Here is a 56,695-nt window from a genome sequence, read left to right as displayed (position 1 = left end):
CTCCCGGCATGTAGTCCGGTTCGGAACGGGTGGGGACCACGCCGGGCTCACGCACCGAGCCGTCGGCGCGGACCCACCCGGCGAGGTGGCGCGCCAGGCCGTCCGCCCAGGCCCCGTCGTCGACGCCCGGCTCGACCGTCGCGAGCAGGCCCGCCGAGGCCATGCCGCTCGGCAGGTGCTCCGGCACGTGCAGCTGACCGTCGGCGGGGTCGAGGAGGCGGCGCGCCACGGCGAGGCCGCGACGGGCGTCGTCCTGCCAGTCCGGCCGGTCGAGCGCGGTGCCGGCCTCGAGGAGGACCCGCAGCCCGTGCACGCACCGCGCCGCCGTCCCGGACCGCTGCTCGCGACCGGTGCGGGGGTCGTAGGCGTACGACGGCCACCCGTCGGCGTCCGCACGACGGCGGACGTGGGTCGCGAGCAGACCGACGTCGTCGGTGGTGATCCGGCCGCCGGGGCGGTCGACGTAGCCGAGGGCGAGCCGGCGCGCGTCGTCGCCGGCGCGGTGCACCCAGGTCGCCGCCTGGTGGGCCGTCCAGGTCGGCGCCGTGGTCCCGGTCATCCGGGTGAGGGTCGTGGCGACGTCCCGGGCGGCCAGCTCGTGGTGGGCGACCGCGTACTCGGTGAGCAGCCCGTGCCGGTCGCCCTCCCGGGCCTCCACGGCGTCGCGCCCGCGGCGCATCGCCCGGGGCGCGTCGCCCGGGGCGAGGGTCTCAGGGTGGTGCAGGAGGCTCACGCAGACGGTGGTGTCCGTCCGGTCCGTGGCCGCCTCGGCCGCCTCGGTGGCCGCGACCAGGGCCGCGTCGAGCGACCCGGCCTCGGCGGTCCGGGCCAGGGCGTGCCCGACGACGCGGTGGGGCGCGTCGGCGGAGTACAGGCTCAGCGCGACCGCCTCGACGGGGACGGGGACGAGGTCGTCGTCGACCGTGGTGTGGTCGTCGGTGGACCGACCGCCGGCCAGGGCGTCGCGGACCCGGGCGGTCAGGCGGGCACCGAGCGCGAGGTCGGCGGGCCAGGTCTCGGTCGGCTCGACGCCGTAGGGCGGCCACGTCTCCCCCGGCTCGGCGTACTTGGCGACGGTGTGCCGGAAGACGTCGTGGGGCTCGAGCTCGTCGACCTGCGCGTTGGTCGACCTCGCGTGCAGGTACTGCTCGAAGGTGCTGGTGAAGTACTGGGTGTTGGGCAGCGCCCCGCCGAGCTTGGCGGTCCACGCGCGGCTGCGGACGACCACCCCGTAGCGGTCGAAGTCGAGCTCGGCGGGGGTGGTCGGCTCGAGCGGGCCGAGGAAGCTGACGGCGATCTTGACGTCGTCGAGCAGCGTCGACGTCAGGGTGGCGCCGAGCCGCGTCGCGGTGGCGGTGGCGGCCAGGACGAGGTCGCGCGCCGGGTCGGCGTCGTCGGCGTCGAAGTGCCAGAACCCGCTGCGGGCGAGGCGGCGGTCGTCGGCGCGGCGGCGGACGCTGACGAACACCCCGCCACGGCCGTCGACGGGGACGGCGAGCCGGGTGGGCGGCAGCGGGGTGGTGCCGGTGGCCGCCAGCTGCTCGAGCACGAACCGCGCGGCCGCGGCGGGGTGCAGGGCCTCGGGGGTGGGGACGTCGGACCAGGTGACGTCGACGCCGCGGAAGCTGGGGAAGGGCGGCGGTCCGGGGGCCGCGAGGTCGGTCCAGACGTCGAAGACGGTGCGGACGCGGTAGCCCCGTCCCTCGAGGCGCTCCCGGCCGCCGCGGCCCGGGAACTCGACCAGCGCCACGAGCCCCTCCACCTCGAAGCCCTCGCGCTCGAGGATCGTCGCGGCGGTGAGGAAGGCCCGGCCGGAGCTCAGCGAGTCGTCGACGACCACGACGCGCCGGCCGGCGGCGTCCGGCCCGCGGTCGCCGTCGACGCGCCACCCCGGGCCGTGCCCCTTGGGCCGGGAGCGCACGGCCAGGCCGGCGTAGCGGTCGTCGAGCACGACGCACGCCGACACGAGCGGAGCCGCGGTGAGCCCGAACGCGGCCAGGTGGCCGGCGCGGAAGTCGGCGAGCTGGTCGAGCAGCGCCCGCCCGATCAGTCGCGCGCCGGACCCGGTGGCGCTGAGCGCCCAGGTGTAGAGCATCCAGGCGCGGGCGCTGCCGTCGGCGCCGCGCAGGGCGACCCCGTCCTCCCGGCGGAGGAAGCCCTCGCGGCACAACCGCGCGCGGAGCAGCTCGCGATCGGCCGGGGTGAACGACGGCGTCCCGAGCTCAGCCGAGGTGGCCATGCCCGCCGTCGTGGTGTGCCTCCGAGTGGTGGTCCTGACCGCCGTGGTCGCCGTGGTGCTGCTGCTCGTGGGAGGACTCCGAGCCGTGCTCGTGGGAGCTGCCGGAGTGCGGGTCGTGGTGGCCCTCGCCGGAGCCGCCGTGGTGTCCCTCGCCGGAGCCGTGGCTCTGGAACAGGGGCGGGTCGTCGTGCTGGGAGCCCCGGTGGTGCTGCTCGTCGCCGCCGCGCCCGTGGTGCTCGGGGCGGCCGAAGTGGGTTCCGGCGCCCTGGCCCTGCGATCCGCCGAAGTGGCCGGGGTCGTGCCCGGGGTCCTGGCGGACGGGCCCGGCGATCTCGAAGACCCCGCCCGGGTCGTGGCGCGGCGGTCCGTCGACCTCCGCGACGCCGCCGGGGTCGCCGTGCACCGGGCCGGCGAACTCCACCACCCCACCCGGATGCGGGTCCGGGCCCGCGAACTCCACCACACCACCCGGATGCGGATCCGGCCCCGCGAACTCCACCACCCCACCCGGATGCGGGTCCGGCCCCGCGAACTCCACCACGCCACCCGGATGCGGATCCGGGCCGGCGAACTCGACCACCCCACCCGGCTGCGGGTCCGGGCCCGCGAACTCCACCACGCCACCCGGATGCGGATCCGGGCCGGCGAACTCCACGACCTCGGGGTGGCCGTGGACCGGACCGGCGTCCTCCCAGACGGTCGGCGTGCCCCCGACCGGCCCCGCGATCTCGACGACCCCGCCCGGCTCGTGGTGGATGTTGATGACCTCGCCGCCGGGGTCCTCGTCGACCGGCCCGGCGATCTCGACGACCTCACCCGGTCCGGGGTGGATCGGGCCGGCGTCCTCCCACACGGTCACCGTCCGGTCGATGTGGCCGACGAGGCCGCGCAGGTCGGGCGAGTACCCGGGGTCTTCGATGATGTTCGGCGGCACCTCGCGAATCTCGGGCGGGCCCACGAGCGTCGGGTCGTACGCCGCCCCGTGCTCGCCGGGGCCCACGTCCCCGCGGCGCCCCTCCGGCCCCGTCGACTCGCTCATCGCCTGCTCCCCTCACGCCGCGGGCCCGCGGCTCGGCCCCCGGCGAGCGACTCTCCGGCAGGCGCTCCGTCCCCACATGAGTAGGCACGTACTCGGAATCCCGGACAGGACCCCGGCGTCCTACTCAGCCCGCCCCGCCGTCGGGAACGTGAACTCCGTATTTGCACATACCTCTAGGTCGAGCTATAACTATCCGCGTCAGTCAGTTGGAGGTAGCAGTGCGGTAGTGGAAGGAGTGACCGATCGTGCTGCTGAACTACGACCCCTTCGACGCGTTCCGCTCGCTCGACCGCCTGACCGGTTCGCACGGCCAGCCGGGCACCGGGATGCCGATGGACCTCTACCGGGCCGGGGACCACGTGGTCTCCACCTTCGACGTGCCCGGCGTCGACCCCGGATCGATCGACATCTCCGTCGAGGGCAACACGGTCACCGTCAGCGCCGTGCGCAGCGCCCCGGGCGACGCCGGCGAGTGGCTGATCGCCGAGCGACCCCGCGGTCGGTACGGCCGCCGGTTGACGCTGGGCCGCGACCTGGACCTCGACCAGTTGCACGCCTCGTACGTGGACGGCGTGCTGTCGTTGACGATCCCGGTCGCCGAGCGCGCGAAGCCGCGCCGCGTGCAGGTCGAGCACGCCGGGACCCCGCGCACCATCGACACGGCCCTCGGCGCCGACGAGCACCGGGAGGAGCACGCGGAGTCGAACGGCTGAGGCCACCACGACGCCCCATCGGAGCCGGGATCGAGGAGGTGGTGTCCCCGTCCGTCCGAGGACCACGATGACCGGGACCGTGCCCGCGAGGGCCGGCTCGTGAGGAGACCGAACCGGAGGAGCCGGGCGGGGCGGGTCGTGAGGACCCGCCCCGTTCGGCGTGTCCGCGGTGCCGGCCCATCGCGCGCGAGGAGCGCGACCCCGCACGTCGCGAGCGCGACGAGGCCCGGGGGTTCGCGACCGCGACCCGACCGGGTAGCCGCGACGTTCCCGACCGATCACCGTGCCGACGACCTCCGAGGAGGACGACTACCGATGATCACCGTGACCGAGGAAGCCACCCGCGCCCTGCGCCTGGTGTGCGCCGCGACCGGCCGCGAGCCCAGCGTCCGGGTGCGCACCGTCGGCGCCGGGCAACCGCTGCCCGTCGAGGTCGAGGCCGACTCCGACCACCGGCCCGGCGACGTCGCGATCGCCGCCGAGGGGGTCGTTGTCCTCGTCGACCGCGCCCTCGCGGCCGCCGTCGGCGACCGCAGCCTCGACGCCGTCAGTCCCGACGACGGGTCCGCTCCCCGGTTCGTGCTCGCGAGCCGGGCGGACTGAGTCAGGCCTGGGCGCCTAACCGCTCGGCGATGTCCCGGAGGTGGTGGGTGCCCTCGTGGGCGGCCTGTCGGGCCAGCCACCGGGTGCTGCGCTGCTCGCCGGGGTAGCGGTGCACGACCCGATCCCACCCGGCGTCGTCGAGCCTCCCCAGCTCGGCGAGGAACCCGGTGACGTGGTCGCCGAGCTGGTCGACCGCCGGCGCGAGCGCCGCGCGGCCGTAGCCGAAGCGGCGGGCGCGCAGGTCGTTGAACATCGGCTCCAGCGGCGGATCGTCCTCGGTGCGGGCGCGGTGGAGCCGAATGGTGAAGACGGCGTAGACGTCGCGGAGGTGGCAGAGGTACTCGGCGGCGGACCAGGAGCCGCCCGCACCCGGGACGCGCCAGGCCGCGTCGCCGTGGGCCTCCACCAGCGCGCGGGCGCGCGGCGGGACGCCGGTGACGAGGCGGCGGACGTCGTCGGGGGTGGTCGCCGCGAAGTCCATCGGGCACGTCGGGCAGACGTGGTCCTCGGTGGTCAGCGGCGGGACACCGGGTGGGTGGCTCAGCGGAACGAGCCGTCCCCGGTGTCGACCCCGCCCTTGGGCACGGACACCACCTGGCTCGCGACGACGACCGGCGCGACGTAGCCCGGGGAGGCGTAGCGCCAGCAGTTGGCGGCCGCGTCCCAGTACCGGCCGAAGTAGCGGTGTCCGCCGTCCCGGGAGCCGTACCCGGGCGGCAGGGTCGGCGGGAAGGAGATCGTGTAGGTCCCGTTGGACCCGTCCTGGGTGCTGCTGGTCGACGTCGAGCTCGTGGAGCTGGTCGACGAGGTCGAGCTGGTCGAGGAGGACGAGGACGTGGAGCTGGTCGACCCGGACAGCTGCGGGACCAGGTCCGATGCCCCACCGGTGGTCGACGTCGACGAGGAGCTGCTCGAGCCCGAGGCACCGGACAGGGAGTCGAGGGCGTTCCCGACCACGGGCAGCGGCGCCGGTGACGGTGCGTCCTCCGCGGTCGCCACTCCGGTCGCCACCAGCCCGGCGAGCAGCACCCCGGCCACCACGACCCCCACCCGCTTCACGGCCCTGCGCCGTCCTCGTCCCATGTCGCCCCCTCGTCGTCATGCCGTGCGTCGTATGGACGCGCCGCGGTTCGCCCGGTTGCCCGTGAGAACGAGCCCCCGGCCCTCGCGGTACTGCCGACCCCCAGCACCGACTTCCGAGCACCGCGCAGTAGCGGCCACGTGATCGGGCCTCGAGGGCAACCGCTGCCGAACGACCGGGTCACGACGACTCGGTCGTCGCGAAGCGGTCCGCTCCCGGCGAGTCGGGAGCCGGGTGCGCCCGACCGGAACCGGACGAAATCGGCGGGCCGTTGTCGGACCCCGTCAGTACCCTCGCGTCCGTCCCACCGCACGAGTGCCGGGAGCACGCATGGACGTGGCGATCGAGGTCGCCGGACTGGTCAAGCGCTACGGCGATCTCACCGCCCTCGACGGGGTCGACCTGCAGGTTCCCCGCGGCACGGTGCTCGGGCTCCTCGGCCCGAACGGCGCCGGCAAGACGACCATCGTGCGCATCCTGACCACCCTCCTGCAGCCCGACGCGGGCCGCGCGACCATCGACGGTGTCGACGTACTCGCGAACCCCCGCGAGGTGCGCAAGCGCCTCGGTCTCTCCGGCCAGTACGCCGCGGTCGACGAGTACCTCACCGGCTTCGAGAACCTCGACATGATCGGCCGGCTGTACCACCTGGGCCGGCGGCGGAGCCGGGAGCGGGCCCGCGAGCTCCTCGCCCAGTTCAGCCTCACCGACGCGGGAGACCGGCCGACCCGCACCTACTCCGGGGGCATGCGTCGCCGTCTCGACCTCGCCGGCGCCCTCGTCGCCGCGCCGCCGGTGCTCTTCCTCGACGAGCCGACCACGGGCCTCGACCCCCGCAGCCGCACCGAGATGTGGGGCGTCATCCAGCGGCTCGTGGCCGACGGCACCACGCTGCTGCTCACCACGCAGTACCTCGAGGAGGCCGACGTGCTCGCCGACGACATCGTCGTCATCGACCACGGCCGCGCCATCGCGCGCGGGACGTCCGACCAGCTCAAGGCCCAGATCGGCGGCGAGCGCCTCGAGCTGACCGTGAGCGACGCGGGCCGGCTCGGCGGCGCCGTCGACCTCGTGACCCCGCTCGGCGTCGCGCCGCCGGTCGCCGACGAGCACCGCCGGTCCCTGACGATGCCGGTCACGGGCGGGGTGAAGGCGCTGCGCCAGGCACTCGACCTGCTGGAGGCCGCGGGACTGGAGGTCGACGACGCCGGCGTGCGCCGCCCGACCCTCGACGACGTCTTCCTCACCCTCACCGGCAGCACCACCCGCGACGACGAGGCCGAGCAGACCGAGGAGGTCGGCGCGGCGTGACCACCGTCGACGTGGTGAGCGACGCGGCCGTCGTCGCCAAGCGCAACCTCATCAAGATCAAGCGGGTGCCCGACCTGCTGGTCTTCACGACCCTCTCGCCGATCATGTTCGTGCTGCTGTTCGCCTACGTGTTCGGTGGCGCGATCGACCCGAGCGGCGGCGGCGCGGCCTACCGCGAGTTCCTCATCGCCGGGATCTTCGCCCAGACCGTGGTCTTCGGGGCGACGAACACCGGCGCCGGGCTGGCCGACGACGTCAAGAAGGGCATCGTCGACCGCTTCCGCTCGCTGCCGATGGCGCCGTCGGCGGTGCTCACCGGGCGGACGCTGTCCGACGTCGTCAACAACGTGATCGTCCTGGTCGTCATGTCGATCACCGGGTTGATCGTCGGGTGGCGCATCCACACCGGGCCGCTCGAGGCACTGTGGGGCTTCGTCCTGCTGCTGATCTTCGCCTACGCGATCTCGTGGATCATGGCGTGGCTCGGCCTGCTGATCCCGAGCCCCGAGGTGATCAACAATGCCTCGTTCATCGTCATCTTCCCGCTGACCTTCGTGGCGAACACCTTCGTCCCGCTCGACACGCTGCCCGGCCCGCTCCGGGTGTTCGCCGAGTGGAACCCGGTCTCCTCGGTCACCCAGGCCGCCCGCGAGCTGTTCGGCAACCCGTCGCCCAACCCGTCGGCCGCGGTGTCGACCGCCTGGTCCCTCGAGCACGCCCAGCTCTACACGCTGATCTGGTCGGTGGCCGTGGTGGCGGTGTTCGCCCCGCTCGCGGCGGCCCAGTACCGCCGCGCCGCCAGCCGCTGAGCGTCGATCCGCCGCGACCCCGGGTCGGTGATCACGATGTCGGCGGCGCGTCCTGGCGAGCGTTGGGCGTGTCGCCACCCGAATCGTGATCATGCCGCCGGGCCGTGCTCGCGATCCCGTCCGGGCCCCCCGGCACGAGCCGTTGCCGAGCGACCGAGTCGCGACGACTCGGTCGTCCGGTCAGACCTTCGCGGCGTAGACGATCGTCTGGCCCGGGATTGCCGATGAGGTCGCGGCGGGGCGGATCTTCTCCATGGTCGCGAAGACGTAGCGGTTTCGGGCGCTGGGCGGCCGAATCCGCTACGAATTCGCGATCTTGGTCGGTACCTCCACACCCGCCGCGCCCGCGTGACCACCATCGGTTCATATCCCGCGTAAGACTTTGGGCCGCTCAGGTGGCACTGCTTGGAACTACTCGTCGGTCACCCTCACCCTCGGTCACCACAGTCGATGAGGGAGGCCGAGGATGCCCGACCAGGCGAAGGTGATCAGGCAGCTCGTGGAGCCGTGGGCGACCGGGCGCGTCGAGGACGTCGACGAGATCCTCCCGGCGGACGTCGTCTACCACCTCGCCGGGTTCCCGGATCTGGACCGGGACGGGCTCAAGCAGTTCATGGCCGGCTTCCACCAGTCGTTCCCAGACTTCTCGGTGACGGTGGAGGAGGACCTCGTCGACGGAGACAGCAGCGCGCACCGGTGGAGCTGCACCGGGACCTTCTCCGGCGGCGGCGGCGCCATCCCCGGGGAGCCGACGAACCGGCAGACCCGCGCGACCGGCACCCACGTCGTCCACTGGCGCGACGGCCACCCCGTCGAGGTCTGGCACTTCGGCGACTGGCTGGGCTGGCTGCAGGGCGCGGGCGTCCTCCCGGCCCTCGGCTGAGCGCGGATCCGGGTCGCACACCCGACCCCCGATCTCCTTGTCGGGCCCCACCCGGTCGTGTCACGCTGGATGCACGGCCGGTTGACGCGTTCAGCCGTGATCAGGTTCCGCCTCCGGCGACTCCCCCGCGCTGACTGCCCCGCGCGCCTCCGCCCACACCTGGTGCGGACGAGCGCGCCCTGCCCCGGTCTCACCCGGGAACGGCCTCCCGAAGGGCTCCGCACGTGCTCTCTCCAGCCTCACGTCCCGCCCCGTCCAGCTGCTCCTGCGCCGGCTGCGCCACCGGCGACCACGGGTCCGCGGCCCCCTGGCCCGGTCCCGCCGAGCTCGCCGACGGATCGCTGGCCGTCGCGACGACGGCTCCGGGTCCCGCCACTGTGGTGGTCCGCGCGATCGGGGAGATCGACCTCCTCACAGCGCCGGCGTGGCGGCGCGCGCTCCACGCCGCCGCCGACGACCTCGAGTCGACCCCGGTCACGCCCGGACGCGTCCCGGAACTGGTCTGCGACCTGTCCCCGGTGAGCTTCCTCGGCGCCTCGGGCCTCGACGTCCTCGTCGAGATCGCCGAAGAGGTCCAACATCGCAGCGTCGGGCTGCGCGTCGTCGCACCCGGCCGACGGGTACGTCGCCCCCTCGAGATCACCGGACTCGACCGTCACCTGCGCGTCGAACCGCGTCTCGACCAGGTCCTGACGTCGGTGAGGTGACCGACCGGCACCCCGCACCGACCCGCCGTCGGGACACACACCACCTCTGACGGCGGGCCGCGGCGGGTAGCCCTGCGGCATGACCCGTCTCCCCGACACCCCCCGCGTCACCCTCACCGAGGGCGGGCCGATCCTGGTCGAGGGGCCGGTCGAGCTCGAGACCCCCGACGGCGAGGTCGTGCGCTCCGAGCGGCCGGTCGTCGCGGTGTGCGCCTGCCGTCGCAGCAAGCGCTACCCCTTCTGCGACACCAGCCACCGCCGGAAGGTCCGTCAGACCGCGGCGCGCAGCAACGACGAGGAGCCCGCGTCCCAGGACCGCACGAGGTGATCGGCCAGCCGGTCCTCGAGGAAGCTCGACGCCTGGATGCCGAACACGATGTCGGCCGCCAGCGACGGCTCCCGCGCGGTGAGGTCCGCCAGCAGGCCGCGACGGACCAGCTGCTCGTGCACCGCGTCGGCCTCGATGTGCTCCTCGTAGAAGGCCTGCGCCGCCACCGGGAGGCCGAGCCGCTGCATCGCCTTGACCAGCCGCGCGGAACCCGGTGACGACGTCACCTCCACCAGCGCGAACTGCCCCACCGACGCGCCCCGCCACCTGCGGTGCAGCCCGAACAGCGACATCACGTTGACCGTCGCCAGGGTCAGGGCCGGCGCCACGTCGAGGTAGGCGTGGTAGGTCGAGTCGAGCCCGAGCTCGTCCATCATGTCGGCGAAGATCCGGGCGTGGACCCGGTCGGCGTGGCCGGCCCCGAACTCGTCGTGCTCCACCGTCACCAGCGACGCCTTGGCCTGGCCGTCGAGGCGCGGGATCACCCACGCCTGCGGGTCGGCCTCCTTGAGGTGGTAGATCGAACGCTGCACGACGTACTCGCGCAGCTGCCAGAGCTCGCCGTCCTCGGCGAGCTTCCACGACGGGCCGGTGCCCTCGACCGGCTCGACGAGCAGCGCGTCCACCGCCGCCTCGACGTCGTCACCGCCCTCGACGTCGCGCTGCAGCGCCGCCACGAACACCTGCTCGAGCGCCCGGCGCAGGGCGAGCAGGTCGGGGTCCCACTCGAGCTCCGGGTCGACGCCCGGGAAGCCGCGGTAGTGCAGCTCGTAGCAGAGATAGAGCGCGAGCTGGAGGTCGTCGCCGTAGGGATCGAGTCCCGACGACGACGGGTGCGGCAGGTCGCCCGCCGCGCGGTCGTCGGCGAGCACCTCGAGGACCGCACTCGAGACGGGTCCGCGGGCGTGCGGCAGGGCAGTGGTGTCGACGGCGTCGGTGGTCGCACGACGCTCGGGCGTGTGGACGTCGAGCACGGTCTCTCCTCGGCGTGGGTGCCGGTCAGGGGCGCCGGCGACGGGTGAGGCCGCGGCGAGGAAACCGGTTACCCGACCGACACCGCGCGGACCCGAGGGCCACGTCACCGCGCCACGAGCGCGTGGGTGCCGCAACCTCCGGGTAACACGAGCCGGAGATCGTCCCCGCCGGTTGAGGGTCCAGCTGCTTCTCGGGGACGCGTGGCACCCGCTGAGTGTGCCCGTCCCCCCTCCCGTTTCCGCCCGAGCGAGGAGCACCGCTGTGACCATTGCACGCCTGCCTGCCTCCGCCGCTGTCACCACCGAACCCGCGGACGGGAGCCGCCCCCACCTGCCCGTGCTCTGCGGCCCCGGGGTCTACCCGGCGCAGCGCGACACGTGGTTGCTCGCCGACGTCCTGCGCCGCGAGTTCCTGGACTCCCCCGTCCCCCCGCGCCGCGTGCTCGAGCTGTGCTCCGGCGCGGGCGCGCTGGCGCTCGTCGCGGCCGGGTTCCCCGGCACCGACGTGACCGCCGTCGACTGCTCGCGCAAGGCCCTGACCTGCGCCTGGATCAACGCCCGCCGCACCGGCCGCCGGATCCGCGTGCGCCACGGCGACCTGACCGCACCCGTCGTCGGGAAGCATTACGACCTCGTCGTCGCGAACCCGCCGTACGTGCCCGCGCCCGATGACGCGGTGCCGACCCGCGGCGTGATGCGGGCGTTCGACGGCGGCCGTGACGGCCGGGTCGTGCTCGACCGCGTCTGCGAGGAGGCGCCCGCGGTGCTCGCGCCCGGCGGGCGGCTGCTGATGGTGCACTCGGCGATCAACGGGGTCTCCGAGACGCTGCGGCGGCTGCGCGCGCACGGGCTCGACGCCGACGTCGAGGCCCGCTGCACCCACCCGTTCGGCCCGGTGTTCACGGCCCGGGCGGCGATGCTGGAGCAGCGCGGGCTGATCGCGCCGGGGCAGCGGACGGAGGAGCTCGTCGTCGTGCGGGCGCGTCGTCCCGCGGTGACCGACGCCGGCGTGCTCGACGAGCCCCTGGTCGCGCTGCCCGAGGAGCCCGAGGTCGCCTGAGGGCCGCGATGCGCGACGACTGATTGCGCTTCTGGGTGCCGAGGAGCGTCACGTAACGGTCACGCCCTGATCGCGATAACGGTGACGACGAACGGCCGAACCAGAGGGCCGGTCGCACCAGGTCGGGGGGACCACATGCGCCACGCGGCACCGCACCACCGCTCCGAGACCCGCCTCGGGATGCGCCGGCCGCAGGTCAGCGCCGGTCGGCACGCCGCCGGAGCAGCCGGCCTCGACGGATCCGTCCTCGACGCGCCCAGCCTCGACGCGCCCACGGAGGTCCTCGAGGCCGTGGTGAGCACCCCCGCCGTCGGCCGCCCGTCGCGTCTCGAGAAGTTCGTCCACCGCCTGCCGGTCTCCGGCGGGGTCGTGGCCGCCGTCGTCGGGCTCGCGGTCACGCAGGCGGTGTGTGGCGCCGTCGAGGACGCGTCGACGCACCCGACGACGACGTCGAGCAGCTCGTCGTCGACCTCGAACGGCTACCTCGGGACCACTCCCCTGGGCTGCGACGTCTACGACGCGTCAGCCGGGAGCGCGTCGCGGGTCACGATGACCTCGCCCTACTGCACGCAGCAGGCGCTGGCGGAGCGCATGTGTGACCTCACCATCGACGACGACCCGCAGGTCGGCTACGCCACGCCGAACACCTGGGCCCTCTGGCGCGGGTCGGCGGCCGGCGACGTCGAGGACTACAGCCTCGGCGCGAGCGGCCAGCACCAGTTCCTGTGCGCGAACTTCGCCACCGGGCAGGCGGGCACGGTGACGATGACGTCCGAGGAGTGGAAGGACCTGATCACGGTCGGGGACACCGTGCCGGCGCGGATCGCCGCGACCATCGCGCCGCGGACGCCGGTCCGCACCTACGGCTGAACCGATGGCCCCGGTCGACGGCCTTGACCGTCCACTTGTTTTTTGCAAGTCTTCTCCTCGCACGCAGGACCCACGCGAGGGAGAGCCCGATGAAGCGGATGTTCGTCAACCTGCCGGTGACCGACCTGGACCGTGCGAAGGCCTTCTACGAGGCGGTCGGCTTCACGATCAACCCGCTCTTCACCGACCACAACGCGGCCTGCGTCGTCGTCGAGGAGGACCACGCGTTCTTCATGATCCTCACGCGCGAGTTCTTCCAGACCTTCACCGAGCTGCCCCTCGGCGACCCCACGGAGAGCCCCACCGCGGCGACCGCGATCTTCCTCGACAGCCGTGAGCAGGTCGACGCGACGGTGTCCGCCGGCCTCGCGGCGGGCGGCTCGGAGCCGGGCGCGCCCGCGGACTACGGCTTCATGTACCAGCGGCAGCTCACCGACCCGGACGGCAACATCATCGAGTTCGGCTGGATGGACCCCGTCGCCGCCGAGCACGGCCCGGAGGCGGTTGCGGCCCAGCAGGGCTGAGCGGGTGGCCCCCCGCGAGTACGGCCAGTACGACGGCGTCACCCGAGCCATGGAGCTGGTGGGCGAACGCTGGGCGATGCTCATCGTCCGCGACCTGCTCGTCGGGCCGCGCCGCAACGGCGAGCTCGCCGCGGGCCTCCCCCGCATCCCGAGCAACATCCTCGCGGCGCGGCTCAAGGAGCTGCAGGCGGCGGGGATCATCCGCCGCGCGCCGCGTTCGCGCATCGTCATCTACGAGCTCACCCCCTTCGGCCGCGAGCTCGAGCCCGTCGTCCTCGCGCTCGGCGCCTGGGGCTTCAAGGCCCTGGGCGACCCGCGGGAGGAACAGGTGCTCACCCCCGACGCGATGACGATCTCGCTGCGCACCGCCTTCCGGCCGCAGGTCGCGGCGGGCCTGCCCGCGACCGCCTACGCGGCCCGCCTGGACTCGGCGGACCTGTTCATCCGGGTCGATGGCACCGCCCTCGACGTGACCCGCGGCGACGGCCCGGCCGACGTCGCCTTCACCGTCGGCCCGGGCATCCGGCGCGTCATCTCCGGCGAGCTCGCGCCGGCCCGGGCCATCGAGACCGGCGTCGTCGAGGTCCTGCGCGGACCGGGCGACCTCCTCGACCGGTTCGCCGACACCTTCCACCTGGCGGCGTGACCCGGCGTGACGCGTCCTCGACAATCGCGCCGTGGAGCAGCGGCTCGGCCGGGTGGAGCTGGCCGACGGGAGCGTCCTCGCCCACGCCTCGGTCGGCTCCGGCCGGCCGCTGGTCTACGTCACGGGCTGGCTCTCCCACCTCGAGCTGAGCTGGGAGCAGCCGGCCGAGCGCGCGCTCTACGAGGCGCTCGGGCAGGGCTGCCGGCTGGTGCGCTACGACCGCGCCGGGTGCGGGCTCTCCGCGGCGGCGGAGCCCGCGCCGTCGTTGGCCGCCGAACTGGAACAGCTGGACGCGATCGCGACGACGCTGGACGCGCCGTTCGACCTCATGGGCACCTCGATGGGCGCGCCGGTCGCCGTGGCCTACGCCGCCGCGCACCCGGAGCTGGTCCGACGCCTGGTCCTCTACGGCGGCTGGGCCCGCGGCGAGGAGCTGTCCCCGCCGGCGGTGCGCGACCACGTACTGGGGCTGGTCGAGTCGCACTGGGGGCTGGGCTCCGAGGTGCTCACCGACATCTTCGCCCCCGACGCCGACCGCGCCACCCGCGACGGCGCCGCCCGCTACCAGCGCGCCTGCTCCCCCGCCGCGACAGCCCGGGCGCTGCTCGCGCTGTCCTACGAGCTCGACGTCACCGACCTCCTCGGCGAGGTGCGCGCCCCGACGCTGGTGGTGCACCGCACCGGCGACCGCGCCGCCCCCGTCGCGCAGGCGCACGCCCTGGCCGCGGGCATCGACGACGCCGAGCTGGTGCTGCTGGCGGGCCGGTCGCACCTGCCGTACGCGGGCGACCGGGACGAGCTGGTGCGGGTCGTCCGACGCTTCCTCGGCCTCCCGTTGGGACGACGCGGCGGGCTGACACCCCGCCAGCGCGAGGTGGCGGCGCTGGTGAGCGAGGGCTGCACGAACCGCGAGATCGCGGCGCGGCTCGGCATCGACGAGCGCTCGGCCGAGGGCCACGTCGAGCGGATCCGGCTGCGGCTCGGGTTCCGATCGCGGGCGCAGATCGCCGCCTGGTTCGGCGAGGTGAGGTAGTTCTACGCCTGATCCGACGCGGGTCCCGGCGCAGAGTGCGAGGCATGACGATGACCGAGCGCACGACCACCTTCGAGGTGCACCCCGCCCGGGGCGCCTTCAACGCCGCGTTCTTCACCGTGATGGGCCCGAACCTGGAGTGGAACCTGCGCCGGCACAAACGCCGCGTGTTCGCCGACCTGCCGGGCAGCGTCGTCGAGCTCGGCTCCGGGGTCGGCGCCAACCTGCCCTACCTGGCGCCGGGCTCGACGCTGGTCGCCGTCGAGCCCAACCCGCCGATGCACCGTCGGCTCCGGGCAGCGGCCGAGCGTCGCGGGGTCCGGCTGGACCTGCGGGAGCGGGTCGCCGAGGACACCGGCCTGCCCGACGCGAGCGTCGACGCCGTCATCTCCTCGCTCGTCCTCTGCACCGTCCCCGATCCCGACGCCGTCCTCGCCGAGGTCCGGCGCATCCTGCGGCCGGGCGGCACGTACCGGTTCGTCGAGCACGTCGCGGCCCGCCCCGGCACCCCTACGCGGTGGCTGCAGCGCGTCCTGCGCCGTCCGTGGGCGTGGACGTTCGAAGGCTGCTCGTGCGAGCGGGACCTGGAGGCGGCGGTGCGGGCCGCCGGGTTCGCCCGCGTCGACGTCGAGCCCTACCGGCTGCACACCCCGTTCGTCCCGTTCAACAGCCAGATCGCCGGGGTCGTACACGTCTGATCCACGATGACGAGTGGAGGACGGAACCTGACCGCCATCCCAGGAGAGTGGGTCCTGCACGACGCGGAACGACCCCGGCACCGAGGAGCTCCCCATGGCGATCAGCACTGTCACGCACCTGAACTTCACCGGCGACGCGCGCCGGGCGCTCGAGTTCTACCACTCCGTCTTCGGCGGACAGCTCATGATCGGGACCTACGGCGAGGGCGGCGTGCCGCAGGACTCCCCCGACTCCGAGCAGGTCACGTTCGCCCCGGTGCCGGCGGACTCGCCGAACGCCAACCTCGTCGGCTTCGGGATCGTCGTGGCCGAGAACGGCTTCCGCATCTCCGCCTACGACGTGTTCGACGCCAAGGGTGGTGGCCTCGCCGGGTCCGGCGGACCCGGGCGCGCCGACGCGCTGCTGCACGAGGAATCGCTGTTCGTCCTGCTGAACGGTGACACTCTCGAGGAGGTCACCGGGTTCTGGACGAAGCTCGCCGACGGCGGGCGTGTCATCCAGTCGCTCGCGCCCACGCCGTGGGGCGCGCCCTACGGCATGGTCACCGACCGCTTCGGCGTCACCTGGATCGTCGGGACCAACCCCGGCTAGACCGCCGCCACGGGGCGCACGGCGCTCCGGCACCGCGGCGGCGTCATCGTGGCGGGATCAGCTCCGCTCCGACGCGGGTGATCAGGTCGAGACCGAGCGCCTGCACGGGGGTGTGGGCGCCCACCCGTGCGCGGCCTTCCGCGAGGCCGAGCGCGACCGCGGCGGCGGCGTCCGCGGTGAACTCGCTCGAGCCGGCCGCCACCGACCGCTCCAGCGCCGGGAACGCCGCCGCGAGCCGGGGCGGAGTCGACGTCGACACCGCCCATCTCGTGGCCCGGATCGGCGTCGCGGTGCTCGAGACCGCGTTCGCCCGCTGGGCCGCCCCCGACGGCGAGGACTTCCGTCACGCGTTCGACCGCGCCGTCGACGGGGTCGCCGAGCAGTTCTCCCGGCGGACCGCCTCGCGCGGCGGAGGGTGAGGGCCTCCTCCGACGCTCCGGCTAGACCGCCGGCACCTGGGGGTCGTCGGTGGTCGCGGCGAGCAGCTCCCGCAGGCGGGGCCGGTCGGCCGGGCTCGCGCTCCAGCGGTCGATGGTGGAGCGGACGACGACGGCGTCGTCGGCCGTCGTGATCTCGGTGATCCGCAACCCGCCAGGCAGGTCGGGCGAGGGCGCGCTGCCCGAGGGCAGGATCCCCCACGACGACCAGCGCCCCAGCGGGGTGATGACGGCGGTCGGGGTGAACCGGAGGTCGTCGCCGACGACCTCGGGGCGCAGGACGAGCTCGATGCCCGGGCACCACGGGCTGCGGAACTCGCCGTCGACGACGTCGACCCGCGGGCCCGGCTCGTCCTGGTCGCCGTACGCCGCGAGCGCCTCGGGCGTCATCGTGGCGGTGACCCGCACCCCGGTGGCGGTGATGGTCGGCCCGACGACGAGGGTGTCGCACTCGACGACGAGCTCCCGCGCCTCGAGCTCCGGGGCGGTGACGTCGCGGAGCACCACCTGCACGTCGCGGGCCCGCCCGAACGACCACCCACGCAGGTCGGGCTTGCCGTGCATCGCGACGACGGTGGCCGCGGTGTCGCGCACGGCGATGCGCCGCCCCGAGATCCCCCGGCCGAGACGCCGGAGCAGTGAGAACCACATCCGGGTCGGCGCGGGGGTCGGATGGTCGTGACCGTCCATGGACACGAGTGTGGGCACGCGATCCCGACCGGGCAGCGAGCATTCGGGCGACCCACGACGGGCGGCTGCCCGGCGTGGGTGGGCGGCGGCGCGTCGGCGGTGATCGGCACGGAGACGTGAGCCGCGTCTCGCTGCCGCCGCACCCGCCGTCGTCGGGATCCTTCCCGACGACCGCGGCCGTAGCCCGGGTCAAATGAAGGACAGGAGCCCGACGGTCGCGACGAGGGCCGCGGCGGCGCCGGTGAACCAGCCCCGGGCGCCTCCGCGCCTGGTGGCCGCGAGCACGATCGTGACCGCCAGGAGGACGGCGGTGATCACGAAGCCGACCACCGCGATCACGAGTTCCAGATCGCCCTTGCCCGCGCCGCTCATCTGCACCGCCACCGTTGGTTCCGACTCGTCCGAGTGGCACAACGCGCTGGGCCGTCGGGAGTGACGACCACCACGGGTCTCAGCCGCGGACCGGCGACGGGATCCCGGCCGCGACCAGCGTCGTGGTCAGGGGCTCGAGATCGCGGACCAGCTCGTCGAGCTCGGCATCGGGCAGGGCGTCGAAGGGCGGGGCGGCGAGCTCGTCGGTCAGGTCCTCGATGCGCTGCTTGGTCGCCCGGCCGGCGTCGGTGAAGCGGCCGTCGTCGTCGATCAGCCCGCGCTCGCGCAGGCCGGCCATGACCGCGGCGAGTCGCTGCTTCGGCAGGTGGTGGATGCGCCCGAACGACTCGGCCGGGTGGATGCCCATGTCCAGCGCGGAGAGCACGTGGGACTCGGTGCCGCCGATGCCCGCGGCGAGCAGGGCGGCGATGTGCCCGTCGCCGCGGTGCTCGCGCAGCATGGTCGCGGAGTGCCACAGCCGGGCGACCGGGTCGCCGGGCACCGGCATCGCGCGCATCCCGGCGAAGTTGACCCGGCCCGTCGTCGGGACGCTCTCGGCGGCCTTCGTCGCCAGGTCGGCGGCGCGGGTGAGTCCTCTCGAGGAGGACAGGTCCTCGCCGAGGAGGCGCCGCAGCGAGGCCGCGCTCCCCCGCTCCCGGGCGGCGAACGACGCCTCGGGCGGGATCGTCTCCCAGGCGCTCGGGATGTGCCGCGCGGCCTCGCCGTCGGCGAAGTTGTAGAACGCGGCGTGCACCACCTCCGCCGGCACCCGCCCCAGCGACGCGGCCCGGCTGGCGAAGTACCCGTCCCAGTAGGTGCGGTGGCCGAGCGCCGCCAGCTCCTCGTTGCTCTCGTCCTCGAAGAAGGTGACCAGGCAGATCGGCTCGAGGAGCTCGAACAGGCGGCGGGTGGTGGCGGTCATGGCGGGAGCCTCTCGTTCCGGGGTGGGCCTTCACCACGACGACGAACACGGTCCCGTCCATTCGACATCGGCCGACTCCGGAGACGCGTGCCTCCGCCGTTGATGCATTAGCATCATGTGCGTGCGCACCACTCTGACGATCGACGACGACGTGCTGCTCGCGGCGAAGGAGCGCGCCGCGCGCGAGAAGCGCACGGTCGGAGAGGTCCTCTCCGAGCTGGCGCGCGCAGCGCTGACGGGGGACGTGCCCACACCCCGGGAATCCGGGACCGTTCGCCACGGGTTCCGTCCACTCCCCCGCCGGGGACCCGCCGTCTCGAACACGCTCGTCGATGAGCTGCGCGACGAGGAAGGCGCGTGACCCGAGCCCTGCTCGACATCAACGTCCTGCTCGCCCTGCTCGACGCCGACCACATCGACCACGAGCGCGCCTGGCAGTGGGCCGACGGCGAACTCGTCCACGGCTGGGCGTCGTGCGCGATCACCGAGAACGGGTTCGTCCGCATCATCAGCCAGCCGCGGTACCCGAGCCCGGTCAGCCCCCATCGCGCCGCGGACCTCCTCCGTGAGTCCCGCGACGGCTCGGACCACGAGTTCTGGGCGTGCGACCGCAGCGCGCTCGACCCGGACTTCCTGACGACGAGTCGCATCCACGGTCCCCGCCGGCTCACCGACGCCTATCTGCTCGCGCTGGCGACCGACCGCCAGGGACGTTTCGTCACCTTCGATCAGCGCATCCCCACGGACGCCGTGCCGAGCGCAGGACCGGAGAACCTCGTCGTCGTGTGACCCGACCCGGGCACTCAGGACTGGCCCAGGCGCGGCCAGGGGCGTTCGGCCTCGAGGAGGTAGGCGAGCTCGATCAGGGTGCGCTCGTCGCCGGTGGACCCGGCGAGCTGGACGCCGATCGGGAGGCCGTGGCTGTCCTGGCCACCCGGCACCGCGATCGCCGGCGCGCCCGCGACGTTCTGCAGCGGCGTGAACCCGACGTAGTTGATCAGCCGGTCCTTGAGCTCCTCGAACGGCACCGCGGGATGGAGGTGGCCCAGCGGCGGCGTGCGGTGCGCGAGGACCGGCGAGAGCAGGACGTCGTGGTGGACGAACTCGTCGTCGTAGGTGTGGGCGATCCGCTTGAGCCGCCGCAGGAACCCGGGCCGCCGCGGCGCCGTCGTCAGGAAGTGCCGGTACAGGCCGTGGGTGAGCGGGTCGAGCCGCGACGCGTCGAACTCCGGGAACCCGAACCGCCCGCCGGCCACGATCCCGACCGCGAGCAGCCCCCAGTAGACCAGGAAGTCGTCGACGAACTGCTTCCCGACGCCGAGGGTGTGCGGCTCGACCTGGTGTCCCTGCTTCTCGAGGGTCGCGGCTGTATCGAGCACGGCTCGGCGCGTCTCGTCGTCGACGGTGCCCGCGGCGGGGCTCTCGAGGACGAGGCCGATGCGGAGCCTGCGCCGACTCGGTCCGTCGATGAGGCCGATCGGGGGAAGGTGTGGGTTTCTGCGGCCTCGGTCGAGGTGGCCGAGGACGGCGGCGGTGTCCCGGACCGTCCTGGTGACGACGCCGTCGCTGACCAGGTTGATCGGCATCTGCGCGCCCTGGGCGTTGAGTGCGGTGCGGCCGCGGGAGGGCTTGAGCCCGACGAGCCCGCACGCGGCGGCCGGGATGCGGATCGAGCCCCCGCCGTCGTTGGCGTGCGCGAGCGGGACGGCTCCGGCCGCGACGAGGGCGGCCGATCCGCCGGAGGAGGCGCCGGCGGAGTAGGCGGAATTCCACGGGTTGCGGGTGGGCTCGGCGTCGACGAACTCGGTGCTGGCGTTGAGCCCGAACTCCGGCATGCGGGTGCTGCCGAGGAGTGCGACGCCGAGGTCGAGGAGCTGCTGCGTGACCTCGGCGTGGGCGGGGGCGGGCCGGGCGGTGTAGGCGGAGCTGCCGTTGGTGGTCGGCCGGCCGGCGACGTCGGTGTTCTCCTTGACCAGCATCGGGACGTCTGCGAGGGGCCCATCGTTATTGCCCGCGACGGGCTCGTCGAAGCGGTCGAGGGTGAGGCCGTGGAGGGTGGGGTCGATCTTCCGGGTCCTCCGGGCGGCGGCCTGCCGGACCTCGTCGGGTGACACCTCGCGCCGTCGCAGCCGGGCGGCGAGCCCGACGGCATCGTCGTCACCCAGCGCGTCGTCGGCGACCGCCGAGACCCGTCGCACCGCGTCCGATGGCACCGCCACGCGCGCCCTCCCTCTCCCGACTTCTCCGAACCGACCCCAGCGGCGTCGGCTCTGCGTCAGGATCCCCGACGTGCCGGACGGGTTCGACGTGCGCCCCGAGCAGCTGCGTCGCGGCGCCGCCGACCTGCGCGCGGATGCCGACGGGCTCGACGACGCGGCGCTGCAGGCCGGGGTGGCCGTGGACGACGTCGCGGCGGCAGCCGGGGCGGGCCCGCTCGCTGGGGCGGCGTCGGCGTTCTCGTCGCAGCTCGACCGGGCGGTCCAGGCGATCGTCGGGAGCCTCACGGACTGCGCCGGCGCGCTGGAGGCCTCGAGTGCGCAGTACGTGACGGCCGACGGTCAGGCCGGCGTCGTCACCCCCGGGCTCGGCGGTCCACGCTGATGCCGCTTCCCGGCGATCCCGAGGCGATCGAGGAGGCCTGCCGGGGGTTGGCGGCCGCGGCGACGGCGGTGGAGACCGGGGGCGAGGCGGTGGCGGGTCACGGGCGGGCGACCACCGCCGACTGGACCGGCCTCGCGGCGCCGCTGGCCCTCGCCCGGACACAGCAGGACGCGAGGAACGCGCAGCGGGTGGCCGAGGCCGTGCGCGCCGCGGTCGGGCCGCTCGCGCGGTATGCCGAGGAGCTCCGGGCGGCGCAGCAGGACTACGCGCGGGGTGAAGCGTTGCTCGCCCAGGGCCAGGCCGCGACATCGGCTCTCGGGTCAGGGCAAGATCCGACTCTGGACGGCGGCGGCGCGCTGATGCGCGCTGCCGAGGAGCGCGCCCGTTTCGCCAACGAGGCGGCGGCTCGTGCGCTGGATGCGGCGTCGTCGTCGCTCGCGGGCATCGCCCCGCCGCCGACTCCCCCGGCTGCAGCCACGACGTCCCCGCTGGCCGAGGTGGGGAACGCCGTCGCGTCGGTCGGGATGGCCGCGCTCGATCACCCGCTCGACCTGGCGGCGGTGGTGGGCGGCGGGGCATTGGCCGCCGTCAGCGGAGCGGTCGCGGCCGGGAGCGTCGCGCTCGACGCCACCGGTGTCGGCCTGATAGCCGGGTTACCGGTGGGAGGAGCCGCGGCCGCAGGGGTGGCGGCCGGGGTCGGCATCGCCGGTGCGGGCCTCGTCGACCTCGCTACGCACGCCGCCACCGACAGCAGCGTCGCGCCGTTCCAGGTCGACCAGGAGACGGACGCGTCACGCATCGATGAGCGGGCTCGCACCGTCGGGAAACCGGGAAAGAACAAGCGCGTCCGCGTCGTCGAGACCGAGGAAGAGGTCCGCGCGCTCTACGACGAGCTGTCGGAGGGCGGCACCCCGGCCGAATGGCCCGATTACGGCGGGCGGGTGGTCGAGTTCCCTGACGGGACGAGAGTCGGTCTTCGCGACTCTTCCTCCAGTGCCCCAGGTTCTAGTGTCGACGTTCGCATCCCCGGACAGCCCCCGAGGAAGGTCCACCGTGAAGGCCAGTAGCTACGACCCGCGAGCGGAGATCCTGTGGAGCGCCACCGACGACTGGGTGAGCTTGTCGGAGGCCGCGTGGATCGTTCGTGACGAGCAACCGGTCGACCCGGTGGCGTGGAAGCGAGAGACGCTGGCCCTGCTCGCCGACCTCCTTCGAGAGAAACTGATGATCGTCGGGGATGTGTCCGAAGAATTCCGCCCCTGGCAGCTCTCAGACGATGACGCGGTGAAGGAGATCGACCGACGCTGGGAGGAACCGTTCGAGGACATCTCGCCCTTCCACGGCGTGTGGTTCGCCAACACACCGGCAGGAGAGGTCCTCGCCGAGCAGTTGGCGGACGCGGGGATGACCTCGCGTCCGGAGGGGTGAGAGGAGAGGTGGGCTCAGGCCCTTCCATGGGAGCCACACCTGTGAACTGCCGGGGCGCTCGCAGCCAGTCAGCTCATTCAGTCGCCCGTGAAAGGCCCTGCCGATGTCGGCAAACACCCGCGGCGTCGGGCCGATGGACGGCACCATCGCGACGTGGACGACGCCATCTCGATGCGCGGACTACGGATCGCCGACCCGGACGAGGTCGACTGGCTGCGCGAGCTCGAGCCCGCCGCATCGATCAGCTTCATGCCGCACGCGTGGCCGGCCGAGACGTGGGTGCTCCACGGCATCTGGGAGGACCCCGAGCACGGGCCCGCGGATTCGCTCGATCCTGAGCTCCGGGAGAGGACCGGGCTCTTCTGCTCGGAAGTCACCGGCTTCGCCTCGCCTCCGCCGGGCTGGCGCCGGGTGCGATGGCACGAGTTGGCCGATCGCCTGGGCGTGCCGATGTGCGGCTCCAGTCGCGGCAAGCCCGTGCCGCCGTGCCACCACTGGTTCCCGTACTCCTCGTGGCCGGCGACCATGATCCAGCCGAACGAGGGCAGCCTGGACGCCCCTACCGGCAACCGGCTCATCTCGGTGCTCGCCGAGGTGACCGAAGGTGGCCTGGACGCGCCCTGCATCGCCTACTACTCCGGTGCCGGGTGGCCGTTCGGCGAATGGTCGCAGCTGACCCTGAGCGGCCCTCTCGTCTCGGTGCTCGACGCTGCCCGGTTCTCGACGCGCGACACCGTCACCCCGGACAACATCTGGCCCATCGACCGAAACTGGTTGCTCACCACCGACTACGACCTCTGGGGGACGCGCATCGCCGGCTCCCCCGAGGTCGTCCACGCCGTCGAGACCGACCCGAAGCTCGAGTCCGTCCGTCACCCGCCCGACGTCACAGCCTCATGAGTCCCCTGCCGCGGCCGGGACCAGGCACCGTGAACCGGGTCAGCGGACGCGTCGGTAGCGGATGTGGGTGGAGAGCGGCGAGTGCAGGACCTCGACCGGCTCGAAGTCGAAGGACCCGATCCCCTCGAAGAGGCTCTCCCCCGACCCGAGCACGACGGGCGCGATGTCGAGGGCGAACTCGTCGATCACCCCGGCCTTCAGGGCCTGGCGAACGGTCGAGGCCCCGCCGGCGATGTCCACGCCCTTGTCGCCGGCGGTCTCACGGGCCGCCGCGTAGGCCTCGTCGAACCCACCGGTGACGAAGTGGAACGTCGTGCCGCCCTCCATCTCGATCGGGTCGTGGGCGTGATGGGTCAGCACGAACACCGGCGCGTGGTAGGGCGGCTCCGGGCCCCACCAGCCGCTCCACTCCTCGTCCCAGTCCCCGCGGATCGGGCCGTACATGTTCCGCCCCATCACGTACGCACCACGCGGACGCATGAGCCACTCGACGGCCTGCTTGTCGGCCTCGGTCGCGCGCGGGTCGCCGATGTGCCAGCCGTGCAGCTCCTTGCCCCGCTTGCCCAACGGGTCGTCCCGGCTCTGGTCCGGTCCGGCGGCGAAGCCGTCGAGCGAGATCGACATGTGACAGGTCGTGTCGGACACGAGCAGCCCCCAGTGGTTGCAACCTGCAATCGGTCGTGCGGGACGATAGCAGGGTGGTGGCGGACTGCAAGCGCCTACCGACCCGCCGTCAGGAGGCGCGGGTCAGGACCTCGAGGTTGTGACCGTCGGGGCTGTCCCAGTAGAAGCCGCGCCCGCCGAAGTACGCGCTGAATTGCTGAGGCCGGGAGCGCATCGGGTCCCCCCAGTACGGCAGGTCGCGCTCCTGGAGCCGCCCGAACACCTCGTCGAACGTGTCCTCGGAGACGAGGAACGCGAGGTGCATCGACCCCGGGACCTCGTCGACGTCCATGAAGTCCAGGCTCACCCCGTTGCCCAGGTGCACGGCATCGAAGTGGCCGGCCTTCGTCACCTCCAACCCGAGTAGGTCGGCCAGGTCCTTCGCCGCGGCCCGCTGGTCACGACTCGGGACGATCGTGTGGTTCAGCTCGACAGTCATCGTCGTCCTCCTCGGTCGCATCGACCCGATCGAAAGTAGGACCTCGACCGCTCTTCAGGTCAACCGTCCCTCGACCTCGACTCGCACGTCAGTCCCACCAGAACCGCCACCTGCTCGCCCCTCGGATCGTGCGCCCGTAGGTCCTCGGCGTGTAGACGATGCCGTTCTGCGGGTCTTGCTGGTCCGGGCAGAACGCGAAGTGCTCGGCGGCGACCCGCTCGGCGTCCGCCTGCGACCGTGGCGGGTGCGCGACGGCGAGCACGAGCGTCGAGAAGGTCATCGCCACCAGCATCGCGCCGAACCGTTCCTCCCAGCTGCGGAGCACCGCGCAGAGGCCGACCAGATCGCGGTCCCGGTAGTTGCACATGCCGGCCCAACCGAGGGCAATCGGGATGTCCGCCGGGCGGCCCGCGTCGACGACGGCGAGGGTCGCGACCTCGGAGAGGTCGCCCGCGAGATCCGCCGCGGCCGCGGCGGTCGAGGAACGGCGCGACCAGTCGACATCGGTCGCGGCTGAGGAGCTCCGCGGGAACGCATCCTCAACCGGTTCGAGGCAGTGACACTCCGACGGGCAGGGACCGGGCCACCAGGTCTCGAGCACGTCCATCGCATCGGCGGCCTCGAGGTCCGCCATCGGGTCGGTCGGCATCGGCGGCTCGCCGGCGAGACCGGTCGCCCGGTGCCCGAGGAGGATCGGACTGCGTCGCGACCGCCGGGCGTCGCGCAGCAGGCGACAGTAGAGCGACGGGTCAGGGTCCGTCGGGACATCGAGCACACCGGGAACGAGGAGGCGATCGGAGCTCATGCCCCTTGGACTGACCCCGCGCGACGACGGTTCCACATCGCTGACAACCGACGAGCACGACGACGGTCCGAGTCCGACAGCCCGCTGGGCCGACCGAGTCACGGTGACTCAGTCGCGCCCCCGCGCTCGCCGTCGGGAACCGACCACGGCCCGCTTGACCTCGACCAAACTTCAGGTCCTACGGTCCGACTCATGTTCACGGACGAGGAGCTCGCGTACCTGGAGAGCCAGCGGATCGGGCGTCTGGCCACCAGCCAGCCCGACGGCACCCTGCAGAACAACCCGGTCGGCTTCGGCGTCAACAAGGAGTTGGGGACGATCGACATCGGCGGCTACAACATGGCCCGCAGCCGCAAGTTCCGGAACGTCGCCGCGAACGGCCAAGCCGCCTTCGTCCTCGACGACGTCTACTCGACCGACCCGTGGCGCGTGCGCTTCCTCGAGATCCGAGGGCACGCGGAGGCGATCACCGAGCCAGGCGACGCGTCCGACCAAATGAGCGGCAGCCCGATCATCCGTCTGCACCCGACCCGCATCCTCAGCATCGGCCTCGAGCCCGGTGACCTCGACGTCGAGCCTCACCACGCAAAGCTGCGCAGCCGCACCGTCGACTGAGTGCCGACGACGTCGGGCTCACGCCACGTCGCGCTGACCGGCGGTCCGTCAGGTCAGCGGGACGGCAACGACCTCGAGCTCGTCCAGTTCCGGGAAGTCGCCCCGGGTTGGCCGTGTGGAGCGGGAGTCCGCGCCACAGCGACACCGGCGATTATCGCGTCGTAGCTGCGAGCCGCGGGCCTGCGGCCGGCCTGCCGCAGCGCTGCCGCCCCCGGCCGAATGATCGAGCAGCTGCGCATCGAACGGCAACGGGTCGAAATCCGCCTCGGCCTGCTCCAGCACCACCTGCCGGGCGGCCGTTCGGCATCCGTCCGCGCCACGAGTGGGCCCACTGAGAGTTCCGCGAGCCTGACGGCGCTGATGAACGGTGTGACAGCAGGTACGTCCCGTCGGTCAACGTCGGGAGCGCGATGACCACGCTCGTGTCCGGCAGCCCGGCGGCCGCACCCGTCACAAGGACCCGTCGAGCAGGTCGTCGACGTCGGAGCGGAAGGCGGTCGGGTCCACAGCGGGCACCGCACGCCACCGGGACAGCAGCGCGTCGCGGGTCAGGCGTGGGCGGGACACCGGGTGCACCTCGCCCACGGGCTCGCCGTCGCGGGTCACCTTCAGCGACTCGCCCCGTGCGACCCGCGAGAGCACCTCATCGCCGGCGTCGCGCAGATCGCACATGCCGACCTCGTCCACGACTGGACCGTATCGCCGGTGAGACGCACTCTAGGCGGACCATGCCAGGTCGGCTGCCACCCGTCAGTGACCGTCCTGGACGAGTCGCTCCTGCCAAGATGTCTTCATCCCTCATGAACTCCACGATTGGCAGCACCCATGCCGCGATAACCCCGATTATCGCGGCATCGCTCCGCCGTCCCGAACGACTTAGACGACATCGGCGGCGCGCCTCGCGGGTCGCGCCGTTCCGAGCGTCGGCCCAGGTCAATCCGTTTCCGCCGATGACCAAAAGCCCTCAATCTCCGGCAGCGGCAAGCGCAGAGAGTGCAGCTGCAGACCCTCCTCTCCGCAGCCGTGCATTCTCTGCCTTGAATTACGTATTTGCTACAGAAGCAGCTCCGCTTTCGATTGAGTCCGCAAGTGCACGAAGCTGAGCTGCACCAGCCGATACGTCGCTCACCACGTAGGTGGAGAACTTCGGGTCGTCGGCTTTATCAACCTGTCGCAGCGCTGAAATCTGTAGGCCCGATAAGGTAGTAATAGCGGCGACAACTTCGTCGACACTCGGCGAGAGGTCAGTTCGACGACCGTCTCTCGAGATGTCTCGCGCCGAAATTGCCTCTTTAGAATCATTGGCTTCTTCGACGAGCTTGGCGATCACGAACGAGATAATTGCTAGCTCTCTGCCTCTAGCTGCGAGGAGGTCCTCAATAGCGGTCAAGCCGTTGGGCATCTGGAACATGACTCCGACCTCACAAGGCCGTAGCCCAATCGACTTGGCGGCCTCAGCTATAGCGCCCAGTCGGTCAGCCTCTAAGAGAACCCACTGCTTACGCTCAGCCATGTTCTTGATCGTGTCACCGCTGAAGCTGGGACCTACGATCGCGACATGATGCGTCTGATGACGTTCTTTGTGAGTCTCGATACCAACGTCGCTAATATCGGTGTGGCTTACCGACCCCGATGACCGCGCCTTCGCCTCGACAATGGCGCTTGACTGCGAACCGTCGGGGCCCGCCCATTGCAATAAGATGTCCGTATCCCCCGAGCCCCCTACCGTGCGAGCCTCAAACCCCACCTCATGGAAAAGGTCTCGAATAGCTACCTCTAGCCCGCGGCCGGACGGCTGACCTTTAGTAAACGGCTCTAGGGACAGCCTATTCAGTTGTTCTCTCAAGTTCGCGGCCTTATTCGAATGCGCCCCGCCATCATCTGCGTGGCGGCCGTCGGTCGCCGGCATTTGCGTTGGTGACACGTCAGCTAAGGGTAGCTCTGCAGCCAACGCGCTTCCGAGAGAAGTGGCGCGCAGGCTACCGTAGCGAGATTCCTCAATCAGGCCCGCATCAACGAGAAAGCTGGCGATCCACCGGCACTTATCTACATTGACCCCATAATTCTTAGCCTCCGCATACATAGCCTTCCGAGGTACGTCGCTCTCCACGCTTCGAATCATTTCACCGATGAAGCGCATATTTGCATGCAGAATCCGAATGAAATTGAGGTCGTCGCCCGAGTCGATCCATGCCCGTGCAGGTGGCGTCGCTTCAAATACCCCGCGACCAACCTCAGAGAGTACTCCGGAGGCTCTCATGAAAGGCAGCATCGAGTTGACGCTGCTACGCGCCAGATCGAATCTCTGGCATATGAACGAGAAGAGTTCCTCGCGTTCAATCTTTTCGAAGGCCGCATTAACGATGATCCTAAGATTCTCGACCTTGTTCGGATTCGATGGCGGGCTCGGGACCCAGATGTTGTAGGTACTGCGCGACTCGTGTGTTCGCGCCGCCGTCCGGAGTTCGTCTAGGATGGTAGCGATTTCGGCCGGAGCCTTCGAAATCTCAGCTGGATCGTTGTCGCCCGAAGCAAACGCCTCTGGCGTCACTACTATGCGGCCGCTGAGTAGTTCTCTTCCCGCCTCGGTGGCTTGCCAACGCCGATTTCCGACGCCTTCGATCAGTCCGAGGATCTCCTGCCAGTCCATCCGAATCCGGGTGTTACCCCTGCTTCGCCACGTTTGCTCATAGAGGTATCGCACTTTATCGTCAACCTCATCTACCGTGAGCGCCTCATGCGCGAGCATCGAGAGAGTCTCAGCAAAGAGTCTGACGCGGTCTGCGAAGATCTCGGACAGGCGCGCAGCAGTTGGTTCGGAATAGAGACTCAATCCGCAGGTAGTGAGGCGCAGACCGCCAGCGGTGCTTTCCGCGAGCCTGAGCCCTCTCAGAAATCCGTAGTACTCTCGCCAAGTCGCTGGCTCGCGTTTTGGTGCCGCCCCGCCCGAGCGTGGCTCCGTACCCGATATTTCGAAGGACAAGTCGGCGGCGGAATCAAGGTTGGTCGCTCGCCCCTCGCCCACGAGTCTGACTAATTCGAGAACGAGCGGAAGCCAGACCGCTTTGCCGCCGAGGAGGCCGGGCACCGCGCTGGCCTGCCCGCGATAAAGAGCTCTCTGCGCAGGGAGACCAGAGACGGGGGCATCTAGATCACCGGACGGAGGCATGACGGATAGTATAAGTCTGGTCGGACCTAGGGAGTCAAATCAAGGTCGTTTTGGACAATGTGTGGAAGGGGGCCAGATGGCTGAGTGGCCGTCACGGGCTCGTCCTCGGGCAGCTGGACTAGACGGTATGGCGGCCACACGCCTCATACCGTCTAGCCACAAGTCTCGGGCAGGCAGAGCGGCGGTCGACGGCGGGGCGAGGCCAAGGACGGAGCGATGGCGAGTTCCGTCGCCCTCTTGGTAGCGAGCGAGGTCGGCGGGGCCATCGACAGATGACCTCGCGCGGAGGCTCGCAGCAGACGCCGCGATATGCCCGGTCATCGCAGCATGGGGTGCTCGATCCCATAGGACGGGGTTCCCGTGCGCTTCGGTGGTCCGCCATCGGCGTCGGCGCTGCTCAGCGACAGGATCGACGAATAGCAGTCTTCCTCGCTGGGAGTCCGTACCCGGCTGTCGTGTCACGACCCGGCCGAGCTCACGAAGGACGTCCCGGCCTACCGGGTCTGCCGGCGCTGACGTCGCGGGCCCGACGGCGACGAGCCGCGCCGTCGAGGCCCGCCATCCGTGCCCTCGACTACGAAGGAGACCCGAGCATGACCACGACCCTGATCGACCTGGCCCTCCGCCTGCTCGACGAGCTCGACCGCCCCGACGGCTCACCGACGTCCGGCGCTCCGCGACCGGATCGCCGAAGTCGACGACGCCCAGAGCGGACCGAGCGAGATCGACTCCCCGGACGACCGCGACCTCCGCGATCACGACGCCAACGGCGACCTGGTCGCGCTCGAAGCGATCGGCTACCACGAGACCCAGGGCCGCGCCGGAACCTGACCGCCTCCGAAGGCCCCTACCCGATCATCCACCGACGGGGGCCTTCGGCGCGTCTCCGGGCCGCTCAGTGCCCCCTGTGCGGCCCGGAGAGCTCCCGCCAGCGAGCGCGACGACCTGCCCTCGGCCAAGGCAGGCCCTGACGGCCCTCGCCCGCGCCGCCCGGGCTCTCGCAGGGCCTTCGTGGGCATGCTGGCCGGCCTCGCGCCCGTCCTGCCGATGCTTGGCCAGTCTTGACTCTGATCTTCGCCCTGGCCTCGACCTTCGAGAGGGCCTTCTTTATCTCTCCCGGGAGTCGGGAGGTGTCGGGGACTACGCGGACGCTGACGCGCCGACTCCCTCGCCGCCGGGGCCTGCCGTGGGGGAGCGCCTTCCGCCGGCCCTCCGGCCCAGGGGTGACGAAGGGCGCCGTGCGGGTCGGCACGGCCACGGCCCGGCTGCCGGCCGCGACACCCCGACCGACCGCCACCAGGGAGCCAGTTTCAGGATCCCATCCGTGGCCGCTGAGCAGGCAAGATGCGGGCGGCAGCGGGCTGTCGTACGTTTATGGCACCGTGATCGGCATGACTTCCCCCAGGTACGACTCCTCAGCTGAGGAATACGCCGGCCTTCACGCGACCGTGGTCAACGCAATCCGCTACGTGACCGCCGGTCAGTCAATCGAGACAGCCGCTCACGAAGCCCTTCAGCGCCTTCGTGACCGCGGCCTCCCGATCCCCGCTCGCCCGGACGGGCCGTGAACGAGGAGGACGAGGACGAGGTCCCGGCGCTCCTCCGCTACTTCGCCGCGGGCATCAACGGCCTGACAGGGAAGGCGGTCGAGGGCTTCCTCCTCGTCCAGGGCGCGGACCCGATGGTGGCGGCGATGACCGGCGGCTCCGTCGGCGAGATGGCGAAGGAGACCATCCTCGAAGGGGGCCGGCGATTGCTCCTCCGCCGCCAGGAGCGCCTCCTCCACGCCTTCACCGCGGCCGAGGAGGAGTCCGGCGGCTGGAAGCCTCACGAGCTCTTCGCGCGTGCGCTGGACCAGGACGACGAACGTCGGCTGGACCTGTTCGTCAACGCCTTCAACGCGGCGGCCCGCGAGGCCGACGAATATCGGGTCCGCTCCTTCGGGCGGCTCGCGGCGATGGGTGTCCTCGCCGAGGAGGACGCGGTGGTCGACCAGACAGCTCGCGTCTTCGCGACCCTAGCGAGCTTCGATCGGGCCGACCTCCGGGCGATGGTCTATATGGCCGAGCGGCCCAACAAGAGCTGGCAGCGCACCCGGTACCCGAAGAACGAGGGGACTCCGAATGTCCTCGACGAGGAGCTTCCCGATCTTGCGCCCGTACTGGACGCGGTCCTGGCACGACTCGAGGGAGCGGGCGTCATCACGAGTGCCCAGGGCCCCGGCCTGTCGTCCCGCGCGACCCAGTGGCAGGTAACGACCTATGGCGAGCTGTGCGCCCGGGAGCTCGCCCGGGGCGACGACACCGCGACGTATCTGCCTTCCTAGGGGCGCTTCCATTCGACCACGACCGACGACGGGTCGAAGACCGCGACCCGCTTCGTCGTGGTCCACTCGACCCGCACCTCGATGAGCGCCTAAGGCGTCGCTCGTCGCTGCTCGACCCGGTCGCTTTCACCGCTCTGCGGCGTCGTCGGCTCACGCTTGCTCGCTGAACATCTTGGTAGTGGGCTTTAAGGGCCTTAGCAGGACGAGGAGGGTCGCTTAGTGCTTCTCCGGCGTAGATCGCGTCGCACTGAGGTGTACACGGTGTGCACACCCAGACATAGTTGAACACCAATGTGGGATTGGGTCGGATGGCCCAGCGCCGTAGCGCGCACCCTGGGGACGGCCGAAGGGGCTTGAGAGTCAAGGAGACGGCCGAAGCCAAGTGCCCAGCGTGACAGGCTCGGTCGCAGCCCCCTACCTTGGTTCTCGCGGACACAGAGGGGGAACCGTGGATATGATGCACGTCGTCGGAACACAGGATGGGGCTACCATTATCTCCATCTTCTCCGCGCTAATATCACTAAGCTCGGTCGTCACAGTTGTGCTTTGGCGCAGAACAGAGCGCAATCAAGTTCAGGCTGCCCGACAGAAGGAGCACGACGACTCGTATGTGCGAGTGAAAATCCTCTCGCCCTTCCATCGAGTAAGGGTTCCGAACGAGGCTAGTCGTCAGGAGATGCTCGATTCTCTCGCGAAGTTGAGGTTAGAGACCCGCGATCCGACTGGACGTCTATGGGTCAATCAAAAAGAGCGCCCACGGCCATCTCAAACCTTACTCGTAAGCTTAGGGACGAGGACCCCCCAGTATCGAGGACGATCGAACCCCAGCGCTCATTGTTCACATGAAGTGGTTTACCGAGTTCATCGAAAATCAAGCAGCGACCGGGCGAGGAGAACCCGACGCCCCCTGGCTGTCCGACCCCGAAGGCTGGGAGCCGATATTAGAAGAAGCGCAGCAGAACCAGTCAGCCAAAGCTTCACTCGGACACCAGTCCTAGCTAGCTAGTGACCTCTAGCAACTCACAGCACCCTCACGCGTGGACCACCGCTGAGCTTTGGTGGGGCCCATCGGGAAACCGATCGCCCGCCGTTTCACCCCGGGACTGTTCTCCGGCTTAGCGGTACGGGCAAACTCTTACTCCAACCACGCTTGCCGATTCCTAATCGACATCTAGTAGAACTTCAGCTCAGGATCACCCATCGTGCTTCTCCGAACAGACTAGGTCACGAAGCCGGTACAGATAGACCGGCTCGTGGTCCACTATCCGGAAACCGGCGACCTCTTGCGATTCGACCGACATTCCCCTTCCCTCTCGAGTCTCACGCTCGACCAGGAGAATATCGGTGCTAGACCTAGTTTCCCTTCATCCGGACTAGCGCGGAGCCGCGCTGGCCTAGGGCTCTAGGGCCCGGGGCGGCTTGGAGTCCACGCCACGGACTACTTGCCTAGCCGCAACGGGCCGGTGGCAGACTTACAGCCGTGTCACGTCTTCTCACGTGGGTGCTCCGCCTGCTGCCGGTGCTTGGGATTGTCCTGGTGCTGGTTGGCCTGGGGGTGTTCGGTGGTCTGCCTGACGGCTGGTGGGACCCGAAAGGGTTCATCGTCAATCTGGCCTCAGGGTTAACCGCAGCATGTTTTGGCGTTCCCGTCGCGTTCTTCATCCTGCAGCGCCTCCTTGGGGTTCGCGAGGACGCCGAACACAAGATGAGGTTGCAGCAGACTATCCGCACAAGTTTGAGAGACCTAAAGTCCGCCGTGGTGACGGTCGTCGATGGCGATCGATTCTCCATAGAGCGCTGCGTGGAGCATATTGAGATTCTAGACCTCGGACTATCCCAGATGAATTCTATCGAAGCTTCTGGGGACTTGCTCGATGACGCCGTGGTAAGCGAAGTTCCATCGCACGTTCGCCACGTGCAAGGCATGCTGGATGCAATCCGCGACGAGCTGACCGAGCTTCGTTTATCTGACTTCACAACCCGGGACGATTGGGCCATGGTTCAGGTTCGCTGGACATTCGTCGCCACTAGCGCACTGCCGCAAGCTCGACTCGCTGGCCTCGAGCCAATGCCTGAGGATCTTCAGTACCGCCTTAACCGAAGCATTAGCGCTATCGGGCCTATTGCGACAGGGCGGGAGCTTTCTATACTGCCACGCTTAACGCACTTGCCACCCGGGCCGGTGCGGGAGGCAGAGTCCAACTACAACGTTAGCGTGCGTGGGAACAGGGACCGCGTGAGCATGCGAACCGCACTACGGATCTCCTCCGCCGTGTCCAATATGGAAGAGTCGCTCAAGGACTACCTATCGCTCCTCGACGATTTAGACGCTGCTCTCGCTCATACAGAAGAGGGTTGACATCTGCGGCTGCGAGAAGGTGTGCTCGTCGAAGTCACGATCGCGTCCGGGAGCCGAGGGCAGTGCTGGAGGTCGTGCCGGCGCGTTGTCGTCTCGGTGAGTTTCGGGACCAGCTGCGTGGACACCGTGCCACTACCGCCTCCCGCGGCGCCGTCGCCGCGGTTCGGCGTGAGCACGGACTGTCGTCCGGCCCAGGACCGGAAGGCGCTCGGAGCGCATGGCCCACGTCCCGCTCAGGTGCCGCCGCTCGGTCGGTGCGTTCTGGGCTGCGCCTCCCACCGGAGGCGGCCGGGCAGAGGGTCCCGCCATCGCCGGGGAGATCGAACTTGACCGCGATGCCGCGCTAAGCCCAGTTATCTCGACAATGAGGGAGGGCGTTGACCTTCGGTAATCGTCGCCTACATGCCGCGGGAGCCTCCAACGCCCCGTGAGGTGGAGTAGTGATCGAAAGTCAAGCGACTGCTCTGCGTCGACGCGTGTCCTCCTATGACGACGGTTCCGCGGCCATAGTAGATTTCCGGCTCCCTTCAGGCTCTAATGAAGTACTAAGCGGACGAATCTCCATCGCCAGTTGTCGACCTCGTAGCGGGGTGCTTCAAGTATCAGTGCGCCCGTCATACGGCCGTTCGGGGGTGACATCGGCTAACGCGGTACCTCTAGAACGCGACATTCGGGTGCTGAGCGCAATCTGGCCGGCGCCAGGTTGCGTGAGCGACCCAGGCCTATCACTCCTCGATAGGAGCTTTTGTGACGAGCTCGGAGCCCACTCGAATTACGACCTCGACAAAGACCGAGCGAGGGGCAGTGGTTACCGGGTGGGTGTTTCTGGCAGCGTCCGTGCTGGTTCTTCTGATCGGAGGCTTCCTTTATCACCTCGGTGCTCCGGGAAACCCCGAGCCCTCGCCGGTGGCAGACGCAGGAAGAATAACGATCTACTATCCGGCCTCGTCAATGCGCAATAGCTACATCATCTACGCCGCAAACCGCGAGCGGACCGGCACGGAGGATAGTGACGTTGTCTCACTGAACAGCGAAGTTCCCGGTTTCCCGGACCGCCCTGGCGTGACCGGCACCGTCGTCCTCTATATACGCTTAGCAACGGTGCCTACATTCAGCCGAACACCCTTAAAGTCGAGCAAGTTGTGCCAGCGAATGCGATCGCTCACGTGATGATTCGCAGCGTCAACAACCAGCAAGTCGTGCAGGTCATCGCTGGACCTATTCCGGTCACTTGAGTGATCGTTAAGGCTGCTCTACAGCGCAACGCCATCCGTCGCGACAACGCACGGACGACCGCAGTCCTACCTGGCGTCGACAACCCCCACGCGTCTCCGTTCGACCCCGGGAACGACGTCGCCCGTACCGTCGCCTCATGCCCTTCTCGCTTTGGAGAGGTCGCCACAACCGTGGATGTAGCTCCCGCACGCCCCGTGATCCGAATTGACTACGCGAACAGTGAGCCCGTCGCACTTGGCCAAGCGCTTTGGAGTGCCAATCGTCTACCTCAAGACCTACCTCCCGCGTTTGTGGTCAGCTACGTCGACATCACCGACGAGGTGAAAGACCAGAACTTCGTGCTCTGGGCAACGGTTGCCTTCGGGCTTACCACTGGGTTCCTCGGCGTATCCGTGGAGCGGTTCTTGAGTGCATACTTCGCGCGCCGTCGGGAAACCCGCGTCCGCGATCAGCGAGAGCTAAAGGGATAGCCCTGAAACTGCCACCATAGGTCGCAGTATCAGGCGGTAGTAGGCTCGCCGCGAGGGTGTCCTCCGATAGACGCGTTAGGGCATGCAGCGCCATCGGAGTGAGGTCATGGCGGGATTCGAATTGATCTTTCTTGGGCCCGGGTCGAACTCGGACGTGGCGGTGGCTCCGGCGGTCGTCCGCGACCAAGGCCGTCAAGGGCTGCCCGGTGGCTCATGGCCTTGGTCTTCGCGTTAGGCTTACGACTACGCCGATGCCGCTATAAGCCCCGTATCGCGGCATCCAGCTTGGAGTGCCCCATACACTCCTACGCGGCGTCGAGGGCACCCACCTGCATCACGCGTTGCGGCATCGATCGGTCGAGACGCCAGGTGATCGAGATTGGCCGCTCACCGTGATGCTCGACGGCGGTCGCAGTGCCAAGGCAGACGAACGGCGCGCCTCCCCCGAACTCGTCGTCACGAGCCGCCCGAGCGAACAGCACCACGTGGCTCGTGCCGTCCAGGTAGCGGCGGCCGACCTTCGAGTCCTGGGTGGTCGAGTTCTGCGACTCCCAGTGAAAGAGGTCCGCAGAGATCGGGTAGTCGCGGTACCGGGTAGACGGCGCGAACTCCTTCTCCTCCTTGTGCAGCGTCACTAGGAGCGCGTCGACGTTGGTCGCCTCGCAGTACACGACACCAGCCGCCTGACCTCGAGTCTTGCGCACACCGTCCGCCCAGCCGATGCCCGCGAGAATCTCGTCCCGCCGGTAAGTGCAGTGGGAGCGCAGCGCAACGCCTGGGATGCCGAGGTCGCCCGGCACCACGCGTGCCTCGTCGGCGCCCAACCTCATCAACGTCATCGCCTCGGCGAGGAACGCCGGGTGGGCGCGCAGGGTGTCGAGGGCGTCGTCGATCGAGGAGTGTCCACCGAGGTCGGGCCAGATCGTGTAGACGAGCATGTGCGCCATCACGCGGTCGTCGGCTGACAAGTCCACGAGCCGCGGCCCTCCCGGCAGCATCAGGCGCATGTAGAGCGACGCCCGCTCGACGTCGTCGACGTGGATCAGGCTGCTCGCCCTCTTCAGGAGCTCGGCTTCTCGGGGCCCCGCACCTGCCGTCGGGAAGCCCGCGTCGCGACGCAGAGCGGTCCAGCTCTCGCCGGCGCGGCTGTAGATGTCGGCCAGCTCGTGCCCGCTCTCCGCGAGGTAGCTGACGAGCGGGAGGTCGCCGTGCGCCTTCACATCCTCGACCAGCGCCTTCCGGCCTCCGCGTAGTCCTTGTTTGACGTTGGCGAGCACGACCTCCTGCGCCACGCGGTCCAGGATCAGCCGACACCCCGAGGGCAAGTACGGGAAGCCCTGCTCGATATCCCGGACGAGTCCGGACCGGCTCGAACCGGTCAGCGCCCGGTAGCGGACGTCGAAGCGGAACTCGCGGCGATGCTGACCGATGAAGTCGAGCACCGTCAGGACGGCCTTGTCCGGAGCCCGACGCAATCCGCGGCCGAGCTGCTGCAGGAAGATCGTCGCGCTCTGCGTCGGGCGCAGGAAGAGCACGGTATCGACGAAGGGCAGGTCGACGCCCTCGTTGTAGAGGTCGACGGTGAAGAGGCACACGACGCGGCGGTCGCGCAGGTCGGCGGCGGCACTGGCGCGGTCGGCCGCCGACGACTCGCCCGTGACGGCACGAGCCGGGATACCCGCCGTCGTGAACTTCTCCGCCATGTAGGTCGCGTGCGCGACCGAGACACAGAAGCCGAGCGCGCGCATCGTCGTGACGTCGCTGATCCGGTCGGTCAGGGCGTTGAGGACGATGCGGGTTCGGGCGTCGTTGCCGGTGTAGAGGCGGTCGAGGGCGTTCGCGTCGTAGGAGCCGCGCTTCCACTCGATGGCGGTGAGGTCGGTGTTGTCGGCGACGCCGAAGTAGTGAAACGGGCAGAGCAGGTCCTGCTCGAGCGCTTCGCCCAGGCCGATCTCGACGGCGACGCGGTTGTCGAAGAAGGCGCGCACGTCGACCCCGTCCGCGCGGTCGGAGGTCGCGGTGAGGCCGAGGAGCTCAGTCGCCTGGAGGCGGCCGAGGAGGTGACGGTACGACGGCGCCTCGGCGTGGTGGAACTCGTCGATGACGACAACGTCGAAGGCCGCTAGATCCGCGTTGCGCAGCGACTGCACGGACGCGAAGACGTGGCGCCAGCTCGATGGGTACTGGCCGGCGACGAGCAGTTCGCCGAACGTGCCGTCGCCGAGGACCTCGCGGTAGGTACGACGGGCTTGTTCGAGCAGTTCCTTTCGGTGCGCGACGAACAGCAGGGACTTCTCGGCGCCACCGATGCGGCGATAGTCGAGGGCGGCGACGACGGTCTTCCCGGTGCCGGTTGCGGCGACGACGAGGTTGCGGTGGTGGCCGTGGGCCCGCTCGGCGTCGAGGGCTTCGAGGATGCGTTCCTGGTGAGGGCGCGGGCGGACCTCGAGGCCAGACAGCTCGAGGACGCTCGTGTTCCCGCCGGCCTGGGCACCGAGGGCGCGGTCGAGGAGCTGGGCGTCGCGGTCGGGGTCGTAGGGGCGGAACTCCGGGTTGTTCCAGTACGTGTCGAAGGTGGCTTCGAACTTGCGGACGAGGGCCGGGGTCGCGACCGAGGAGATGCGGACGTTCCACTCCAGGCCGTCGACGAGCGCGGCCTTGGAGAGGTTGGAGCTGCCGACGTAGCCGGTGTCGAAGCCCGAGTTGCGGCGGAAGAGCCAGGCCTTCGCGTGCAAGCGGGTGGCGTCGCCTTCGTAGCGGATGCGGACCTCGGCGCCGTAGCGGCGGACGAGCTCGTCGAGGGCGCGGCGCTCTGTGCCGCCGAGGTACGTCGTGGTGATGACTCGGAAGGGCGTGCCACGTCGGTGGAGCTCGGCGAGCTCGTCGGACAGCAGGCGCATCCCGTGCCATTTGACGAACGCGCAGAGCAGGTCGACGCGGTCGGCCGAGGCCATCTCGGCGCGCAGCTCGGCGCCGAGGGAGGGCTCGTCGGGGGTGTTGGTCAGGAGCGCGGTCTCGGACAGCGGTGTTGCGGGACGAACGACCCGGTGGACGCCCGGCGCGACGGAGATCGCGAGGAGCTGCTCGAGCTTGACGACCGCGTCGTCATCACCGGCCTCGAGCAGCCCCACCACGCCGTTGACGAGTTCCTGACGACGGGTCTCGTCGCTCTGACCGCTGACCGCGCGGCGGACGACCTCGGCGACGTGGCGGGCGAGGACCTCGGGAGCGGCTGCGGCGTCGATGGAGTCGAACCTCGCCGCGCCGGCGGGGAGTGACCGGAGCCGTCGCTCCAGGCTCGCGGTGTGCAGCGACTCGTACAGCCCCTCGTCCACTCCCCCAGGCACGACCGCAGCCTGTCACGCGGGGGCAGCAGCCGGATCTCCGCCTGCCCGAACCGCTTCTTCGGAGGTCCTGAGGATTCTGGAACCGATCGACTCCGCCGACGGTCCAAGCCCGCGAAGGGCCCTGTCGCCGTCACGGGAGCTGATCATGACCGTCCCCTGTCGCGCTCTCCTCGTCGCGTTCGTTGTGCTCGTCGGCCTGCTGGGAGCGACTACCGCCGAGGCACAAACAGGCGCACCGCCCTGGGCGGCGTGCGGACGCACCGACCCGGAGAGGAAGCCAGCCAAGACCTATCCGGTACTACCGCCGGTCGGAGGACCGACGCGCACCTTCGCCGTACTCCAGTGTGGGAACGACAGGTTCGGCTATCGACACATCGCCGGGAAGCACGGCCAGGAGTGGGCCGACCTGGCTGTGCTGACCGGAGGCCCGTGGCAGAGCCTCGCGGACTTCGCCATCACGCAGACCCTCACCGTGCCGCAGCCCGGCTACCCGCAGTTCGCCCCGGACAGGAACACGTGGACCTACAAGTCGCCCCTCCAGATCAAAGATCAGGAGGGCCAGGTCCGCGCGACATACTGGGTCGTGGTCGGCGTCGCCGCCCAAGATGGCAAGGTCCTGACCGGCTTCTACACCCGCGATCCGAGGTGACGGACGTGAACGCCGCGGAGGATCGGGTCCTCTACGCCCGACTGATGGACGCCATCGGAGCGGACGGGGCAGGGACCGAGACCACGGACGGGGTCGTTCTGACCGCCGTCGGGGGACGTCGGCTCCCCTGGCCGATGCGCCTCCGCATCACCCCAGACTCGTTCGGTCGGGTTCTGCGTGATGCGGCCGCCGATTCGGCCGGGGCGTTTCCCGACGTCGAGCCCCTCGAAGCAGCGTGGCGGTTGTTCCTCGTCCACCTCGACGAGGCGATTAAGACCGCGAGGCCGAACGAGACCGAACTCCTGCCGACGACGACCGGCATCGCGTCCCTGCGCGCCGACATGACTCGAGCCCCCATCACGCCGGAGCAGGAGGAGAACCGCGAGGACCAGCAGCGATACGACCGGCTGATCGAGCACTTCACCGAGAGCGGGCGTGTGGAGGTCGAGTGGGAAGCCCACACCCTCGTCCTCCGGGAGCGAGACGGTCGGCTGCTGGCACGCCCCGTACGCGTTCGTCTCCCGTACCGCGCGACGACCGCTCGCCTGCGACGCGATGGCGCGCCGGACGCTGAGTGGGCGGTGCTGGTCTCGGAGCTCACGGCGAAGATCGATGCTGGTGCGACGGACATCGAGCTCCGCGAGAACGGCTCCATGCACGTACGCGAGTGAAGAAGAGCCGACGCTCGGAACTCAGGTGCCTAGTCGACCGGTCGACGGTGTCGGCCCGCACTCCCGCCACGAGGGGCACGCGGACGGGCAGGAGGAGGACAACCGAGAGCCGGGGCGACCTCGCTCATGATGGCCAGGAGATCCGGGTCCTCGGCGAGGTCGAGGGGTGCGACGTTGAGCGCTTGACCCTGCCGTCGCATCGTCGCGCCCGGCGCTGCCATGACCGTCTGTTCAGGATCGAGTTGCTCCCAGCGCAGGCGCTCCGTGGCCCGCCTCTCGAAGCTGCCCGTGAACACGGCCTCGGCCCGCCCTTGACCGTGCGCGACCACCACCACGCGGAACTCGTCGACGCTCGGAGCCACCGCGAATCCCTCCTTGACCGTCGCAAGCACTGCGGAGCCCATCGCCTTTACATAGAGCTGGTTGCGAGCGGTCTTGGTGCGCTTCTTGATCGTCGGCCGACCGGTCGGGGTCGTTGCGGGTTCCTTCTCAGGGACCTGTTCGACGTCGCCGAACACGATCACCACCGTCGCGAAGCGTCGACGGCCGTCGTGGTCGACGTCGATGCAGGTTGCCGGTGATTGGTTGTCCTCGAACGCTTCTTCGAGGGCAGCGTGCACGGCGCCAGGGTCGTGCGACACGAGCGCCTGCCATCCGACGTCGAGGCTCCTCTGTGCTTGGGCGCGGGCCGTCGCACGGGCAGCAGTCTCGCGCTCGATCTCTCGCTGGGCTGTGACGTCTGCCCGTTCTCGCGCCGCTCGGCGCTCACGTCGGGCCAGGAACGACAGGCCTCGCACCTCCTGCTGCTCACATCGGCGTCGAATCGCGCGCTCGTCGACCGGCTCGGGCGGTGGAGCAACAGGGGCTGCGGCCGGCTCGAACTGATCATGGTGGACCGAGGTCAGGTCGCGCTCGATGGCCTCCAGCCGGGCGATCTCCTCGTCGCGGGCGGCGACTCTCGCCTGCCGTTCGAGCTGAGCGAGCGACGGGACACTCTGACGACGGGCGCCGGAGCGGGTCCTGCGGCGACCGCCACCACCGGACGAGACCGTGAAGGGGCCGATCCCACTCGAGACGCTCGAGCGACCACCACCGACGTGGACGCGCGCGATGCGCGGACCGACACTCGCGCGCAGGCCCCGTGACGAGGCCCTGATCCTGACCCCGGGCATGATCTTCACGCTCACGCCGAAACCCATCCCACTCCCCCAAGCGTCGATGGTTGGGGCACAGACTCTCACCGGTGGGCGGCACGACGCTGACGGGGCGGGCGGTCTGCGCGGCGCGGAGGGGACCTCGCTGTCGGCGGATGTGGCCAAGGTCAGCCGTTGACTACGTCGTGCTCGCCTAGCCTGAGCGGCTGGGGTGCGCGCTCCCGGCGCTGCAGGCGTTGATCGGTGGTTCGACGACGACCCAGGCACGCCACCTCGTCAACGAGTTCGCTCGGCCGGGCGTTCGCCGCTGGAACTGCTCCACGAGGTGTAGAACGCCCGCTGGCAACAGGCCTCGGCCGAGGCGGGGCAGGCACTGGCCTGCCTCGCCCAGGTCCCGAGGCCCGTCCTCGCTCCCCGCCGAGCGCTCTTCGTCGACGATCGGCGGGCCGACGCGGTCGCCGCACGACCTGACCATCACAGCGTGATGACGCCGTCCACAAGCACGGTCCGGTGGAGGCGGGTGTCGAGACCCTCCTCGAACGCGGAGCTGAAGATCGTGGCCTCGCCTTCCGCTCCCATGTCCGGGTCGGTAGGACCGAGGATGACCCTCGCGTACCGGATCTCCGTGTCGGGGTAGGCCTCGAGCGTGCCGCGCCACGCAGCCAATGGCCGTGCTCGTCGGACCACACGTCGTGTCCGATCAAGCTGCCGACGCGCCGCGCCAAAGTCTCGGACACGCCCCCGACAGCCGTGGCAACAGCGGTCGCCATGTACTCATCGGCCTCCGCGTGGCTCAACACGGACATCCCCTCGGATCACGTGCAGCCGCCGTCGGGGCGCCGACGACAAGTCCTTCAGGGATCGGCAGACGGAAGGACGAGCAGTGCGCGGCCGTCGACACGTCGTTACGATCCCTGAGCCGTCATACGAGACCGTGCAGCCTGCCGAACCATTCCACGAAAGTCGCCGATACGTTTCTGATCTCGTCATCGAGCTCGGGTCGCGCCTGCGGATCGGCCTCATAGCGTCGCTTCAGGTCGACCAGTGGATCGATGAAGTGGTAGCGGTCCGCGGCGCCAAGGAAGGCGAGCCCCGAGACCGCCGACGCACATCGGTACGGCCCGGTGACGTCTTCGAGCAGGCAACTTGCCTCGTTCCAGCACAGGAGGTCGGCTGGCGCCTCGTCGTCCTCCCGGCCCAGGATCACGCGTGTGGGCACGCTGATCACGAGACCGCGCAACTCGTCGTAGGCGTCCAGGTCGTCCAATTCCCCGCGCCGCGGCCTCGCCGCCGCCAGCAGTTGGTCGACCGTGTCCAGGCTGAGGGCCTCGAACCGGCTCCCCGAGTGATGCTGGTCTTCGGCGCCTAGAAGGGAGTGCGCTCGATCCAGCCGCTGCAGGTCCTCGCTCAAGGCATGGTCGGCGTAGTACTGAGTCGCACAGCCCGACACGAGATCGACGACCGCGTGGCGCAGCGAGAGGTCCGGACGCGTTGCCCGACGCTGCCGCTCCTCGTCCTGGAGCTGGTAGACGTGAGCGAGAGCGGGATGTCGTCGGGTCATGGTGCCCATCGTGCACAGGTCGCCCAGTCGTCTGCCGGATCGGTGTAGATGGTGACGATCTCACCAGAATCGTCGACCACGACCGAAGCGCTACGAGCTGTTCCGATGTACGGGTAGACGAGTCGAGTGTTTCCCGGACCCGTACCACGCCCAGGGAAGCCGTAGCTCACGGTGCGGTCGACGCACACCATGAACGATGAGATGTCGACGAACGGGTCGCGTATTGCACCGTCGTCGGTCCGCACCATCATGTGCTTGAGCGAACTGCACGGCCAGCGCCGTCGGCACATCGCGAACGGACACGGCCGCGACTGGGAGGCTCTTGCCGCATACACGGGCGGCAACTGGAGAGACCTCGCCGACTTCGCGATCCGACAGACCTTGACCACCCCGCAGCCTGGCTACCCGGCCTACAACGCCAAGAACGACACCTGGACCTACAAGGCACCGCTGCAGATCAAGGACCAGCAGGGCAACGTCCGCACGACCTTCTGGCCGATCGTGGCCGTCGCCTCCCGAGACGGCAGGATCATCACGAGCTTCCCCACCCGCGACCCGAAGTAGGAGCCTCGTGGAGCCCACCGACCAGGAGATGTACGACCAGCTCCTCGGCTACCTCGCGGCACAGGGCTCGATCGTCGAGGACACCGAGCCCGGGATCGTCATCATCGAGGAGTACGACCACCGGCGGCTCGACCAGCCGCTTCGCCTCCACCTCACGGCTCCGGAGTTCGGTAACCGGTTGCGGGAGATGGGTGCCGACGCGCAGTACCTCCGACCCGACGCCGACCCGACCGACGCCGCGTGGGGCTTGTTCCTCGTCCACCTCGACGAAGCCGTCGCAACCGCCCGGCCTGGAGAGACCGAGCTGAGGCTGGGCCGCGGCGGGGTCGACTCCGTCCGGCCCGACGGGACCCGGACCCCGTTTCCGCCCGAGGTCCAGGAGTACATCGAGCTGAACGAGTACTACGAGCGGCTCATCCAGTACTACGCCGACCGCGGAGAACTCGAGATCGGTATCGGGAACGACGTCCTCACCTTGTACCACATCGACGGACACGCCTTTGCCGCGCCACTCCGACTGCGCATATCATCCGCGGTGCTTCGCGACCAGATGCGGAGGGCCGAGGATCGCGAAGCTGCGTTGCAGCGGATCATCGAACAGATCGACCAGCAGGTGAGCCGCGTCGACCCCCGCACCACCGAGCTCGAGCTCGGCACCGGCGGAATCGTCGCGAGGACTCGCGCGGACTGACCGTCGCCCCTCCCTGTCGAACACGCGGAGCATGGACCCGAGGTCCGACACTCCCTGGTGATGACTCAGGGAGAACGCTTCGACGGCTGGATCGGCGGGCTCGGGACGGCGTCGGGGCTGCGGCTCGTCGCCGAGCAGCCCCTACGGCTCGTTCACCGACGTCATGCTCGAGCAGGCCGACTGCCACCGCGACTCACCGGATGATCTCGATCATGAGGACCCACGCGTTGCAGAGGCCGCCGAGCAGCGCAATCACCATCGCGACGGGGACCCAGTAGAGCCCGCCGATCGATGTCGTCAGCACCCCGATCCCGGCCAGCAGCGGGCCGAGCGCCAACGCCACCGCCGGCCCGACCACCAACAGCGCCCACGCCACCACCGGCGTTTCCCGCGAGCGGCGCCTCGGCGCGGCGAGCCAGCCGAGCAACGGGCCCGCGACGACCGCCAACACGATCAACTCGGTGCCCAGCGGGACGGCGCCCTGCGGGACGAGCAGGACGACCGACAGGAAGACGGGCGTGGCCAGGACGACGAGCGCGTGGCCGGCCCGGTTCGGGATGTGCGGCAGCTTGATGATGGCCTGCAGGTTGATCGAGATGGCCACGAACAGCAGCCCGACGAGCGCGGCGGAGGCCCCGGCCGTGCCGACGGCGAAGTCACGCCACGGCTCGGAGTCGTAGGCGTTCACCGTCCAGTCGGGAGCACGGTGGCCAGCCAGCCGTACACGACGCGGTCGAGACGTTGCTGGCCGAGCCCCTCGCAGTGCCCGCCGGCGCCCTCCGCGGCGGTGAAGTGGTGGGTCGTGACCGGGCCACCGACGGCCTTCGCGAACACGTCGAGCTGACCGGTCCCGGCGAAGTCGCCCTCCGCCTCGAGCGCGAGGGTCGGGCAGGTGATGCGCCCCGCGAGCCCCTCGAGGGAGAACTGGCTCAGCGCCCAGAAGTAGTCGCTCAGCGTCGTGACGCCGTGGGTGGCCATGCGGCACTGGTAGTCGTTGCGCTGCTGGGGGTCGGCGAGCATCCCCGCCAGGTCGGCGTCCAGGGTGGGGTCGCGCTGCTCGACACGCCGCCACATCACGTCGCCGAGGCGCGCGTGCAGGGCGGCGCCGAAGTCGTACTGGGCGGGGTCGGCGACCAGCGCCGCGATCCGCGACTCCCCTGCCGCCCCGCGCGGGGCCAGGTAGCCCGCGAAGCTGCGGCCGAACAGCACGAGCGCGGCGGGGTCGATGCCGGGCTGCGTGACGACCCAGTCGAGCACCGGACGCAGCACCGTCTCGAAGTCCGGGCGCAACGTCTGGCCGCGGTCGTACAGCACCCCGCCCTGCCCCGGTCCCTCGACGACGAGGCAGTTCATCCCGTACTCGAGCGCGCTCACGGCCTCCTCGGCGTAGCCGCCCTCGGCGGTGGAGTCGTAGCCGGCGGGGGCGATGACGGTGGGCCGGGGCGTGTCGTCCGCCGCCGGCCGCAGCAGGTAGCCGGAGGCCGCGACGCCGTCGCGCTCGAGCTCCATCGGCGTGCACGGCGTCGTCAGCAGCGGCATGGCGGCGCGGAACGCGGCGACGTGGGCGCGGTAGTCGGCGTGCAGCTCGGCACGGGTGAGGTCGTCGCGCTCGAAGAAGAACGCCTGGCGGTAGTACTCGACGGCCCGGAGGTAGCAGCGGCGCGCGCTGACGGCGTCGTCGCGACCCAGGCTCTCGTCGCCGTCGGCGACGACCGCGTCGGCGAGCGCCCGCCATTCCCGGGCCCACGAGTCGAAGTCGCGGGGCTGGATCCGAGTCGCGACCGACCGCACCTCGCCGAGGTCGGCACAGCTACGCATGGCCGCCGTCAGGGACCGCTGGAGCTGGGCGTCGAAGGCGTCGTCGCCGGTGCTGAAGGGAGGGGCGGCGGGTGTCGCGGTGGCAGTGGACATGGGAGGGTCCTTCGGGTCGCCGGGCGGGTGCCGGACCAGGGTCGCCACCCTCACTCACACCGGTCTCACACGACGACGAGCACCCGGCGTGGGTGGACGAGGCACCTACGCTCCACACATGCGGTTCCGGGACCTCGGACCCCTGTGGATCGAGCAGGACGGTCTGCCGCGCCCGGTGGGCGGGACCCGCCTCGAGGCCGTCGTCGGGGTGCTCCTCGTGCGCCTCGGCGAGGCCGTGCCCCCGTCGACGATCGTCGAGGCGGTCTGGGGGCCGCAGCCCCCGTCTCGCGCCCTCGCCTCGCTGGACTCGCTGCTGTGGCGGCTACGGCGCGTCCTCGAACCCGACCGCGCCCCCCGCGCCCCGTCCGCGGTGCTCCTGAGCGAGGACCGCGGCTACCGCCTCGCGGTCGACGACCACGACGTCGACTCCCGCGCTTTCGCCGCCGCCACCGCCACCGTCACGGACGCACTCGCCGACGACGACGCCGGGCGTGCGCTGGAGACCAGCGACCGCGCCCTCGGTGCCTGGCGCGGCCGGCCCTACGACGGCCTCTCGAGCTGGGAGGGCTGGGAACCCGCTCGGGCGCGGCTCGCGGAGCTCCACGTCGATCTCCAGCAGCACCGCATCGAGGCCCTGCTCGGGCTCGGCCAGCCCGAACGGGCCGTCAGCGACCTCCGGCCGCTGCTCGACGCCCACCCGTTCCGGGAGCGGCTGTGGGAACAGCGGATGCTCGGGCTCTACCGCGCCGGGCGCCAGGCCGCCGCCCTCGAGGCGTTCGACGACGCCCGGCGCCTCCTCGGCTCCGAGCTCGGGGTCGACCCCGGCCCCGCGCTCGTGGCGCTCCACCGCCGGGTCCTCGACCACGACCCGACCCTCGACGCCCGGCCCACCGCCCCGCCGCTCCGCCTCGCCCGGCGACGGCCCGTCCTCGTCGGGCGGGACGAGGACCGGCTCGCCACCGCGAAGCTGCTCGCGCCCGGTGCCGTCGTGACCCTGACCGGTCCCGTCGGGTCGGGGAAGAGCCGGCTCGCCGTCGCCGTCGCCGAGGAGGTCGCGGACCGGTTCACTGTGTGGTTCGTCGACCTCGCGACGATCAGCGAGCCCGCGCAGCTCGCGGGCCACGTCGCCGGCGCGGTCGGGGTGGAGGTCGTCCCCGGCACCGGCGCGGTCGACGCCCTGGCCGCGGTCGCCCGGGGACGCCCCACCCTCGTCGTCCTCGACAACGGCGAGCACCTGAGGTCGGCGGTCGCCGGGCTCGTCGACGAGCTCCTCGAGCGCGACCCCTCGCTCACGGTGCTCACGACCGGCCGGGAGCTGCTCGACGTCGAGGGGGAGCACGTCCGGGAGGTCGCGCCCCTCGCCGTTCCCGAGACAGCGGAGGTCCTCGAGCTGGCGGCGAGCCCCGCGGTCGCGCTGTTCCTCGCCCGCCTCACCCTGGCCCCCGACCCCACGGCGCTTCCCGACGACGACCGCCGTGCGGTCGCCGAGACGTGCCGGCTCACCGGCGGGCTCCCCCTCGCGCTCGAGCTCGCCGCCGCCCGCGCCCGCGTGTACTCCCTCCCCGAGATCGCGGAGATGCTGGCCGCGCACCCGATCGCCCTCGCCGACCCGGCCCGCGCGGACCCGCGCCACGCGAGCCTGCGCGCAGCGATCGAGGACAACCACCGTCTCGCCACCCCCGACGAACGCATCGTCCACCGCCGGCTCGCCGTCCTCCCCGGGCGCTTCACCCGCGAGGCCGCCACCGCCGTCTGCGGGCTCCCGCCACTGAGCGGCGACCGGGTCCCCGACCTGCTCGCGGGCCTCGTTCGCCGGTCCCTGCTCACGACGACGCCCCCGACGAGCGCCGGGGAGCCGACGCGCTTCCACCAGCTCACGCCACTGCGCGCGCATGCCGACGACGCCCTGCGCCGCGACCCCGGCGAGGAGCGCCAGGTCCGGAACGCCCGCGACCGGTGGGTGTTCGACGCGATCGCCGCCGGGCCCCGCCTCGGCCGCCCGGGTCAGGCCCGGTTCTACGACTGGCTCGACCGGCACTGGAGCACCGTCGCCGCGGTCCTCGCCGACGCCCTCCCGGAGTCTGGGGGCGTCGTGCCCGGGGCGAGCGCGGAGGGCCTCCGGGCCGTCGGTCGCCTCGCCACCTACTGGTACCAGCGCGAGCGCAGCGCGGACGCGGCGATCTGGCTGCCCCGCGCGACGGCGGTCGCCCGTTCCGGCGGGGTCGACGGCGGGGTCGACCCGTTCGACGCCGTCTGCGCCGCCACCACCCACAGCACCTGGCTCGCGCTCCACCAGGACATGACCGCCGCGTGGCCCGGCCTCGTGGCCGGCCTCGAAGCGCTGACCTCCTGCCCGCCCGATCGGCGACCCGACGCCGCCGAGGTCCTCGTCGGCGCCGCCGCCGGCGCGTGGGTCGGCGACGACTACGCGCTGGCCCGCCGCCTCGCCGAGGCCGCCCGCACGCTGGGCTCCGACTCCCACGTCGTGCTCGTCGCGCGGGCCGTGCAGGCGGCGACCGGCCTGTTCCTGGACGGGCCCGCCGCGGCTCGGGAGGCGGCGGTCGTCGTCGGCGAGGACAACGCGGGGGTCGGCAACGACCTCGTCGCGCTCTTCGTGGCCCTGACCCACGCCGTGGCCGCGCTCCTCGAGGGCGACCCGGCCGCCGGATTGCGGTGGTCGAGCGAGATCCTGCGCATCCAGCGCCACTCGGGTGCCCGCGACCACGGCGACACCCTCGAGCAGCGCGCCGGGCACCACCTCAACGCCGGCGAGCCCCTCGAGGCCGCCCGCTGCTACGGCGCCGCGCGGGCGATGCACACCCGTCTCGGTCGGTCGTGGCCGCGCCACCCCGGAACTGTGGAGCGCCTGGCGACCGTGAGGGAGCAGCTCGGCGAGGCCGTGTACGCCGAGGCCCTCGCGAGCGGGGAACGCCTCGCCGCCCACCCGGACCTCGAGGCGTGGCTGGTCTGATCCCTCGTGCGACGGTGGCGGGGGCCCTCGTCACCCCGAGGACGCCGTCGGCTCGCCGAGGTGGATGGCGTAGTCCCAGGCCGAGGGGTCACGACCCACCAGTCGACACGGGCCGAGCCGCTGCCGAGCCAGGAGCTGCCGGACGGGAAGGTTGCCCGGCTCCACGGTGGCCGACACCGTCCAGCCGACCCAGCGCGGCCGGCCGAGCTCGACGGTGAGCAGGCTGGTGGCGACGTGCCGGTGCTGCCACGCATCGGCCACGAGGAGGCTGGCCTCGACCTCTCCGTCGCGCTCCACGACGAGGTTGAGCAACCCCACCGGAGTGGATCCGGCGAGCGCGACGGCGGCCGCACCGGCCGGCGGCCCGACGAGGAGATACCGCCGGTAGCGCTCGAGGACCGCTTCGGGGTCGAGCGGTGCCGGCCGGAGGAACCGTCGGCGCAGCGACTCGGGCGAGCAGGTGCGGACGAGCTCGTCGACCGTCGCCCGGGTCGCGGGAGTGATCACGAACGCCGGTGGAACGGCCGGCTCGCCGACCCCGGGCGCTATGACAGCTGTCATGGTTCCTGGTTGTACGGACTCTTGAGTGCTGAGTGAATATGACGCTCGTCATAGCGCTCGGGTCCTGGTATGCCCGGCGTCATACGCAGGGCCTAGGCTGGCTGCACCATGACCACCCGAGACTCCCGCGAGCGCACCGTCCGGAGCGCTGCGCTGCTGTTCCGCGAACGCGGAGTCGACGCGACCGGGATGCGGCAGATCGTCGAGCACGCGCAGGCCCCCCGAGGGTCGCTCCAGCACCACTTCCCCGGTGGGAAGGAGCAGCTGGTCGTCGAGGCCGTCGAATGGATCGCCGGCAAGGCGGCGGAGCCGTTGGAGGCGAGCCTGGAGGCGGACCCGGCTCCCCCGCCGCGTCAGGTCGTCGCCGAACTCTTCGACCGCTTTCGCAAGCTCCTGAGGATGACCGACTACCGGGCCGGGTGCTCGATCGCCGCGGCCGTCGTCGACGCCGGGTCGGCCAGCGACGCCGTCGCGCTCGCCACGGCGAACGCCTTCCGACGCTGGACCGGGCCGCTCGAGCGCGCCCTCGCGCGGGGCGGCATGGAGCAGGCCCGGGCGTCGCGGGTCGCCCTGCTGGTGATCAGCGCGGTGGAGGGCGCCTTGATCATGTCGCGGGCGCGCCACGACATGGAGCCCCTCGACGCGGTCGCCACCGAGATCGACCTGCTGCTCAGCGCCTCCTGACCGACGACGACCGCGGCCGTACCGGCACACGCAGCGTCGAACAGCCTCACCTCGATCCGGACCTGGCGTCGAGGGAGTGCAGGACGGCGATCATGTCCTCGGCCCCGTGACCCGCGGCGACCGTCTCGGCGAACAGGGCGTGGCAGGCGTCGAGCACCGGCGTGGCGAGTCCCGCGGCCCGCGCGGCGTCGGCGACCAGCTCGTTGTTGGTGAGGACGTCGCGCGCCGCGGCCTGCGCGCTGAGGTCGCCGGCCAGCAGCTTGGCGATCTTCACGTGGGCGACGGGACTCGCGAGTTGGCCTCCTTCGACGACCTGGCGGAACGCGTCGAGGTCGAGGCCGTGCCGGCGGGCGAACGTGAACGACTCGACCAGGCCGGTCACCGTCGTGATGAGGAAGTGGTTGATCGCGAGCTTGGTCAGCAGCGCGCCCAGCACCGCGCCGCAGACGACGGTCTGCGCGCACATCGGTGCCAGCAGGGGACGGACGCTGGACACGGTCTCGTCGTGGCCGGCGAGCATGGCGACGAGCTGCCCCTGCTCGGCCGGGACGCGCGAGCCGGAGACGGGCGCTTCGACGTAGGCCGCTCCGACGGCGGCGAGGTCGTCGGCCAGTCCGCGCGAGTAGGTCGGCGACGTCGTCCCCAGGTGCACCAGGGTGTGGCCCGCCACGAGCCGGCCGAACGCCGGTGTGCCGCGCTCGAGCACGGTGTCGACGGCGCTCGCGTCGGCGAGCATCAGGAGCACGACCGGCGCCTGGTCGAACACCTGGGCCGGCGTTGCGGCCACCGTCGCACCCAGCGCGCGCAGCGGCTCCGTCCGCGCCGCGGTCCGGTTCCACACCACCAGCGGGAGGCCCGCGCGGGCGAGGTTGAGTGCCATCGGCTGGCCCATCAGGCCCAGGCCGAGGAAGCCGACGGGCGTCACGACGCGTCCAGGAGGAGGCCGATCGCGTTCGGGACCGGAAACGTCGTCGCCACCAGGCTCGCCGTGAGCGGCGCCAGCAGAGTGGCCAGGGTGTCCGTGGCGTCGCCGAGGTGCCGCCACGGCGAGGACGCGGCCGCGTCGGTGGCGCACTCGATGTCGGCGTGGAGATCACGACCCGCGGCGGTGAGGCGACGGTCGGCGTCGAGGAGTCCCGCCTGCTGGAGCTCGGCGATTCCCTGCTGCCAGGCAGCGTCGTCGAACCGGCGGCCCTCCTGGAGGACGTCCGGCTCGGCCTCCCCAGCCGCCGCCTTGATCAGATGGGCCTGGACGGGGGTGAGCCTGCGGGCGACCAGCACGGCGACGTGCCCCTCGCCGCGATGCTCCCGCAACGTGGTGGAGGCCTGCCACAGGGCCAGGTGGGCAGGTTCGGGACGGGGCAGGGCCTGGTTGGCGGCCGCGAGGACGCGTCCCGCGCAGTCGGCGCCGGCCGCGGCCCGCCACGCGAGCCCGGCCGCCTCGACCAGCTCCGGCGAGCTCAGCACCTCCTCGCCCCACAGTCGCCGCAGGGCCGCGTCCACTCCGGCCAGGCGGGCCTGCAGAGCGTCCGTCGGCGTCGTGAACCGCCAGGCGTCCGGGAGAGCACGGGCGATGCGCGAGAGGTGGAATCCGAAGAAGGCCGCCGTCGCGATCTCCGCGCCCACCGGCCCCAGGGGCGCGATCCGTTGTGCCGTGTAGCCCATCCAGAACCCGCGCAGGCCGAGGGCGTCCGACGCGGCACGCGCCTCCGGGGTGAAGTAGCTGACCGCGTGCAGCGGCTCGAACAGCTGCCACATGCGTCGAGCTGGGTTGTCGGACACCTGCGCCTCCTCCCGGGCAACCATGACGCGCGTCATAGTGCAGGAGGGTCTGGCGGCGAGGCGCTATGACAATGGTCATAGCGCGAGCAGACGACGGGGTGCACCGGCCTGCCCGACCAGCCGCGAGACATCGGCACCGATCGACGCCCTCGCGCCGATCGCGGTGATCTGGCCGGTCGCCGCCTGGGCGGCGTCACCGGTCCACGCGCCACCCATCGCGCCGCCGGCGGCCCGGATGTCCTCGCCGGCGCCGGTGAACTGCTCGGCCATCGCCGTCAGCGACGTCGCCCCGGCCTCGACGGCCGCCGGGTCGCCCGGCATCGGCACGCCCACCACCCCCTCGATCGGGGACGGTAGGAAACCGGCGACGCGCCTGGGTGCCGTTTGGTGGAACTCGTCGGGCTCCGTGGTCCGTCAGGCGGCCGTGCGGGGGCTCCGACGTCGGCGCAGGGCCGCGCGGCGCTCGTCCTCGCTCTCGCCGCCCCAGATGCCGTAGGGCTCCTCAACGCGGTGGGCCCAGCCCCGGCAGGCGGCCTGCACCGGGCATCCGGCGCAGATCGCCCTCGCCCGGGCCACGCGCCGGCTGCGGGCCGGGTCCCGCTCGCCCTCGGGATGGAAGAAGGTCTCGAGGTCCATGTCGCGGCATGCGGCGTGGCGTTGCCAGTCCCAGTGGGCCACCACGGGAACCGGCAGTCGGGACACATCGGCCACGACGAACACCTCCTACGGTTTGTCGTAGACCGGGGCTACCCGGCGGTACGACCGTCAACCGCGGCCCCGGTACCGAGGCACTGGTCGTGGCGCGGGCGCCGTGTCGTCGACGCTCGTGCGCTGCGGTCCCGGCCGGTCGGGCCGGGCGGCCGCCACGGAGCTCCAGAGGTTCCTTGCACGTCGACCGGGTCTTCACCGGAGACGCAGCGACTCCCTGATCTTGCCCGCGGACGCACCGCCCGCGGCTCGCGCCGGAGTCCTCGAGGACCGGCCGGCGCGCCGCGGCCGGTGTGTGGCACGCGCAGGTCTCTGCCGAACAGTCAGCGCGCTGGAGCCGACTGTGTGCGCGCGCGCAGGTCCCCGCGGAACCCACGGCGCCCTCGCGGCCGCCGGAGTACCGGCACGACCACGAGGGCGCGGGTTCCGTGATCACGTGCCTTGGGGCGGCTCGCGGTGCCACACGCTCCTGGGCCGTCACAGCAGCCGCGCCACCGCCTCGACGTCGTCGGGAAGGCCCTGGATCGCGATCTCGTCCACGACGGTCCCGTCCCAGACGTCGAGCTCCTGCCGCACCTTCTCCACCGGGCCGATCAGCGAGACCTGCTCCACCAGCTCCGTCGGGATCGCCGCCGCGGCCTCGTCCTTCCGGCCGGACAGGTACAGCTCCTGCACCCGCGCCGCGACGTCGTCGTACCCCATCCGCACGAACACGTCGTGGTGGAAGTTCGCGCCGCGCGCCCCCATCCCGCCGATGTAGAGCGCGAGCTCCGGTCGCAACAGGTCGGCCGCCGCGTCCACGTCCGGCGACAGCACCACCGGCACGCTCGCCACCACCTCGAACCCCGCCGGCCGCCCGCCCGGCCGCCGCGCGAAGCCCTCGTCCAGCGCCGAGCGGTAGAACGAATCGAACGTCGGGGAGAAGAACATCGCCTGCCACCCGTCGGCGACCTCCGCGGCCAGCGCCACGTTGTTCGGCCCCTCCGCCCCCAGGTACACCGGCAGGTCGGGCCGCAGCGGGTGCAACGACGACCGCAACGGCTTCCCCAGCTCCGACCCCGGCGACGGCAGCGCGATGTGCTCCCCCGCGAACGCCACCGGCTCCTCCCGGGCCAGCGCCGACCGCACGACCGTCACGTACTCCCGCGTCCGCGCCAACGGCTGCGCGTAGGAGACCCCGTGCCAGCCCTCCGAGACCTGCGGCCCCGACGCCCCGAGCCCCAGCACCACCCGCCCACCGGACAGGTGGTCCAGCGTCATCGCCGCCATCGCGGTCGCCGTCGGGGTCCGCGCCGGGACCTGCGCGACCGCCGCGCCGAGCCGGATCCGCTTGGTCAGCGCCGCCGAGAACGCCATCGGGGTGAACACGTCCGACCCGTACGCCTCGGCGAACCACAGCGACGCGAACCCGGCGTCGTCGAGCGCCGTGACCCGCGCCGCGAAGTCGGCCGGCGGCGTCCCGACGAAGTGCCCGGCGTTGACCCCGATCCGCATGGCCTCAGGCCTTCACCGCGTACAGGTCCGCGTACGCCGCGCGCAGCTTGTACTTGAGGATCTTCCCGCCGACGGTCTCCGGAAGCCCGTCGGTGAACACGACGGCCTTCGGCGTCTCGTACCCGCCGAGCCGCTCGCGGCAGTGGGCGATGAGCTCGTCGGCGGTGACCTCGGATGACGGCACGACGACGGCCGTCACCGCCTCGCCCCAGTGGTCGTGTGGCAGGCCGATGACGGCGGCCCGGGCGACGCCCGGGTGCTCGTACAGCGCGGCCTCCACCCGCAGGCTGGACACGTTCTCGCCGCCGGTCTTGACGATGTCCTTGATGCGGTCGACCACCACGCGCAGGCCGTCCTCGTCGAACGCGGCGCTGTCGCCGGAGTGGAACCAGCCGGTGCGGAACGCCTCGCGGGTCGCGGCCTCGTCCTTGTAGTAGCCGGCGGTGACCGTCGGGGTGCGGTACACGACCTCACCCGGGACGCCGGGGCGGTCGCGCAGCGAGACGCCGTCGTCGTCGAACACGTCCGACGCGAGCAGCGGGCTCGGGAGGCCCACGTAGTTCACGACGGGGGCCGTGGCCCGGTAGGTCTCCGACCAGCGGCGCGGCCAGAACCGGTGGCACGTGATCGCCTCGGTCTGGCCGAAGATGCCGAGCACGACGAGCGAGTCGCCGGCCTGCTCGAGCAGCCGCTCGTAGGTCGCCGGCGGCAGCGCGCCCCAGCCGTAGACGAGGACGTCGAGGCAGCGGATGTCGAGCCCTTGGGCGTCGACCTCCTTCGACACCGCCCCGACGAACTGCGGCGACCCGGCCCACAGCGCCGTCACCCGCTCCTCGGCGACCATCAGCGCCACGTCGGCCGGCGCCGGACGCCGGCCGATGACCAGCGAGCCGCCGGAGACGAACGCGCCGAGCGCGAAGATCAGCTCGCCGACGTGGTAGATCATCGGCAGGAAGGTCCCGACGCGGAGCTCGTTCTCCAGCCCGGTCCCGCGGGTCAGCGAGAGCGCGAAGCTCATCGCGGCGACGTGGCTGGCCGAGTGGGAGATCATCACGCCCTTGGGCATGGCGGTCGTCCCGGACGTGAACAGCATTTCCCAGATGTCGTCGCCGTGGATCTCGACGTCGGGCTCGGTGTCGTCCTGGGCATCGACGAAGGCGGCGAAGCCCACGGTCCCGTCGACGGGCGCGCCGACGGGCGCGCCGCCGATCTCGATGGTGACCGCGGGGGCCAGCCCGGCGCGGCCGAAGGCGTCGGCGGCCTTCGGCCAGGTCTCGGCGTCGACGATCGCGAACGACGGCTCGGCGTGGCGGATAAGGTGCTCGACGACGTCGGGCGCGAGGTTGGGGTTGAGCGGCATCGCGACCAGGCCGGCCTTGGCGATGCCGATCTTCGCGAGCCAGGCCTCGACGGAATTCTCGCAGAACAGCAGCACGCGGGCGGCCGGTTCGAGGCCGCGGGCGAGCAGGCCGTGGGCGACCTGGTTGGCGATGCGGTCGGCGTCGCGGTAGGTGACGCGTCGGAAGCGGTCGGCGGACCAGGCGCCGGGCCGGCCGATGATCGCGACCTGGTCGGGGTAGCTCCAGGTCATCCGCTCGAAGACGTCACCGACGGACGTGCGCTCCCACCGGTGCACGGCGCGGCGGCCGCGCAGACTCGTGACGTCGAAGGTCGTCGTGCTGAGGTCCACGCGGTGCCTCCCTGCCCGGGCGCGGTGTGACCTGCAGCATTCCCAGGGCGGGGTGGTCGGCGCAAGGGCCGAGTCACCGACGATTCACTCGGGCCCGTCGTCGAGCCCCAGGCAGCGGCGGCCCATCGACTCGAGCAGCTCGGCGAGCCGGTCGGGCGCGAGGCCGCTGTGGTGGAAGAGCACGGCCTGGGTGGTGCCGAGCGCAGCGTGCACGACGACGCGGAGCTCGGCGTCGGACAGCTCGCGACGCTGTGGCGCGAGCACGATCACCCACTCCTCGATGTAGTGCCGCTGCGCGCGCCGCAGCCCGCGCAGCGCCTCCTCGGGCAGGTGGTGCGCCTCGCGGTAGTACACCTGCAGCAGCCGGCGCTCCTCGATCGCGAACCGGACGTGGGTGCTGACCAGGCGATGGAGCGCGTCGCGGTCGTCGGTGGCCTCGGCGACGGCGGCCGCCGCGGCCCGCGTCATCTCGTCCATGAGCCGCTCGAGGAGGGCCGAGAGCAGGGCTGCCTTGGAGTCGAAGTGCCGGTAGATCCCGGACCCGACGATGCCCGCGGCCGCACCGATGTCGGCCATCCCGACGGCGTGGTAGCCGTGCTTGGCGACGAGCTCGGCGGCCGCGGCGAGGATGCGGTCCTTGCGGGCGGGGTCCCGGCGACCACGCTTCGCATGTGCACGGATGTGGTCGTCCGGACGACCGACATCGTCCACATGA

At 71.2% G+C, this 56,695-nt stretch carries 59 protein-coding genes (2 of these 59 running past the window's edge); 30 read left to right on the top strand and 29 right to left on the bottom strand.

All coding sequences use genetic code 11. The features are described 5' to 3' along the window. Positions 1-2,239: the 5' portion of a hypothetical protein gene (locus HH311_RS26075; protein ID WP_169186626.1), read on the bottom strand. Its footprint begins 551 nt before the window's first position; the window shows 2,239 of its 2,790 coding nt (coding positions 1-2,239); the start codon lies at positions 2,237-2,239; the stop codon falls past the left edge of the window. Next, on the bottom strand, positions 2,223-3,278 hold the full coding sequence (locus HH311_RS26070; protein WP_169186625.1) for a hypothetical protein: 1,056 nt from the start codon (positions 3,276-3,278) through the stop codon (positions 2,223-2,225). Before HH311_RS26070 ends, HH311_RS26075 begins: the two co-directional genes overlap by 17 nt. Positions 3,279-3,523: 245 nt before the next feature. On the opposite strand from HH311_RS26070, the gene HH311_RS26065 reads away from it, so the two are divergent. Both HH311_RS26065 and HH311_RS26060 read left to right on the top strand, forming a co-directional pair. After that, complete coding sequence (locus tag HH311_RS26065) at positions 3,524-3,991, top strand: Hsp20 family protein (protein ID WP_312030414.1); 468 nt, start codon at positions 3,524-3,526, stop codon at positions 3,989-3,991. A 315-nt stretch (positions 3,992-4,306) separates the two neighbouring features. After that, positions 4,307-4,594 carry a hypothetical protein gene (locus tag HH311_RS26060; protein WP_169186624.1) on the top strand — a complete coding sequence of 96 codons (288 nt, stop codon included), beginning with the start codon at positions 4,307-4,309 and terminating at the stop codon, positions 4,592-4,594. Between the two features lies 1 nt (position 4,595). Here the strand turns inward: HH311_RS26060 and HH311_RS26055 are convergent, their stop codons facing one another. Both HH311_RS26055 and HH311_RS26050 read right to left on the bottom strand, forming a co-directional pair. Continuing rightward, positions 4,596-5,075, bottom strand: coding sequence for a DinB family protein (locus HH311_RS26055; RefSeq protein ID WP_169186623.1), 480 nt, complete (start codon positions 5,073-5,075; stop codon positions 4,596-4,598). A gap of 59 nt (positions 5,076-5,134) precedes the next feature. Continuing rightward, entirely contained in the window at positions 5,135-5,653 is a 519-nt protein-coding gene (locus HH311_RS26050; RefSeq protein ID WP_169186528.1) for a hypothetical protein, read from the bottom strand. 352 nt (positions 5,654-6,005) lie between these two features. Here HH311_RS26050 and HH311_RS26045 point away from each other — a divergent pair, with 352 nt between their 5' ends. The 5 genes from HH311_RS26045 to HH311_RS26025 all read left to right on the top strand — a co-directional run bounded on the left by HH311_RS26045 (position 6,006) and on the right by HH311_RS26025 (position 9,713). After that, a complete protein-coding gene (locus tag HH311_RS26045; protein ID WP_169186622.1) occupies positions 6,006-6,986 on the top strand; it encodes an ATP-binding cassette domain-containing protein in 981 nt (326 codons plus the stop codon). Continuing rightward, positions 6,983-7,795, top strand: coding sequence for an ABC transporter permease (locus HH311_RS26040; RefSeq protein ID WP_169186621.1), 813 nt, complete (start codon positions 6,983-6,985; stop codon positions 7,793-7,795). Before HH311_RS26045 ends, HH311_RS26040 begins: the two co-directional genes overlap by 4 nt. A gap of 466 nt (positions 7,796-8,261) precedes the next feature. Further along, positions 8,262-8,678 (top strand): ester cyclase, encoded by a 417-nt coding sequence (locus tag HH311_RS26035; protein ID WP_169186620.1) that lies wholly within the window; start codon positions 8,262-8,264, stop codon positions 8,676-8,678. A gap of 224 nt (positions 8,679-8,902) precedes the next feature. Continuing rightward, on the top strand, positions 8,903-9,385 hold the full coding sequence (locus tag HH311_RS26030) for an anti-sigma factor antagonist (RefSeq protein WP_169186619.1): 483 nt from the start codon (positions 8,903-8,905) through the stop codon (positions 9,383-9,385). A 79-nt stretch (positions 9,386-9,464) separates the two neighbouring features. After that, positions 9,465-9,713, top strand: coding sequence for a CDGSH iron-sulfur domain-containing protein (locus HH311_RS26025; protein ID WP_169186618.1), 249 nt, complete (start codon positions 9,465-9,467; stop codon positions 9,711-9,713). On the opposite strand, the gene HH311_RS26020 is transcribed toward HH311_RS26025, so the two are convergent. After that, a complete protein-coding gene (locus HH311_RS26020) occupies positions 9,656-10,687 on the bottom strand; it encodes an iron-containing redox enzyme family protein (protein ID WP_312030413.1) in 1,032 nt (343 codons plus the stop codon). The two genes, HH311_RS26025 and HH311_RS26020, sit on opposite strands and share 58 nt — an antisense overlap. 262 nt (positions 10,688-10,949) lie before the next feature. Between HH311_RS26020 and HH311_RS26015 the strand changes: the two genes are divergently transcribed. The 7 genes from HH311_RS26015 to HH311_RS25985 all read left to right on the top strand — a co-directional run bounded on the left by HH311_RS26015 (position 10,950) and on the right by HH311_RS25985 (position 16,110). Continuing rightward, a complete protein-coding gene (locus HH311_RS26015) occupies positions 10,950-11,747 on the top strand; it encodes a HemK2/MTQ2 family protein methyltransferase (RefSeq protein ID WP_312030412.1) in 798 nt (265 codons plus the stop codon). A 135-nt stretch (positions 11,748-11,882) separates the two neighbouring features. Continuing rightward, the gene (locus HH311_RS26010; protein WP_169186616.1) at positions 11,883-12,617 is read left to right on the top strand and encodes a hypothetical protein; all 735 of its coding nucleotides are present in this window, start codon (positions 11,883-11,885) and stop codon (positions 12,615-12,617) included. Between the two features lie 89 nt (positions 12,618-12,706). Next, complete coding sequence (locus tag HH311_RS26005) at positions 12,707-13,141, top strand: VOC family protein (protein WP_169186615.1); 435 nt, start codon at positions 12,707-12,709, stop codon at positions 13,139-13,141. A gap of 4 nt (positions 13,142-13,145) precedes the next feature. After that, positions 13,146-13,787 carry a helix-turn-helix domain-containing protein gene (locus tag HH311_RS26000; RefSeq protein ID WP_169186614.1) on the top strand — a complete coding sequence of 214 codons (642 nt, stop codon included), beginning with the start codon at positions 13,146-13,148 and terminating at the stop codon, positions 13,785-13,787. 31 nt (positions 13,788-13,818) lie between these two features. Further along, the gene (locus HH311_RS25995; protein ID WP_169186613.1) at positions 13,819-14,820 is read left to right on the top strand and encodes an alpha/beta fold hydrolase; all 1,002 of its coding nucleotides are present in this window, start codon (positions 13,819-13,821) and stop codon (positions 14,818-14,820) included. A gap of 44 nt (positions 14,821-14,864) precedes the next feature. Beyond that, positions 14,865-15,518 carry a class I SAM-dependent methyltransferase gene (locus HH311_RS25990; RefSeq protein ID WP_169186612.1) on the top strand — a complete coding sequence of 218 codons (654 nt, stop codon included), beginning with the start codon at positions 14,865-14,867 and terminating at the stop codon, positions 15,516-15,518. A 94-nt stretch (positions 15,519-15,612) separates the two neighbouring features. Further along, positions 15,613-16,110 (top strand): VOC family protein, encoded by a 498-nt coding sequence (locus HH311_RS25985; RefSeq protein WP_169186611.1) that lies wholly within the window; start codon positions 15,613-15,615, stop codon positions 16,108-16,110. A gap of 43 nt (positions 16,111-16,153) precedes the next feature. Here the strand turns inward: HH311_RS25985 and HH311_RS25980 are convergent, their stop codons facing one another. Next, positions 16,154-16,369, bottom strand: coding sequence for a hypothetical protein (locus HH311_RS25980; RefSeq protein ID WP_169186610.1), 216 nt, complete (start codon positions 16,367-16,369; stop codon positions 16,154-16,156). A 10-nt stretch (positions 16,370-16,379) separates the two neighbouring features. Here HH311_RS25980 and HH311_RS25975 point away from each other — a divergent pair, with 10 nt between their 5' ends. Further along, positions 16,380-16,529, top strand: a complete 150-nt coding sequence (locus tag HH311_RS25975) for a hypothetical protein (protein WP_169186609.1) — start codon at positions 16,380-16,382, stop codon at positions 16,527-16,529. A gap of 21 nt (positions 16,530-16,550) precedes the next feature. Here the strand turns inward: HH311_RS25975 and HH311_RS25970 are convergent, their stop codons facing one another. The 3 genes from HH311_RS25970 to HH311_RS25960 form a co-directional block, all read right to left on the bottom strand. Continuing rightward, on the bottom strand, positions 16,551-17,237 hold the full coding sequence (locus HH311_RS25970) for a hypothetical protein (RefSeq protein WP_169186608.1): 687 nt from the start codon (positions 17,235-17,237) through the stop codon (positions 16,551-16,553). 189 nt (positions 17,238-17,426) lie between these two features. Continuing rightward, positions 17,427-17,621 carry a hypothetical protein gene (locus tag HH311_RS25965; protein WP_169186607.1) on the bottom strand — a complete coding sequence of 65 codons (195 nt, stop codon included), beginning with the start codon at positions 17,619-17,621 and terminating at the stop codon, positions 17,427-17,429. A gap of 67 nt (positions 17,622-17,688) precedes the next feature. Then, positions 17,689-18,531, bottom strand: coding sequence for an SCO6745 family protein (locus HH311_RS25960; RefSeq protein WP_169186606.1), 843 nt, complete (start codon positions 18,529-18,531; stop codon positions 17,689-17,691). 121 nt (positions 18,532-18,652) lie between these two features. Between HH311_RS25960 and HH311_RS25955 the strand changes: the two genes are divergently transcribed. Both HH311_RS25955 and HH311_RS25950 read left to right on the top strand, forming a co-directional pair. Next, the gene (locus HH311_RS25955; protein WP_169186605.1) at positions 18,653-18,892 is read left to right on the top strand and encodes an antitoxin; all 240 of its coding nucleotides are present in this window, start codon (positions 18,653-18,655) and stop codon (positions 18,890-18,892) included. Next, a complete protein-coding gene (locus HH311_RS25950; protein WP_169186604.1) occupies positions 18,889-19,320 on the top strand; it encodes a TA system VapC family ribonuclease toxin in 432 nt (143 codons plus the stop codon). Before HH311_RS25955 ends, HH311_RS25950 begins: the two co-directional genes overlap by 4 nt. 14 nt (positions 19,321-19,334) lie before the next feature. Here HH311_RS25950 and HH311_RS25945 read toward each other — a convergent pair whose 3' ends face one another. Continuing rightward, entirely contained in the window at positions 19,335-20,750 is a 1,416-nt protein-coding gene (locus tag HH311_RS25945; RefSeq protein ID WP_312030410.1) for an amidase, read from the bottom strand. Positions 20,751-20,820: 70 nt separating this feature from the next. Between HH311_RS25945 and HH311_RS25940 the strand changes: the two genes are divergently transcribed. From HH311_RS25940 to HH311_RS25925, 4 genes are all read left to right on the top strand, one after another. Continuing rightward, the gene (locus tag HH311_RS25940; protein WP_169186603.1) at positions 20,821-21,132 is read left to right on the top strand and encodes a hypothetical protein; all 312 of its coding nucleotides are present in this window, start codon (positions 20,821-20,823) and stop codon (positions 21,130-21,132) included. Further along, positions 21,132-22,199, top strand: coding sequence for a hypothetical protein (locus HH311_RS25935; RefSeq protein WP_169186602.1), 1,068 nt, complete (start codon positions 21,132-21,134; stop codon positions 22,197-22,199). Before HH311_RS25940 ends, HH311_RS25935 begins: the two co-directional genes overlap by 1 nt. After that, positions 22,186-22,560: a hypothetical protein gene (locus tag HH311_RS25930; RefSeq protein ID WP_169186601.1), complete on the top strand. Its 375-nt coding sequence runs from the start codon at positions 22,186-22,188 to the stop codon at positions 22,558-22,560. Before HH311_RS25935 ends, HH311_RS25930 begins: the two co-directional genes overlap by 14 nt. A 153-nt stretch (positions 22,561-22,713) precedes the next feature. Beyond that, complete coding sequence (locus tag HH311_RS25925) at positions 22,714-23,460, top strand: hypothetical protein (RefSeq protein ID WP_169186600.1); 747 nt, start codon at positions 22,714-22,716, stop codon at positions 23,458-23,460. Between the two features lie 39 nt (positions 23,461-23,499). Here HH311_RS25925 and HH311_RS25920 read toward each other — a convergent pair whose 3' ends face one another. The 3 genes from HH311_RS25920 to HH311_RS25910 form a co-directional block, all read right to left on the bottom strand. Continuing rightward, positions 23,500-24,084: a dihydrofolate reductase family protein gene (locus tag HH311_RS25920; protein WP_211190810.1), complete on the bottom strand. Its 585-nt coding sequence runs from the start codon at positions 24,082-24,084 to the stop codon at positions 23,500-23,502. A gap of 109 nt (positions 24,085-24,193) precedes the next feature. Then, on the bottom strand, positions 24,194-24,562 hold the full coding sequence (locus HH311_RS25915; protein WP_169186598.1) for a VOC family protein: 369 nt from the start codon (positions 24,560-24,562) through the stop codon (positions 24,194-24,196). 88 nt (positions 24,563-24,650) lie between these two features. After that, positions 24,651-25,211 (bottom strand): DUF4253 domain-containing protein, encoded by a 561-nt coding sequence (locus HH311_RS25910; RefSeq protein ID WP_248304215.1) that lies wholly within the window; start codon positions 25,209-25,211, stop codon positions 24,651-24,653. Positions 25,212-25,559: 348 nt separating this feature from the next. Between HH311_RS25910 and HH311_RS25905 the strand changes: the two genes are divergently transcribed. Beyond that, on the top strand, positions 25,560-25,982 hold the full coding sequence (locus tag HH311_RS25905) for a PPOX class F420-dependent oxidoreductase (RefSeq protein WP_169186596.1): 423 nt from the start codon (positions 25,560-25,562) through the stop codon (positions 25,980-25,982). 48 nt (positions 25,983-26,030) lie between these two features. On the opposite strand, the gene HH311_RS31115 is transcribed toward HH311_RS25905, so the two are convergent. From HH311_RS31115 to HH311_RS25890, 3 genes are all read right to left on the bottom strand, one after another. Continuing rightward, positions 26,031-26,264 carry a hypothetical protein gene (locus tag HH311_RS31115; RefSeq protein WP_211190809.1) on the bottom strand — a complete coding sequence of 78 codons (234 nt, stop codon included), beginning with the start codon at positions 26,262-26,264 and terminating at the stop codon, positions 26,031-26,033. Between the two features lie 168 nt (positions 26,265-26,432). Beyond that, the gene (locus HH311_RS25895) at positions 26,433-26,669 is read right to left on the bottom strand and encodes a type II toxin-antitoxin system Phd/YefM family antitoxin (protein WP_211190808.1); all 237 of its coding nucleotides are present in this window, start codon (positions 26,667-26,669) and stop codon (positions 26,433-26,435) included. 355 nt (positions 26,670-27,024) lie between these two features. Beyond that, positions 27,025-29,070 carry a restriction endonuclease gene (locus tag HH311_RS25890; protein ID WP_169186595.1) on the bottom strand — a complete coding sequence of 682 codons (2,046 nt, stop codon included), beginning with the start codon at positions 29,068-29,070 and terminating at the stop codon, positions 27,025-27,027. A 1,645-nt stretch (positions 29,071-30,715) separates the two neighbouring features. On the opposite strand from HH311_RS25890, the gene HH311_RS25885 reads away from it, so the two are divergent. Then, complete coding sequence (locus HH311_RS25885; RefSeq protein ID WP_169186594.1) at positions 30,716-31,477, top strand: hypothetical protein; 762 nt, start codon at positions 30,716-30,718, stop codon at positions 31,475-31,477. A gap of 1,501 nt (positions 31,478-32,978) precedes the next feature. After that, positions 32,979-33,836, top strand: coding sequence for a hypothetical protein (locus tag HH311_RS25880; protein WP_169186593.1), 858 nt, complete (start codon positions 32,979-32,981; stop codon positions 33,834-33,836). Between the two features lie 2,011 nt (positions 33,837-35,847). Here the strand turns inward: HH311_RS25880 and HH311_RS25875 are convergent. Continuing rightward, on the bottom strand, positions 35,848-38,889 hold the full coding sequence (locus tag HH311_RS25875) for a DUF3427 domain-containing protein (RefSeq protein ID WP_169186592.1): 3,042 nt from the start codon (positions 38,887-38,889) through the stop codon (positions 35,848-35,850). A gap of 145 nt (positions 38,890-39,034) precedes the next feature. On the opposite strand from HH311_RS25875, the gene HH311_RS25870 reads away from it, so the two are divergent. After that, positions 39,035-39,538, top strand: a complete 504-nt coding sequence (locus HH311_RS25870; RefSeq protein ID WP_169186591.1) for a hypothetical protein — start codon at positions 39,035-39,037, stop codon at positions 39,536-39,538. A 5-nt stretch (positions 39,539-39,543) separates the two neighbouring features. Continuing rightward, positions 39,544-40,209, top strand: a complete 666-nt coding sequence (locus HH311_RS25865) for a hypothetical protein (RefSeq protein WP_169186590.1) — start codon at positions 39,544-39,546, stop codon at positions 40,207-40,209. 29 nt (positions 40,210-40,238) lie between these two features. Here HH311_RS25865 and HH311_RS25860 read toward each other — a convergent pair whose 3' ends face one another. Then, positions 40,239-41,408, bottom strand: a complete 1,170-nt coding sequence (locus tag HH311_RS25860) for a DUF4236 domain-containing protein (RefSeq protein WP_169186589.1) — start codon at positions 41,406-41,408, stop codon at positions 40,239-40,241. Between the two features lie 877 nt (positions 41,409-42,285). Continuing rightward, positions 42,286-42,933 carry a hypothetical protein gene (locus tag HH311_RS25855; protein WP_169186588.1) on the bottom strand — a complete coding sequence of 216 codons (648 nt, stop codon included), beginning with the start codon at positions 42,931-42,933 and terminating at the stop codon, positions 42,286-42,288. A 246-nt stretch (positions 42,934-43,179) separates the two neighbouring features. Here HH311_RS25855 and HH311_RS25850 point away from each other — a divergent pair, with 246 nt between their 5' ends. Together HH311_RS25850 and HH311_RS25845 are read left to right on the top strand one after the other, a co-directional pair. Then, positions 43,180-43,488, top strand: a complete 309-nt coding sequence (locus tag HH311_RS25850) for a hypothetical protein (protein WP_169186587.1) — start codon at positions 43,180-43,182, stop codon at positions 43,486-43,488. A 7-nt stretch (positions 43,489-43,495) separates the two neighbouring features. Beyond that, positions 43,496-44,179 carry a hypothetical protein gene (locus tag HH311_RS25845; RefSeq protein WP_169186586.1) on the top strand — a complete coding sequence of 228 codons (684 nt, stop codon included), beginning with the start codon at positions 43,496-43,498 and terminating at the stop codon, positions 44,177-44,179. A gap of 193 nt (positions 44,180-44,372) precedes the next feature. On the opposite strand, the gene HH311_RS25840 is transcribed toward HH311_RS25845, so the two are convergent. Next, positions 44,373-44,867 (bottom strand): hypothetical protein, encoded by a 495-nt coding sequence (locus tag HH311_RS25840; RefSeq protein ID WP_169186585.1) that lies wholly within the window; start codon positions 44,865-44,867, stop codon positions 44,373-44,375. Beyond that, complete coding sequence (locus HH311_RS25835; RefSeq protein WP_169186584.1) at positions 44,864-46,090, bottom strand: S9 family peptidase; 1,227 nt, start codon at positions 46,088-46,090, stop codon at positions 44,864-44,866. The genes HH311_RS25840 and HH311_RS25835 overlap by 4 nt, the downstream gene beginning before the upstream one ends. Before the next feature lie 118 nt (positions 46,091-46,208). Between HH311_RS25835 and HH311_RS25830 the strand changes: the two genes are divergently transcribed. Further along, positions 46,209-49,061, top strand: a complete 2,853-nt coding sequence (locus HH311_RS25830; protein ID WP_169186583.1) for an AfsR/SARP family transcriptional regulator — start codon at positions 46,209-46,211, stop codon at positions 49,059-49,061. 30 nt (positions 49,062-49,091) lie between these two features. Here HH311_RS25830 and HH311_RS25825 read toward each other — a convergent pair whose 3' ends face one another. Further along, positions 49,092-49,622, bottom strand: a complete 531-nt coding sequence (locus HH311_RS25825) for an N-acetyltransferase (protein WP_169186582.1) — start codon at positions 49,620-49,622, stop codon at positions 49,092-49,094. Between the two features lie 108 nt (positions 49,623-49,730). On the opposite strand from HH311_RS25825, the gene HH311_RS25820 reads away from it, so the two are divergent. Beyond that, a complete protein-coding gene (locus tag HH311_RS25820; protein ID WP_169186581.1) occupies positions 49,731-50,306 on the top strand; it encodes a TetR/AcrR family transcriptional regulator in 576 nt (191 codons plus the stop codon). Between the two features lie 46 nt (positions 50,307-50,352). On the opposite strand, the gene HH311_RS25815 is transcribed toward HH311_RS25820, so the two are convergent. The 7 genes from HH311_RS25815 to HH311_RS33590 form a co-directional block, all read right to left on the bottom strand. Further along, positions 50,353-51,231 carry an NAD(P)-dependent oxidoreductase gene (locus HH311_RS25815; protein WP_169186580.1) on the bottom strand — a complete coding sequence of 293 codons (879 nt, stop codon included), beginning with the start codon at positions 51,229-51,231 and terminating at the stop codon, positions 50,353-50,355. Beyond that, entirely contained in the window at positions 51,228-52,112 is an 885-nt protein-coding gene (locus HH311_RS25810; RefSeq protein WP_211190807.1) for an SCO6745 family protein, read from the bottom strand. Before HH311_RS25810 ends, HH311_RS25815 begins: the two co-directional genes overlap by 4 nt. A 51-nt stretch (positions 52,113-52,163) precedes the next feature. Continuing rightward, positions 52,164-52,415 carry a hypothetical protein gene (locus HH311_RS25805; RefSeq protein WP_169186579.1) on the bottom strand — a complete coding sequence of 84 codons (252 nt, stop codon included), beginning with the start codon at positions 52,413-52,415 and terminating at the stop codon, positions 52,164-52,166. Positions 52,416-52,502: 87 nt separating this feature from the next. Then, on the bottom strand, positions 52,503-52,799 hold the full coding sequence (locus HH311_RS25800; RefSeq protein WP_169186578.1) for a WhiB family transcriptional regulator: 297 nt from the start codon (positions 52,797-52,799) through the stop codon (positions 52,503-52,505). Between the two features lie 474 nt (positions 52,800-53,273). After that, positions 53,274-54,290, bottom strand: a complete 1,017-nt coding sequence (locus HH311_RS25795; RefSeq protein ID WP_169186577.1) for an LLM class F420-dependent oxidoreductase — start codon at positions 54,288-54,290, stop codon at positions 53,274-53,276. A 4-nt stretch (positions 54,291-54,294) separates the two neighbouring features. Further along, a complete protein-coding gene (locus tag HH311_RS25790; protein ID WP_169186576.1) occupies positions 54,295-55,980 on the bottom strand; it encodes an AMP-binding protein in 1,686 nt (561 codons plus the stop codon). Between the two features lie 84 nt (positions 55,981-56,064). Next, positions 56,065-56,695: the 3' portion of a TetR/AcrR family transcriptional regulator gene (locus HH311_RS33590; protein ID WP_312030409.1), read on the bottom strand. Its footprint extends 11 nt past the window's final position; 631 of the gene's 642 nt are visible here — the last part of the coding sequence; the start codon falls outside the window, past its right edge; the stop codon is at positions 56,065-56,067.

Origin of the sequence: Actinomycetospora sp. TBRC 11914, assembly GCF_012933465.1 — a bacterium.
GTDB lineage: Bacteria > Actinomycetota > Actinomycetes > Mycobacteriales > Pseudonocardiaceae > Actinomycetospora.
Note: the sequence above shows the minus strand (reverse complement) of the source record. Positions and strands in the feature narration are given on the sequence as shown.

Bases quoted from the DNA above. Each gene is read 5' to 3' on its own strand.
- HH311_RS26005 (WP_169186615.1), top strand. From the start codon at position 12,707: ATGAAGCGGATGTTCGTCAACCTGCCGGTGACCGACCTGGACCGTGCG.
- HH311_RS25855 (WP_169186588.1), bottom strand. From the start codon at position 42,933: ATGGGCACCATGACCCGACGACATCCCGCTCTCGCTCACGTCTACCAG.
- HH311_RS25870 (WP_169186591.1), top strand. From the start codon at position 39,035: ATGACCGTCCCCTGTCGCGCTCTCCTCGTCGCGTTCGTTGTGCTCGTC.
- HH311_RS25960 (WP_169186606.1), bottom strand. From the start codon at position 18,531: ATGACCGCCACCACCCGCCGCCTGTTCGAGCTCCTCGAGCCGATCTGC.
- HH311_RS25970 (WP_169186608.1), bottom strand. From the start codon at position 17,237: ATGGACGGTCACGACCATCCGACCCCCGCGCCGACCCGGATGTGGTTC.
- HH311_RS25910 (WP_248304215.1), bottom strand. From the start codon at position 25,211: ATGCCGACCGACCCGATGGCGGACCTCGAGGCCGCCGATGCGATGGAC.
- HH311_RS25830 (WP_169186583.1), top strand. From the start codon at position 46,209: ATGCGGTTCCGGGACCTCGGACCCCTGTGGATCGAGCAGGACGGTCTG.
- HH311_RS26070 (WP_169186625.1), bottom strand. From the start codon at position 3,278: ATGAGCGAGTCGACGGGGCCGGAGGGGCGCCGCGGGGACGTGGGCCCC.
- HH311_RS25820 (WP_169186581.1), top strand. From the start codon at position 49,731: ATGACCACCCGAGACTCCCGCGAGCGCACCGTCCGGAGCGCTGCGCTG.
- HH311_RS25860 (WP_169186589.1), bottom strand. From the start codon at position 41,408: ATGGGTTTCGGCGTGAGCGTGAAGATCATGCCCGGGGTCAGGATCAGG.
- HH311_RS25990 (WP_169186612.1), top strand. From the start codon at position 14,865: ATGACGATGACCGAGCGCACGACCACCTTCGAGGTGCACCCCGCCCGG.
- HH311_RS26055 (WP_169186623.1), bottom strand. From the start codon at position 5,075: ATGGACTTCGCGGCGACCACCCCCGACGACGTCCGCCGCCTCGTCACC.
- HH311_RS26010 (WP_169186616.1), top strand. From the start codon at position 11,883: ATGCGCCACGCGGCACCGCACCACCGCTCCGAGACCCGCCTCGGGATG.
- HH311_RS25985 (WP_169186611.1), top strand. From the start codon at position 15,613: ATGGCGATCAGCACTGTCACGCACCTGAACTTCACCGGCGACGCGCGC.
- HH311_RS26025 (WP_169186618.1), top strand. From the start codon at position 9,465: ATGACCCGTCTCCCCGACACCCCCCGCGTCACCCTCACCGAGGGCGGG.
- HH311_RS25905 (WP_169186596.1), top strand. From the start codon at position 25,560: ATGTTCACGGACGAGGAGCTCGCGTACCTGGAGAGCCAGCGGATCGGG.
- HH311_RS25915 (WP_169186598.1), bottom strand. From the start codon at position 24,562: ATGACTGTCGAGCTGAACCACACGATCGTCCCGAGTCGTGACCAGCGG.
- HH311_RS26060 (WP_169186624.1), top strand. From the start codon at position 4,307: ATGATCACCGTGACCGAGGAAGCCACCCGCGCCCTGCGCCTGGTGTGC.
- HH311_RS25795 (WP_169186577.1), bottom strand. From the start codon at position 54,290: ATGCGGATCGGGGTCAACGCCGGGCACTTCGTCGGGACGCCGCCGGCC.
- HH311_RS25810 (WP_211190807.1), bottom strand. From the start codon at position 52,112: ATGGTTGCCCGGGAGGAGGCGCAGGTGTCCGACAACCCAGCTCGACGC.
- HH311_RS25935 (WP_169186602.1), top strand. From the start codon at position 21,132: ATGCCGCTTCCCGGCGATCCCGAGGCGATCGAGGAGGCCTGCCGGGGG.
- HH311_RS26045 (WP_169186622.1), top strand. From the start codon at position 6,006: ATGGACGTGGCGATCGAGGTCGCCGGACTGGTCAAGCGCTACGGCGAT.
- HH311_RS25835 (WP_169186584.1), bottom strand. From the start codon at position 46,090: ATGTCCACTGCCACCGCGACACCCGCCGCCCCTCCCTTCAGCACCGGC.
- HH311_RS25825 (WP_169186582.1), bottom strand. From the start codon at position 49,622: ATGACAGCTGTCATAGCGCCCGGGGTCGGCGAGCCGGCCGTTCCACCG.
- HH311_RS26035 (WP_169186620.1), top strand. From the start codon at position 8,262: ATGCCCGACCAGGCGAAGGTGATCAGGCAGCTCGTGGAGCCGTGGGCG.
- HH311_RS25920 (WP_211190810.1), bottom strand. From the start codon at position 24,084: ATGTCGATCTCGCTCGACGGCTTCGCCGCCGGACCGGACCAGAGCCGG.